This window comes from Propioniciclava sp. LT432 (assembly GCF_059515965.1).
In genome coordinates this window covers 1-56,253 of sequence record NZ_JCAKNE010000015.1, presented here as the reverse complement: position 1 = coordinate 56,253, position 56,253 = coordinate 1, and the positions used below count along the sequence as shown (strand labels likewise).

The following is a 56,253-nucleotide window of genomic DNA, read 5'->3' as shown; positions in this document are numbered from 1 at the left end:
AGGGTGACGTTGGTGGCCCGGCCGTCCTCCTTGCACGCGCTCCGGGCGACCAGGCTCCGACCCTCCAGGCGCGTCACCACGTGCGACATGCGGGTCAGCGAGGAGTTGGTGCGGCTGGCCAACCCGGTCATCCGCAGCGTGCGGGTCGGCTGCTCCGAGAGCATGGCGAGCACCTGGTACTCCATGTGGGTGAGGTGGGAGTCGCGGCGCAGCTGGGAGTCGAGCAGGCCGGGGTACAGCTCCACCACGGCCCGGAATTTCAGCCAGGTCTCGATCTCGGTCTCGTTCAGCCATCGCACGTCGGTCATGGCAACAACTGTACCAAAAGGTTGACGGTTCAACAATGCCGACGTAGCTTGTTGCCCAGCGAGCTCGAGGCCATGGGCTTCCTGCAGATCAGCCTCGCCGCAGGCGAGAAGTTCGGGTGGGACCAGGGCTTCGGCGTCGTCGCCTGACCGCTCCACCGGGAGGACGGCCCGATCGGGGAGCGGGCCGTCCTGAGCGTCTCCACGTCCGTCTCCGGGCCGGGCCGCGCGCCGAGTCACTTTGTCGCCTTTTTGGGCGTAAGGTCACCCGTGACGACCCCACGGAAGGACCATCGTGAGCCACAATCCGGCGCTCTTCGAGGACGATGCCGACACCGAGGCCAGTGGCCTGGGCCCGACCGGGCGGCCCTGGCCCGACCTGCCCGAGCCACGCGCGCCGAAGGCCGGACCGAAGAACGCCGTGGTCATCGCGATGACGAACCAGAAGGGTGGCGTCGGCAAGACGACCACCACGATCAACCTGGGCGCCGCGCTCGCCGAGACGGGCCGCAAGGTCCTCCTCGTGGACTTCGATCCCCAGGGGTCCGCCTCCGTCGGCCTGGGGGTCAACCCCCACACCCTCGACCTCAGCATCTACAACCTGCTGTTGTCCCGTGACGTCTCCATCGACGAGGTCATCCTGCAGACCTCCGTCGAGAACCTCGACCTCCTGCCGGCCAACATCGACCTGTCCGCCGCCGAGGTGCAGCTCGTCTCCGAAGTCGCCCGCGAGCAGACCCTGAGTCGTGCGCTGCGCACGGTCAGGAACGCCTACGACATCATCATCATCGACTGTGCGCCCAGCCTCGGGTTGCTCACCGTCAACGCGTTGACGGCCGCCGACCAGGCGATGATCCCGCTGGAGTGCGAGTTCTTCGCCCTGCGGGGCGTGGCGCTCCTCACCGACACCATCGCCAAGGTCACCGAACGGTTGAACCCCGAGCTGGAGATCCTCGGCATCGTCGGCACCATGTTCGACGGCCGGACGCTGCACAGCCGCGAAGTGCTGGATCGCGTCGTCGAGGCGTTCGGCGACAGGGTGTTCCACACCGTGATCAGGCGCACGGTCAAGTTCCCCGAGACCACCGTCGCCGGGGAACCCATCACCACGTACGCCAGCTCGAGCCCAGGAGCGACCGCCTACCGCAACCTGGCCCGGGAGGTGCTCGCGAGATGTCCCGACGCCTAGGCCTGCCCGGGGCGTCCGAACTCTTCCGTTCGACCGCCGAAATCGGCGCCGAGGCGGACGCGCTCCGCGAGTCCGATCCCGCGCCGGAGCCCACCCCGAAGGCCAAGGCGCCGCGTCGGCGTCCGGCCTCGGCGCAGGCGGGGGACGTCGAGCACACCGGCCGGGTTCGGCACGACGAGAAGATCACCGTCTACGTGAGCGGCGATGAGTTGCTGGCCCTGGAGCGCCTGCGACTCGACCTCCGGGCCGAGCACGGGTTGGCCGTCGACCGGGGACGCATCGTCCGGGCGGCCATCGCCTCCGCGTTGGCGGCCTTTGCCGAGCAGGGGGAAGAGGCCGACGTCGTCCGGCGGCTCTCGCAGTGACCGAGCCGGCGGCCTTCACGCTCCGGCTGGACAACTTCGAGGGCCCCTTCGACCTGCTGCTGCAGCTGATCAGCAGGCACAAGCTGGACGTGACCGAGGTCGCGCTCAGCCGCGTCACGGACGAGTTCATCGCCCACATCCGTGCCCTGGGGGAGTCGTGGGACCTCGACCAGACCAGTTCCTTCCTCGTCGTCGCCGCCACCCTGCTCGACCTCAAGGCGGCGCGTCTCCTGCCCCAGGGCGAGGTCGAGGACGCCGAGGACCTGGCGCTGCTCGAGGCGCGGGACCTGCTGTTCGCCCGCCTCCTGCAGTACCGGGCCTTCAAGGTCGTGGCCGGGCTCATGGGGGAGCGGCTCGCGGAGCAGGCGTTGCGGCACGCCCGACCCGGGGGCCTGGAAGACGCCTTCACCCGCCTGCTCCCCGAGGTGGAGATCCCCGTCGACGGTGACCACCTGGCCTGGCTGGCGGCCCGGGCCCTCCAGCCAAGGGAGGAGCCGACGGTGTCGCTGGCCCACCTGCACGCGCCGGCGGTCAGCGTCCGCGAGCAGGCGGACATCATCGTCGGGCGCCTCCGCAAGGCCGGAACCGCGACGTTCCGCGCGCTGGTGGCGGACGCCGGCGAGCGGCTCGTCGTGGTGGCGCGCTTCCTGGCCCTGCTGGAGCTGGCCCGCGAGCGGGCGGTCGCGTTCGAGCAGGTGACGCCGCTGGGCGACCTCACCATCCGGTGGACCGGCAGCGCCGACGGCGAGTTGCGGATCTCGGCGGAGTTCGACGGCGGGACGCCCCAGGAGGAACCGGCGGAGTCCGGCGACACGGAGGAGACACATGCGTGACACGACGGTGACGGCGCCCCTGGAGGCGCTGCTGCTGATGGCGACCGAGCCGATGGGGGCCGCCGAACTGGCCCAAGCGCTGGACGTCCCCACGCCCGTGGTGTGGGAGGCGCTGGAGGAACTCGCCGGCTTCTACGACGAGACCGGGCGGGGTTTCGAGCTCCGCCAGGTCGGCGAGGGCTGGCGCCTCTACACGCGTCCCGAGCACCACGAGCTCATCGCCACCTGGGTGCTCGAGGGCCAGCAGGCCAAGCTGTCGCAGGCGGCCCTGGAGACCCTCGCGGTGGTGGCCTACCTGCAGCCCCTCTCGCGCAGCCGCGTGGGGTCCATCCGCGGGGTGAACGTCGACGGCGTCATGCGGACGCTGGCCACGCGCGGGTTGATCGAGGAGGCGGGGCACTCGGAGGAGACGGGGGCCATGCTGTGGCGCACCAGCCCGCTGTTCCTGGAGAAGATGGGGCTCACGTCGCTGGACGACCTGCCGCCCATCGCCCCGCACCTCCCGGAGGCGTCCCTGCTGGAGGCGGAACTGGCCGGGCTGGCCGAGACGCCCGCCGCGCGGGATGATGGACCCATGAGCGAGAACATCGAGATCCCGAGCGCGGAGCAGGCCGCCGCGTGGGCCGAGGCCGAGGCGTCCGAGCACGAGGAGCGTGACCAGCAGGCGGCCACGGCCGACGAGGTGCCGGCCACGGTGGATCTCGACCGCCTCTCCGAGCCTTCCTGATGGGGGCGGAGGAGGGGATCCGGCTGCAGAAGGCGCTCGCCCAGGCGGGCATCGCCTCGCGACGCGCGGCCGAGATCATGATCGAGGAGGGCCGGATCGAGGTGAACGGCCAGGTCGTCACCGAGCAGGGCCGCCGTGTCGATCCCGACCACGACGTCATCCGCGTGGACGGCAGCCGCATCCCGCCGCCCCGACGGCACGTCTACGTCGTGCTGAACAAGCCGCGCGGCGTCGTCTCGACGATGGACGACCCCGAGGGGCGCCCGGCCGTCGCCGACTTCCTGGGCAAGTACTCGCGTGACCGCCTCTTCCACGTCGGGCGGCTCGACACCGACACCGAGGGCATGCTGCTCCTCACCAACGACGGCGACTTCGCCCAACGGATGATGCACCCCAGCTACGAGCTCACGAAGACCTATGTGGCCGAGGTGGAGGGCTTCGTCGACAACGCGACCTTGAAGCGCATCGGCAAGGGCATCCGCCTCGAGGACGGCTGGGTCAACCCCGACAACCTCAAGCTCGGCATCCGGACCGACCAACGCACGATGATCACGCTGTCGATCCACGAGGGTCGCAACCGGATCGTCCGCCGCCTGTTCGACGCGGTCGGCCATCCCGTGCGGACTCTCGCGCGCACCCAGATCGGGCCGGTCAAGATGGGTCACCTACCGTCCGGCCAGATCCGGGACCTGACCCGCGACGAGCTCGGCGCCCTCCTGGACGCCGTCAAGCTGTAGTGGCGCCTCGGCGCATCTACGGGATCGAGACCGAGTACGGCCTCGCCGTGACGAGCGACGGGCGCAGGCTCTCGGCGGATGAGGCCGGCCAGCGCTTGTTCGCACCGATCGCGCGCGAGTACGCGACGACCAACCTCTTCCACCGCGGGGGCGGACGCCTGTACCTCGACATCGGCTCGCACCCGGAGTACGCCACGCCGGAGTGCACCACCGCGTCCGAGGTCGTCACCGCGCAGCGGGCAGGGGACGTGCTCCTGCTCGAGTTGGCGCGGGCAGCGACCGCGCTGGAGGCGGAGGAGGGCCGGGACACGTCGTTCCGGCTCCTGCGCAACAACGTCGACCCGTTCGGGAACACCTGGGGCAGCCACGAGAACTACCTCGTGGACCGCGCCACAGACCCGCGCGTCCTCAGCGACTGGCTGGTGCCGTTCCTGGTGTCGCGGCTGCTCGTCGGCGGGGCGGGACACTGGCGCCGCGGACGCTTCGCGCTCGCCCAGCGCGGGGACGTGCTGGCCGACGTGGTCTCCAACCAGACCACCCGGTCGCGTCCGCTCATCAACACGCGCGACGAGCCGCACGCCGACGCCGAGCGGCACCGCCGTCTGCACGTCATCTCGGGGGACACCAACTCCCTGGAGCACCCGATGTGGCTCGTCGTCGTGGCGACCGAGCTGGTGCTGCGCCGCGCCGAGGCCGGTGGGACGCCGCCGCCCGGGCCGGTCGAGCCGCTCCCGGCCCTGCGCACCTGGAACCGCGACCCGGACGCCGGCGTCCCGGCCACCGACGGCCGCTGGGTCACCGCACGGGGACTGCAGCGCGCCTACCTCGCCGCGACCGAGGACCTCGCCTCGGACGCCGACGAGACCGGCGCCGGCTGGCGGGCCTGGCGGGACCTGCTGGACGCCCTCGACGCCGGGCGACCCAGCGGCGCCGAGTGGGACGCCAAGCGTCGGGTGATCGAGGCCTGGCGTGACCGGCACAAACTCGCCGACACCGATCCCCGGCTGGACGCCCTCGACCTGCGCTGGCACGAGATCGGTGTCGGACCGGACGGGCGCCCCCGCGGGCTGGCCGCCCGCTGGGAGGGGGCGCACGGCGTCCGCCACACGACGGACGCCGAGGTGGCCGCCGCCACCCGGATCGCTCCCGGCGCCACCCGCGCCCGGCTGCGCGGCGACCTGCTGGCCGCGGCCCAGGACGGCGGCCGCGACCACGCCGTCGACTGGTCGCACTTCGCGGTGCGGGACCTCCCCGGCCCCGACGGACGGCGTCCGGAGCCGGTGGACCTGGCGTTGACCGACCCCTTCGTCGAGAGCCTGCCCGAGGCGTCCGCCCTGGTGTCGCGGATGCGATCGGAGCCTCGGCTGCGCCCCTTGGGCGGCTTCGTGCCCCCCATGCACTGACCGCTAGCATGGCTGGGTGCACCTGACCCGCCGTCCTTCCCGTTTCGTCCTCGGCGCCTCGGCGCTGGCGCTGTCCCTCACCCTCGCCGCCTGCGGTGGGGCACCCGCGTCGACCGCGTCCCCGGACGCCACCCCCGCCGCGACCGCGTCCGCCACCCCCGAGGCCACACCGACCCCCACGCCGAGCCGCGAGCCGGTTCCGGCGTCGAACAACCTCGACGGCATCACGGTGGCCGGCGCAGCCGGCGCGGCACCCGAGGTCACGGTCCCGGCGCCCTTCGCGATCGACGAGACGCGCACCAGGACCATCGTGGAGGGCAATGCGGCGGCGCCGGCGGCGACGGCCGACAGCACCGTGGAGGTGCACTACGTCGGCATCAACGGTCGCACGGGGGAGAAGTTCGACTCCTCGTGGGACGGCGGCGCACCCACCCCCTTCCCCCTGAACCAGGTCGTCCCCGGATTCACCAAGGGCCTCACCGGCACCAAGGCGGGCCAGCGCATCCTCATCGCCATGCCGGGTACGGACGGGTACGACTCCTCCGGCGGCAACCCGCCCGCCATCGAGGTCGGTGACACGCTCGTGTTCGTCGTGGACGTCCTGGCCGTGTCGGCCCAGGAGCCGTCCGGCACCCCCGAGACCCCGTCCCTGCCCGTCACCCTGGGCGACGAGGGCGGCAAGCCCACCGTCACGATCCCGACGGGCAGCACCCCGCCGTCCGAACTGGTGGCCACGCCGGTCATCCGGGGAGTCCAGCCGGCCGTCGAGGCGGGCGACACCGTCGTGGTCCGCTACCGCGCGTGGTCGTGGAAGACGGGAGAGATGGTCGAGGACAAGTTCGACGCCCCCGTCGCGGGCAACATCGACGAGACCATCGCGGCCTGGCAGCAGGGCATCGTGGGGCAGCCCATCGGCTCCCGGGTCGTCCTCATCGCCCCGCCGGCACTGGGCTACGACAAGCCCAGCCAGAACCCGCCGATCGAGGCCGGTGACACGGTCGTCTACGTCGTCGACATCCTGTTCGCGTCCCAGTCCTGACCGCGTGCCGCCCACGCCCCGGCCCACTCGGCGGGGCTAGGGTGGCGCCATGAACCTGGAGAAGGTCGTCTTCGGCTTCTTCGTGCTGCTGGCCGCCACGCTTAACTTCGGCTACGTGACCGGCGACATCGGCAACCCCGAGCACCACAACGTGCTCGAGTTGTACGCCGCGGTCGTGGTGAACATCATCGCGGCGATCCTCAAGTTCGGTGATCGCACGCAGATCGGTGCGATCCACCTGGCGGCGAGCCTGGTCGCCACGATCCAGCTGATCGCGGCCACCCTCGCCTGGATCTGGTACACCCAGATCCTCACCGCCCCGATCTCGACCCACTCGATGTCCAGCGTGGTGTCGCTGGCGCTGGGCGCCGTGCTGGCCAACGTGGTCTCGGTGGTGCTCATGGTCATCGAGACGGCGAACTTCCGCCGCCACTGAGCCGCGGCCATGACGCTGCCCTCGACGTCGCCCGAACCCCCGCCGCCCGGCGCGGCGCGGACCCTGCGTCGTCGCTTCGTGCAGGTGCCCTCGCCGGCCCCGGCCACGGACGCGCTGTTCCTGGCGCTGCGTCGCCTCCGCGCGCCGCTCATCGTCGTGGTGGTGGTCTTCGCGGTGTCCGTCGCCGGCCTGGCCGCGATCCCGGGTGTCGACGACAAGGGGCAGCCCTTCCGCATGTCGGTGTTCGACTCGTTCTACTTCATGGCCTACACCGCGACCACGATCGGTTTCGGCGAGACGCCGTACGCCTTCACCCGTGAACAGCGACTGTGGGTGACGATCTGCATCTTCGCCTCCGTCGTCGCGTGGGCCTACTTGCTGGCCACCCTGTTCGCCCTGTTGCAGGAGCATTCCTTCAAGGCTGCGTTGGCGCGACAGGCCTTCGTCCGGCGTGTCCGGCGGCTGCGTCGGCCCTTCCTGATCGTCGTCGGGTACGGGCAGATGGGGCGCGCCGCGTCCGAGACGCTGGACCAGCTGGGCCGCAGTTGCGTCGTCGTGGCCGCCGACTCCGAATCCATCGATGCGCTGACGGGCGCCCAGCTGGCCAACGACGTCCCCGGGCTGGTCGGCGACGCCCGCGACCCCGCCGTCCTGGGGCTGGCGGGATTGGGCAGCAAGCACTGCGCCGGCGTCCTGGCGCTGACCGACGACGACGCGGTGAACCTGTCGATCGTGATGGCCGTCACGCTGCTGCGCCACGACATCCCGGTGATCTCGCGGGCGAACGTGCGCGACATCGCCAAGGCGATGCGCGAGTTCGGCGCCAAGGGCGTGGTGAACCCGTTCGAGCGGTACGGCAACTACCTCGTCATGCGCCTGAGGCGCCCGGCCACGTACCGCCTCCTCACCTGGCTCATCGCCGCGCCGGGGACCAGGGTCAGCGCTGACGCGGAGGAGTTCCCCGACGGCCTGTGGATCGTGGCGTCCGACGACCACTTCGGGCCCGAGATCGTGCAGGACCTCGAGGACGCCGGCCTGTCGGCGAGCCTGGTGTGGCCGGTGGACGGCGCCCCGGACGTCACCGGTGCGGTCGGCCTGATCGCCGGCGGTTCGGACGACGCGACCAACCTCGCCCTGGCCGGCCACGCACGCCTGGTCGACCCCGACCTCTTCCTGGCGGTGCGCCAGCGGTCGCAGCGCAACGACCCGCTGTTGCGCGCCTTCGTGCCCGACTCGGTGTTCGTGCCGGCCCACCTGACGGTGCAGGAGGCCCTCGCGCGCGTCATCACCCCCTCGTTCTGGGACTTCGTCACGCACGTGTGGGACATGCCGGACGCCGACGCCGAGTCCCTGCTCGGCCGCCTCCTCGAGGCGGTCGGACGGCACTCACCGGACAGCCAGCGCCTCGTGGTGGGGGAGGTCGACACGCCCGCCGTGGAGCGGCGCCTGCACGGGGGGACGGTGCTGTTGGGCGACCTCTACCGCGACCCGGACGACCGCGACCGGAGGGTCCAGGCGGTGCCGGTCATGCTGCTGCGGGGCAGTGAAACCATCTTCCTGCCCGAGGACGACACCCGACTCCGTTCGGGGGACATCGTCCTCAGCGTCGGCAGCCACCGCGCCTTCGACGTCATGGCCGAGGCCCAGCACTACGACCACGCTCTGGAGTACCTGGCGACCGGCGAGGTGGTCCCGGCCACTGCGGTGGGACGACTCGTGAGGCGCCTGACGTCCTAGTCGCGGCTGGGTGCAGCGTGCCACACCCAGCGTTTCGGCCGAACGGCGGGATCGAAGCGCTCCAGCAGGGTGCCGAGGTCGACGTCGTCCTCGGGCTCGCACAGTCCAAGGGAGTGGCCCAACGTGGCGAGTACCTGCCCCGGCGTCCGGCCCGATGCGGCGAGGTCGGCCAAGGTCACCGCGCCGTCGCGCTTGGCGAGGCGCTGGCCGGCTTCGTTGACGACCAGCCCGACATGAGCGTACTCCGGCTCCGACCCACCCAGTTCACGCGCCAGCCAGGCCTGTCGTGGGGAGCTGGCCAGCAGGTCGTCGCCCCGGACGACCTGGGTGACGCCCTGGGCGAGGTCGTCCACCACGACGGCGAGGTTGTACGCGAACGCGCCGTCGTTGCGTCGCACGACGAAGTCGTCGACGGTGCCTGTCACGTCGCCGGCCCACCGGTCGCGCACGGTGACCACCTCGGCCTTGGCGTCCACGCGGAGCGCGGGTGGCCGGACGGCGGCCCTGGCGGCCCGCTCGGCGTCCGTCAGGCGGCGGCAGGTGCCGGGGTAGGGGCGGTACCCGTCGTCGTGGGGGGCCGAGGACGCCTCGGCGATCTCGCGCCGGGTGCAGAAGCACGGATAGGTGGGGAGTCGGCTCAGGGCCTGCTCGTAGAGGGACAGCCGCTGCGACTGCCACACGACCTCGCCGTCGGGGAGGATGCCGAGCGCCGCGAGGTCGGCGAGTTGGCGCGTGGCCACGTCGGGCGCGGCGCTGACGCGGGTCGCGTCGAGGTCCTCGATGCGGATGAGGTGGGGGATGCCGGTGTACCTGGCGAGCAGCCAGGACACCACGGCGGTCCGCAGGTTGCCCACGTGCAGGTCGGAGGTCGGGCTCGGCGCGAACCGTCCGGCCATGCGCCCTCCCTCTCGTCATGCCCCGCGGGCCCGTGCGGTGCGGCGACCACCCTAGACCGAACGCCGGCAGGGGGCATGCGCTGGGGGTGTGTGTGAGTGATGCACAGCTGCATCACTCACACACACCCAGCACAAGACACCCTGGGGCGGACGGATCAGGCCGTGACCGGATCCAGCACGAAGTCGTACTCGACGACCTCGCCGCCGCCCTCGCCCGGCTGGACGTCCAGCACGAGCTCGGGCTTGACGGCCGAGGCGATGTCGTCCTGGTTGTGCGGATCACCGGGGAAGTACAGCTGCGCGGTGATCTCCTCGTGGCCGGGGGCGTTCACCTTGACGTGCAGGTGGGCCGGACGCCACGCGTGCCACCCGGCCGCCGCGATGAGCTTGCCGCAGGCGCCGTCGGTGGGGATCTGGTACGGCGCGGGGCGCACCGTGGTGATCTCGAACCTGCCGTCGGGGCCGGTGGTGAAGGTGCCGCGCAGGTTCCACTCGGGCAGGCCGGGGGCGTACTGGCTGTAGAAGCCATTGCCGTCGGCGTGCCACAGCTCGACCGAACCGGCGAGCGGGGTGCCGTCGGTCGAGCGGATCTGGCCCTTCCACACCAGCGGGGTGCCCGGCTCGTCCTCGCGCATCGGGATCGTGCCCTGGGCGCCGCGCTCGGGCGCGTCCGGCACGTAGTAGGGGCCCTCGATGGAACCCTTGTTGCCCTGGCGATGCTCCGTGGCAACCTCCTCGACGACGTGCTCCACCCACACGTCGAGGAAGAGCGGCCACTCGCCGTCCTCACCGACCGAGATCAGCCAGTTCTTGAGGGCGTCGTACTCGGCGTAGGTCACCTTGTGCCGGCGGATGGTGTCGTGGACGGCCGTCAGCACCTCGGTGGCCAGCAGCGACACGCGCTCCTGCGGCACCTCGATGGTCTCCTTCTGCTTGTTGCGGAAGGCAGCGGTGGCTCCGGCGCCGGACTCGGCGGCCTTGGCGTCGAACTCGGAACGGGTGGTGTCGGTCATGGTCATCTCCTTTGATTGAACGGTGTGGTGGGTGGTCGGTGGCGGGACGTGGTGCGTGGGGTCAGCGATCGACGCGGTAGCGGTCGACCTTCTCCTCGTCGATCCGGACGCCGATGCCCGGCTCGGTCGAGACGACCATCTCGCCTCCGCTGATCGTCAGCGGCTCGACCAGCAGGTCGTCGGAGATGTCGAGGAAGTTCGAGAGTTCGCCGGCCCGCGCGCTGGTGGCGCGGTGCGCGGCACCGAAGGCCAGCGTGCAGGCGGTGCCCAGTTGGCCGTCGATCTGGTTGCCCATCACGACCTCGACCCCCAGGCCCTCGGCCAGGTGGAGGACGCGCGCGGACTCGGTGAACCCGGTCCGGGCGGTCTTGATCGAGATGGCGGTGGCCGACCCGCCGAGCAACTCGCGGGTCACCTCGGCGGGACGGGTGGCCGACTCGTCGGCGATGTAGGGGATCGGGCACTGGCTGACGAGCCAGCGGCGTCCGAGCACGTCGTCGGCGGGGTTGAGCTCCTCGGCGAAGCTCAGGCCCATGTCGGCCAGCAGGCGCAGGGCACGGGCCGACTCGGTGGCACTCCAGCCGCGGTTGCCGTCGATGTAGAGCTCGATCGAGTCGCCGTAGGCCTCGCGCAGGGCGCGGACGATCGCGATGTCGGGGTCGATCGGGTTGCGGCCGACCTTCACCTTGAAGGTGCGGACGCCGTAGGTGTCGATCATCCGGGCGGCCTCGTCGACCATCTTCGCCGGGCTGTCGAAGCCCAGCATGTGGCTGACCCGCAGCCGGTCGGTGTACCCGCCCAGGAGGCGGTGGACGGGCTGGCCCCAGGCCTTGCCCAAGACGTCCCAGACCGCCATGTCGATCGCGGCCTTGGCGGTCGGGTTGCCGATCGTCCGGTGCATGCGCTGCCACATGACCTCGCGCTCGGTCACCTCGAGCCCGATGATCGCGGGGGCGAACAGCTGGGTGATCACGGCGGCGATCGAGGTCTGCGTCTCGCCGTAGGTGTACGGGCGCGGCGGCGCCTCGGCGTGGCCGACGAGCCCGCCCTCGGTGTGGACGCGCACCAGCACGTGATCGGCGTGGGTCACCTCGCCCGACGCGAAGCGCAGCGGCTTGGTGTACGGAATCCGGTAGGGCACCACGTCGACGGCGGTGATGGTCAGGTCGGTCATGCGGTCTCCTGGAGGGGGGATCGGGTGAGGACGGCGAGGACGTTCGCCAGCAGGGCGGAATCGGCGTCCGCGCGCCAGGCGAGGGCGAGGGGGACGCGTTCGGTGTCGGGCAGGGTGCGGTAGGTGACGCCCTCCAGCGCCAGCGCCCGGGAGCTCATCGGCACGAGCGCGACTCCCAGACCGGCGGCGACCAGCGCGATGACCGTCGCCGTCTCGCGGACGAGGTGTTCCCGCCGGGGCGAGAACCCCGCCGCGGCGCACGCCCGGACGACGGCCTCGTCGACCACCGAGCCGGACGCGGGGTCGTAGGTGACGAACGGCTCGTGCGCGAGGTCGGCGAGGGTGAGGTGGTCGCGGCTGGCGAGCGGGTGCCCGGCGGGGAGGGCGAGGACCAGTTCCTCCTCGGTGAGCAGGTGCGTGGCGATCCCGTCGACGTCCAGGGGCGTCCGCAGGACGCCCAGGTCGATCCGGTTCCCCAGCAGCGCGCTCGTCTGGGCGGGGGTGAGCATCTCGGTCTCGATCCGCAGGCCCACACCGGGAAGCTCGGCCTTGATGGCCCGGGCCAGCCCCGGCAGGACCCCGTACGAGGCCGATCCCGTGACGCCCACGCGGAGGACCCCGACCTTGCCGGATCCGATACGACGCACCCGGTCGAGGGTGTCGTCCAGTCCGGCCAGGGTCAGCTCGGCCTCGCGGCGCAGGACGCGTCCGGCGTCGGTGAGGCGCACCTGGCGCGTGTCGCGGGTGAATAGGTCTGCCCCCACCTCGGCCTCGAGCTGGCGGATCGCGCGGGACAGGGGAGGTGCGGCCATGTGCAGGCGCTCGGCGGCACGACCGAAGTGCTCGGTCTCGGCCACGGCGAGGAAGTACCGCAGATGGCGAAGCTCCATGGGTCAGCCCTCCTCGTCGTCGAGTGGTTGCTCCCGGGTAAGGGAACCGGGTGGTCATGACCCTACGTGGAGGTATTGGGACCTGTACAGGACCCGTTGTGGCGTGATTGTTACCCCAGGGGTCATGATCCGTCCCCGAAGGTGAGGCAGCACGGGGGCCGGTAGCCTGAGGGGCGTGTCAGCGCGGAAGTCCGAACGGATCATGAACCTCACGATCTGTCTGCTCATGGCGCGCCGCTTCCTGGAGCGCGAGCAGATCCGGGAACTCGTCGAGGGGTACCACGGCCTGTCGGACGCCGCGTTCGAGCGCACGTTCGAGCGCGACAAGGAGGACCTCCGGGCCATGGGCGTGCCGGTCGAGACCGGCAGCAACTCGGTGCTGTTCCCGGACGAGGTGGGCTACCGGATCCGCCGCTCCGACTTCGAACTGCCCGAGATCGACTTCGACCCAGCCGAGACCGCCGCCCTGGGCGTGGCGTCCACGGTCTGGGACGACGCACGCCGGGGCGGCGAGGCCGCCAAGGCGTTGGCCAAGCTGCGGGCGTCCGGCCTCGACCCGGACGCCGACCGCGCGGCCACGTTCGCGCCGTCGGTCGGGGCCCGCGAACCCGCGTTCGAGGTGCTGTGGGAGGCCGTCGTCGCCTCGCGTCCGGTCGCCTTCACCTACCGGGGCGTGGACCGCGTGGTCGAGCCCTGGCGCCTGGTCAACCGTCGAGGGGCCTGGTACCTGATCGGCCTCGACCGCACCCGCGGCGAGGGCCGCTCCTTCAAGGTCTCCCGCATCGAGTCGGTGCCCGTCCTCAGAACCGGTGACGTCCCCGCCCCCGATCCCGCGGTCGTGGCGGCGCATGTGGCGTCCCTCGATGCCCGCCGCGACAACGAGGCCGTCGTCGCCGTCCGAGAAGGGACCGCCCCCGACCTGGTCCGCTACGCCGAGCCCGTGGACGTCGACGTGCCACCCGGCTTCGCCGCCTGGCGCGTGCGCCTGCCGGCGGACGCCGCGGGTGACCTCGCGTGGTACGGGGCGGACGTCATCGTCCTCGATCCCCCCGCGCTGGCGGACGCCCTGCGTGCCCACCTCGAGGCGGTGGCGGCATGGGGATGACCTCGAGCAGCCAGGTTCCCCGCCTGCTGGCGCTGGTGCCCTACCTGCAGGCCCATCCGGACGCCGACCTCGCGGCCACGGCGTCCGTCTTCGAGGTGACCCAGAGGCAGCTGGTGGCCGACCTCAAGGTGCTCTGGTTCTGCGGACTTCCGGGCGGCGCCCCGGGCGACCTCATCGAGGTCGACATGGACGCCCTGGAGTCGGGCCGGATCCGGTTGACCAACGCGGAGTTCCTGTCCCGCCCCCAACGCTTCACGCCAGAGGAGGCGCTCAGCCTCATCGTCGCCCTGCGCGCCATCGAGGAGACGGCAGATGCGGGGCGGGGTGAAGCCGTGCGGTCCGCACGCGCGAAGCTGGAGGCCGCCATGGGCGGGGGAGTGGATCGCGTCGCCGTCGACGTCTCCGCCGGTCAGGAGGCGATCCGCGGCCAGTTGGCTGACGCCGTCGCGGGCCGTCGCGTGGTGCGGCTGACGTACCACGGCGCCTCACGGGGAGTCGCGACGCGACCGGTCGTCGAACCGGCCGGGCTCGGCACCCGCGACGGCTACGGCTACCTGACGGCTTGGGCCCGCGAACGCGGGGACTGGCGCACCTACCGCCTGGACCGGATCGTCGCCGTGGAGGACACCGGTGAACAGGCGTCCGACCCCGGGCCGGCCCCGGCGCTGGCGTCCGGGTGGCTCGACCGCCGGCCCGACGCGGCCGAGGTCACGCTCGACCTGCGACCCGAGGGCCACTGGGTCACGGAGTACCACCCCCTGGTGTCCGTCGAGCGGCTGCCGGGCGACATCGTCCGGGTGCGGATGCTGGTGGCGGACCCGGCGTGGTTCCGACGCCTGCTGCTGCGCCTCGGACCCGCCATCGCCCGCATCGACCCGCCAGAAGCCGCGAATTCGGCGATCGAAGCGGCGAAGGACGCCCTGAGAACGGCTGCGGGCCACGTCGACGCGGACCCCTACACTGGGCCGCGTACATCGAACCTCAAGGAGTGACAATGCCGTTCAACATGCAGGGCTGGGAGTGGGTCATCCTGATCATCCTCGCGCTCCTGATCTTCGGCGGTAGCCGACTGGCCGGCGCCGGCAAGAACGCCGGCCGTGCCCTGCGCGAGTTCAAGGACGAGACGCGTCAGATCAAGGCGGACGAGGAGCGCGCGCAGCGCGAGGCCGAGCTCCGCCAGCGCGAGCACGAGCTGGAGCAGCGTGAGCGCGCCGCCGGTGCCGCGCCGGCGGACACCACCGACGAGGTGCACGAGGCCGAGGTGGTCGAGGAGCGCAAGCCCGAGACGCGCGACCAGGCCTGATCGTTCGTGGCCAAGCTCATCCCGGGCTGGCTCAAACCCCCGAAGGTCCCCGCTGACGGGGTGATGTCCTTGTCGGACCACCTTCGGGAGTTGCGCTACCGGCTGATCCTCTCCGTGGTCGTGATCACCCTGGGGGCGATCCTCTGCGCGGTCTTCTACATGCAGGTCTTCACGTTCCTGCTGGAGCCGTGGCGGACGGCGACGGAGATCCTCAAGGGGATCCGTCCGAACCTCGAGGTCACGGCGGTGCTGTCGGGCGTGACGGCGCCGCTGATCCTGGCGCTCATGGTCTGTGCCGTCGGCGGGCTCGTGGTCACCAGCCCCATCTGGCTCTACCAGATCTGGGCCTACCTCGCCCCGGCGCTGTTGGCCAAGGAGAAGCGCTATGCGCTGCTCTTCCTCCTGGCGGCGGTTCCGCTGTTCCTGGTCGGGGTGGTCCTCGGGTACGTCATCGCCCCGCAGGCGTTCGCGATCATGCTGGGGTTCACCCCCGACGCCTTCGAGATCTCGAACCTCGTCCCCGTGGACACGTTCCTCACCCTCATGATCCAGCTGATGCTGGTCTTCGGCGCGGGCTTCCTGCTGCCGGTGATCGTGGTCACGCTGAACTTCGTGGGAGTCGTGTCGGGCGCCGCGCTGAGGTCGGCCCGGCGCTACGTGCTGTTCGGGTGCGCCATCTTCAGCGCGGCCGCCACCCCCGGCGGTGACCCCTTCTCGATGCTGGCCCTGGCCGTCCCCATGATGCTGCTGTTCCTGATCGCCGAGGCGATCTGCCACTGGAACGACAGGCGCCGCGCCAGCCAGCGGGCGAAGGAACTCGAGGGCGCATGAGGAACCCCGCATGAAGGACATGGCCCTGGTCGTGAACCCCGAGGCGGGGCACGGGCGGGCACTCCACCTGACCCCTGCCATCGAGGCGCGACTGGGTGCCGCGGGCTTCCGGGTCACCCGCACGCTGGCCCAGTCCAGCGAGCATGCCCTGGCCACCTGCTCGGACGCGGTGGCCGCGGGCGTGGACGGCGTCGTCGTCGTGGGCGGGGACGGCATGGCCCACCTCGGGCTCAACGCCTGCGCCCGCAGCGGCGTCCCCCTGGGCGTGGTGCCCGCCGGGACGGGCAACGACTTCAGCCGCGGCGTGGGCGTGGGGCCCGGGTGGCGAGAGGCCGTGGACTCGGTCGTGGCCGGGGTGGTCCGCACCATCGACCTCGCCGAGGTCACCGGCCACCTGTACCAGGGGTCGAGCGAGTACGTCGGCTGTGTCGTGTCGACGGGCTTCGACGAGATGGTCGCCTCGCGCGCGAACGCGCTCCCGATGAACCTCGGTGCACCCTCGTACGCCTACGCGGTGCTGGCCGAGCTCCGCCAGTTCAAGCCCCTGCGCTATCGGCTGGTCATCGACGGCGAACCGCGCGAGCTCGACGCCATGCTCGTCGCGGTTGCCAACAGCGGCATCTTCGGCGGAGGTGTCCGCATCGCCCCCGACTACGACCTCACCGATGGCCTCCTCGACGTGGTGATCGTCCACCCGGTGCCGCGTCGCACCCTCCTGGCGCTGTTCCCCCGCCTGATGACGGGCCGGAGCTACGCGAACCCGGCCCTCGAGCGGCTGCGGGCGCGCAGCATCGTCGTGGACGGGGACGGCCTGCACGGCAGCGGGGACGGCGAGCCGCTCGGCGTGCCTCCCCTCACGGTCACGGCTGCGCCGGGAGCGCTGACGATCTTCGCCCAGGAGCCCTGACATGGTCACTGACCGTCCCGCACCCCACCCGGGCCCCGCGTTCGCCGAGTTCGAGGAGGCGTTCCCGTTCGAGCTGGACCCGTACCAGCGCGACGGGTGCGCCCACGTCGAGGCGGGGTCGGGCGTCCTCGTCGCCGCGCCGACGGGCGCCGGCAAGACGGTGGTGGGGGAGTTCGCCGTCTTCCTGGCGCTGCGCGAGGGGCGCAAGTGCTTCTACACCACGCCCATCAAGGCGCTGAGCAACCAGAAGTACCACGACCTGGCCGAGCGGTTCGGGTCCCACCGGGTCGGCCTGCTGACCGGGGACACCTCGATCAACGGCGACGCCCCCGTCGTCGTCATGACGACCGAGGTCCTGCGCAACATGATCTACGCCAACTCCTCGACGCTGAGGAACCTCGGGTTCGTCGTCATGGACGAGGTGCACTACCTCGCCGACCGCTTCCGCGGGGCGGTGTGGGAGGAGGTCATCATCGGCCTGGCGCCGTCGGTGCAGGTCGTCTCGCTGTCCGCGACGGTGTCCAACGCCGAGGAGTTCGGCGACTGGTTGGACGAGGTGCGCGGCGGCGTCGAGGTCGTGCTGAGCGAACGGCGTCCGGTGCCGCTGTACCAGCACGTCATGGCCGGACGCCGCCTCTACGACCTGTTCGACGACGTCGCCCCGACCGCGGTGGTGGACAGTGCGATCGGCCTGCCCCGGGGGGACGTCAACCCCGAGCTGGTGAGGCTGGCCAAGGAGGAGTCCAAGTTCGTCCGCGACGACAGCCGGACCCCGCGAGGACGCCGCGCCCGGGATCGCATCGACCGCAACGCCCCCAGCCGTGGCCAGGAGGCGCCCAAGCTCATCCCGCGGCGTGACGGTGCCATCGAGAAGCTGGACGCCGAGGGACTCCTGCCCGCCATCTACTTCATCTTCAGCCGTGCCGGCTGCGACCAGGCCGTCGGCCAGTTGCTGCGCTCGGGCATTCGGCTCACGAACGCCGCCGAGCGCACGGAACTGGACGCGCTGGCCGGCTCCGCCACCACGGGGCTGAGCCGCGACGACTTGGAGGCCCTCGACTTCGACACCTTCGCCGAGGCGCTCCGCCGGGGCATCGCCGCCCACCACGCGGGCATGCTCCCGGCGTTCAAGGAGTGCGTCGAGGAGGCGTTCGTCCGCGGCCTGGTGAAGATCGTGTTCGCCACCGAGACCCTCGCGCTGGGCATCAACATGCCGGCCCGCTCCGTCGTGCTGGAGAAGCTCGTCAAGTACAACGGTGAGGCCCACGTCGACATCACGCCGGGGGAGTACACCCAGCTCACCGGGCGCGCGGGGCGGCGCGGCATCGACGTCGAGGGCCACGCCATCGTGATGTGGCAGCGCAACTTCGACCCGCGCTTCGTCGCCGGACTCGCCTCGCGTCGCACCTACCCGTTGCGGTCGTCCTTCTCGCCGACCTACAACATGGCCGTCAACATGGTGGCCCGCGTGGGGCGGGAGAAGGCGCGCGGACTCCTGGAGCAGAGCTTCGCCCAGTTCCAGTCGGACCGGTCCGTCGTGGGGCTCGCCCGCGCCGCCGCGCGCAACACCGAGAAGATCGCCGCGCTCTGGGCGGACGCCGCCTGCGACAAGGGGGACTTCACAGCCTACGCGCGGCTGCGGGCCGAGATCGGCCGCCTGGAGGCGGAGGCCGCGAAGTCCCGCCGGGCCGACCGGAGGGCGGAGTCGATCTCGGCCCTGCTGGAACTCTCCGCCGGTGACATCATCGGCGTGCCGTCGGGTCGCCACGAGGGCTGGGCGGTCGTCATCGACCCCGGGGTGGGGCGCGACCGCGCGAACCCGTCCCCGCTGGTGATGACCGAGCAGCGCCAGGTCAAGAAGCTGTCGCTGACCGACTTCCCCTCCCCGCCGGTCGTGGCGGGGCGCATGCGGGTGCCGAAGCACTTCGACGGTGCCTCGGCCAAGGACCGCCGGAACCTGGCGGCCGCCTTCCACACCAAGCTGGCGGCACTCGACACGCGCCAGTCCCGGTACCAGCCGGCGGCCATGGACGCCGAGCTCCAGGCCGAGGTCAGCCGGCTCCGGGGGCTCGTCAAGGAGCACCCCTGCCACGCGTGTCCTGACCGCGAGGTGCACGCCCGCGCCGCCGAGAAGGCCCTGCGCCTGGAGAAGGACACCGCCGACCTGCGTGCCCAGACGGAGCGCCGGACGAGCACGATCGCAACCCGGTTCGACAAGGTGTGCGGTGTACTGTCGACGCTGGGCTACCTCGACGAGGCCGGGGAACGCGTGACGGACGCGGGCCGCATGCTGGCACGCATCTACTCCGAGCTGGACCTCGTCACCGCCGAGGCCATCCGTGCCGGCGTCTTCGACGAACTCGACGCCGCGGAACTCGCGGCGGTGCTGTCCACCCTGACGTACGAGTCGCGGGGTGGCGACGTACGGCGTCCGGCCTCGATGCCGAACCGCTCGACCGAGATCGCGCAGACGCTGTTGCGGCGGATCTGGCGCGAGGTGCGCCTGCTCGAGCGCGACCACAGGCTCGAGGGTGGACGCGACCCCGACATCGGTTTCGCCCAGGCCACCCATGCGTGGGCCAACGGTGCGGCGCTGGGAGACATCCTCGACGAGACCGAGCTCACGGCCGGCGACTTCGTCCGCTGGATGCGGATGGTCATCGACCTGCTCGGCCAGGTGGCGGACGCCGCGGGCGACGGCGTCGTCCGCGACAACGCGCGTGAGGCGATCGGACGCCTGCGCCGCGGCGTCGTGGATGCCGCCTACCTCGAGGACGACTGAACACGAGAGCTCGTCGACCCGCCCGCTCGGTAGGGTGGACGCATGGGTGTGGCAATCCGGGTGATCCCGTGTCTCGACGTGCACGACGGCCGCGTGGTGAAGGGCGTCAACTTCCTGGACCTCCGCGACGCCGGTGACCCGGTCGAGCTCGCCCGCCTCTACGGTGAGCAGGGCGCCGACGAGTTGACCTTCCTCGACATCTCCGCCTCCGCGCAGGGCCGCGCGACGACCTACGAGATGGTGGCCCGTACCGCGGAGACCGTCTTCATCCCGCTGACGGTCGGCGGGGGCGTGCGCGCCGTCGAGGACGTGGACCGCCTCCTGCGCAGCGGCGCGGACAAGGTCGGCATCAACACCGGCGCCATCGCCCGCCCCGACGCGATCAACGAGATCGCCGGCCGCTTCGGCCGCCAGGTCGTCGTGCTGAGCCTGGACGCCCGTCGCGAGGCCGGCCAGCCGTCCGGCTTCGGCGTGACGACCCACGGTGGACGCCAGTCCGCCGGCCTGGACGCCATCGCCTGGTGCCGCGAGGCCGTCGAGCGGGGGGCGGGGGAGATCCTGCTCAATTCCATGGATCGCGATGGCACGACCGACGGCTTCGACCTGGAGATGATCGAGGCCGTCCGCTCCCAGGTGGACGTGCCCGTCATCGCCTCGGGTGGGGCCGGCACCGTCGAGCACTTCGTCGACGCGGCCCGCGCCGGCGCGGACGCCGTGCTCGCGGCGTCCGTCTTCCACTACGGCACGCTCACCGTGGGACAGGTCAAGGAAGGCCTCTCCGGGGCCGGATTCGAGGTTCGCTGACATGGGTTCGACCGACAACCCCACCTGCATCTTCTGCAAGATCGTCGCGGGGGAGATCCCCAGCAAGAGGATCTACGCCGACGAGCACGCGATCGCCTTCCTCGACGTGGCCCCGTTCAAGCGCGGGCACACGCTGGTCGTGCCGCGGACGCACGTCGCCGATGTCCTGGCGGACGCCGACGTGCTGGCGTCCCTCGCACCTGCCATCCGGGCCACCGGGACTCTCCTGATGGAGAGGCTAGGCGCCTCGGGCCTGAACGTCGTGTCGAACTTGGGCGAGGACGCCGGCCAGTCGGTGTTCCACCTGCACTTCCACCTCGTGCCGCGCTACGCCGACGACGCAGGCTTCGCGGCGATGGTGGAGAGGGTCGACGGAATCGACACGGACGAGGTGTTCGCGACGCTGACGGCGTGAGCGGCGGCCCTCGTCCGCATCCCGGACATTCTGGGACGGCGGCACCACGTGAGGCGGAACTGGCGCTAGGGTGAAGCCCGTGCACATGAGCGCTCTCGTAGTTACCCCGCGCGTCGCCTGAGTCGCAGACTCCCGACGACGCGCTCCCTCGCCTGCCCGGTTTGTCGGCAGCGGGGGTTTTTTGTTGCTACCTGGACCCATGCCGGCACACCGACACCGAAGGAGATGATCGCATGACTGATGACCACCAGCTCAAGTCACTCACAGGGGCACAGGCCCTGGTCGAATCGCTGGAGCGCGTCGGTGTAGAGGTCATCTTCGGCATCCCCGGCGGCGCGATCCTGCCGGCGTACGACCCGCTCGGCCAGAGCGAGTTGCTGCGCCACATCCTCGTGCGTCACGAGCAGGGTGCGGCCCACGCCGCCGAGGGCTACGCCATGGCGACCGGACGCGTGGGCGTCTGCATGGCGACCTCGGGCCCCGGTGCCACGAACCTCGTCACCGGCATCGCCGACGCGTACCTCGACTCCGTCCCGATCGTCGCGATCACGGGGCAGGTGGCCTCGACCGCCGTCGGCACGGACGCCTTCCAGGAGGCTGACATCCGCGGCATCACGATGCCGATCACGAAGCACTCCTTCCTGGTGACGCGCGCCGAGGACATCCCGAGCGCCATCAAGCAGGCCTTCCACATCGCCGGCACCGGACGCCCCGGGCCCGTCCTGGTCGACATCACCAAGGACGCCCTGGTCAACTCGGCCCCGTTCGAGTGGCCCAGCGACATCGACCTGCCCGGGTACAAGCCGACCGTGACGCCGCACTCCAAGCAGATCCGCGAGGCGGCCAAGCTGATCACCCAGGCGTCCCGGCCGGTCCTGTACGTGGGTGGCGGCGTGGTCAAGTCCAAGGCGTACGAGGAGCTCGCCGAACTCGTCAAGATCACGCAGATCCCGCTGGTCACGACGCTGATGGCCCGCGGCGCGTTCCCGGACGACCACGAGCTGCACATGGGCATGCCCGGCATGCACGGCACCGTGTCGGCGGTGGGCGCCCTGCAGCGCTCCGACCTGCTGATCACCCTCGGTGCCCGGTTCGACGACCGGGTCACCGGCAAGCTGGACACGTTCGCCCCCGACGCGAAGGTGATCCACGCCGACATCGACCCGGCGGAGATCGGCAAGAACCGTCACGTCGACGTCCCGATCGTGGGCGACGTGAAGCTCACCATCGCCGAACTCAACCAGGCGCTGCGTGGGGAGGACCTCGGTGACTACTCCGCGTGGCGCGCCTACCTGACCAACCTGAAGACGAAGTACTTGGTCGACCCGGAGCCGAAGAAGGACGACATGCTCAGCCCCGAGTACGTCATCAAGCGCATCGGTGAGCTGTCGGGGGACGCCATCTACGCCACCGGCGTGGGCCAGCACCAGATGTGGGCCGCCCACCTGCTGCCGTTCGACAAGCCCGGACGCTGGCTCAACTCCGGCGGCGCCGGGACGATGGGCTACTGCGTCCCGGCCGCCATGGGGGCCAAGGTCGGCCAGCCGGAGATGACCGTGTGGGGCATCGACGGGGACGGCTGCTTCCAGATGACCAACCAGGAGCTGGTCACCTGCGCTCTGAACGACATCCCGATCAAGATCGCCGTCATCAACAACGAGTCCCTCGGCATGGTCCGCCAGTGGCAGACCCTGTTCTACGGCGAGCGATACTCCAACACCGACCTCAAGAGCCGCCGGGTGCCGGACTTCCCGATGCTCGCGGAGTCGATGGGCGCCGTCGGCCTCCGGGCCGAGACGGTCGAGGAGGTCGACGAGGTGATCAAAAAGGCGCTCGAGATCAACGACCGGCCCGTGGTGGTCGAGTTCGTGGTCCACAAGGACGCCATGGTCTGGCCGATGGTCCCGGCCGGCACGAGCAACGACGACATCCTGATCGCCAAGGACCTGGCGCCCGACTGGGAGGACGAGATCCTGTGAACACCCACACCCTGAGCGTCATCGTCGAGAACAAGCCGGGCGTCCTGGCTCGCATCTCCGGACTCTTCGCGCGGCGCGGCTACAACATCGAGAGCCTGGCTGTCGGTCCGACCGAGCGCCCCGAGATCAGCCGCATCACCCTGCAGGTCGGCGTCCAGTCCCCCGAGGTGCTGGAGCAGATCACCAAGCAGCTGAACAAGCTCGTCGAGGTGCTGAAGATCGTCGAGCTGGAGGAGTCGGCCGTGCGCCGCGAGCTGCTGCTCGTCAAGCTCAAGGCAGACCCGGCCTCCCGCAGCCAGATCATCGAGATCGTCCAGCTGTTCCGCGGCAAGACCGTGGACGTGCACAACGACTCCCTGGTGGTCGAGGCGACCGGCAGCCCGGACAAGCTCGACGCCCTGCTCGAGATGCTGCGCCCGTACGGCGTCCGCGAGCTCGTCCAGTCGGGCCTCGTGGCCCTGGGGCGCGGCTCGAAGTCGCTGACCGACCGTTCCGCCAAGGTCGACCGGGCGCGCCCCGGCGTCCGGTGATGACACACTGAAACCCAACCGCACCGATCAGTCACAGTAAGGAAGTAACCCACATGGCAGAGATGTTCTACGACGCCGACGCCGACCTGTCGATCATCCAGGGTCGCACGGTCGCCGTCATCGGCTACGGCTCCCAGGGCCACGCGCACGCGCTCAGCCTGCGCGACTCGGGCGTCGACGTCCGCGTGGGGCTGCGTGAGGGCTCGTCCTCGCGGGCCAAGGCCGAGGCCGAGGGCCTGCGTGTCGTGTCGGTGGCCGAGGCCGCCGCCGAGGCCGACCTGATCATGATCCTGGCGCCCGACCAGCACCAGCGGAAGATCTACGCCGAGGAGATCGCGCCCAACCTGCAGCCCGGCGATGCCCTGTTCTTCGCGCACGGCTTCAACATCCGCTTCGGCTACATCAAGGCCCCCGAGGGCGTCGACGTCTGCATGGTCGCGCCGAAGGGCCCGGGCCACCTCGTCCGCCGTGAGTACACCGAGGGTCGAGGCGTCCCGGTGATCGTGGCCGTCGAGGTGGACGCCACGGGCAACGCCTGGCCCCTGACGCTGTCCTACGCCAAGGCCATCGGCGGCCTCCGCGCGGGTGGCATCAAGACCACCTTCACCGAGGAGACCGAGACCGACCTGTTCGGCGAGCAGGCCGTGCTGTGCGGTGGTGCGTCCGCGCTGGTCCAGGCCGGCTTCGAGACCCTCGTCGAGGCGGGCTACCAGCCCGAGGTCGCCTACTTCGAGTGCCTCCACGAGCTGAAGCTGATCGTCGACCTCATGTACGAGGGCGGCATCGCCAAGCAGCGTTGGTCCGTCTCCGACACGGCGGAGTTCGGTGACTACGTCTCCGGCCCGCGCGTCATCGACGCCCGCGTCAAGGAGAACATGAAGGGCGTGCTGACCGACATCCAGTCCGGCGCGTTCGCCAAGCGCTTCATCGACGACCAGGACGCCGGCGCGCCGGAGTTCAAGAAGTTCCGCGAGGCGGGCGAGCAGCACCCCATCGAGGCCACCGGCAAGGAGCTCCGCAAGCTGATGGCCTGGGTCAAGAGCCACGACGACGACTACGTCGAGGGCACCGCGGCCCGCTGAGTCGCACACCCTGCCCGAGCGGCGGTGACCGGTCTCCCGGTCGCCGCCGCTTGGTATTTGCCCCCGTACGCGGTTTCATGGGCTCATGGACGCCACGATGGCACGGGTGTGGGAGGCCGCCGTCCCCCACCTCGACGTGCGGGACAACGACGTCCACACGCTGTACGCCCACTCCCTGGCCACAGTGCTGCTCGCCGAGCATCCCGAGGCGGACGCCCGCGTGGTGGAGACGGCGATCCTGCTGCACGACATCGGCTGGTCCCAGGTCCCGCCGGACGAGGTGCTGAGCGCCATCGCCCCCGGGGGTGGACGCCCTGACCTCGTCCGCCTGCACGAGCGCGAGGGTGCGGCGATGGCTCGAGAGATCCTGGAGTCCCAGGACACACCGCCGACCGTCGTCGAGCGCGTGGTCCAGATCATCGACGGCCATGACAGCCGCAAGGAGGCGCTCTCGCTCGAGGACGCGCTGGTGAAGGACTCCGACAAGCTGTGGCGGCTCACGCCGCACGGCGTCCGGACGGTGCGGGGCTGGTTCGGCCTCCCGCCGGCGGAGACGCTGGCCCTCATCGAGGGGCGCGTCCACGAGCACCTGTTCACCGACGCCGGACGCCGCATTGCACGGGCGCTGGCCGCGCTCGCGCGTGTCGACGTCGGCGATCGGTTGGCCGCGCTCCGGGTCTGAGCGATGGCTCGCCGCTCGGAGGGCCAGGCGGGCCGTTCGGTGACGTCCAAGGTGCTGGCCATCCTGGAGGTCTTCGCCTCGGGTGCCCCGAGCGTGTCGTTGAGCACGATCGCGGAGCGGGCCGACCTCCCGCTGCCCACCGCCCACCGGCTGGTGGGGGAGTTGGTCGAGGGAGGGGCTCTCGTCCGGCACCCCAGCGGGCAGTACGCCATCGGCGTCCGGCTCTGGGAGATCGCCCAGAACAGCTCACGCCCGCTGCGTGAGGCGGCGCGTCCCCACCTCCAGGACCTCTTCTCCCTCACCGGGGAGACCATCCACCTCGCGCTGCACGACGGTCGGCACGTGCTCTACATCGACCGAATCTACGGATCCCGCCGTGTGCCCCGCGCCTCCCGCGTCGGCGGACGCCTCCCGCTCCACGCGACGGCCGTGGGCAAGGTCATCCTCGCCCACCAGGAGGAGTGGTTACAGCAGGCGTACGCCCACGGGCCGCTGGAGGCCCCCACGCGCCACACGCGCGTCCGGCCGCAGGCCCTGCTCGCCGAACTGGCGGAGGTCAAGAAGCAGGGGTTCGCCCGCACCAACGAAGAGGTGCGCGTGGGGGCAGCCTCGCTGGCCGTGCCCGTCTTCTCCGAGGACGGCCGCGTCCGCGTCTCGCTCGGGATGGTCGTCCAGTCGACCCAAGCCGACCACATGATGCGTCACCTGCCGACGATGCAGGGCATGGCGGGCCGCCTCTCGACCGTCGCCCGGTTGGCGGAGGAACTCTCCGAATCACCCGCTTCCATTCAATGGAAGGCGTCCATTGCCGGGCAGAGGGGAGAGGCGACAGGCTGAGGCCAACCTCGACACGAAGGAGTGACCGTGGCCCAGAACCTCGACACCCAGAACGCCCCTGCAGGTGCATGCCCGGTTGACCACCACGGGTACGAGCCGTTTGCCATGAAGGATCCGTTCCCCGCGTACGCCCGGCTGCGCGCCGAGGAGCCGGTCATGTTCGACGAGCGGACCAACCTGTACGTGGTCAGCCGCTACGATGACGTGAAGGCCGTGTTCTCGGATTGGGAGACCTTCTCCAGCGAGAACGCCCAGAAGCCCGTCCGCAGCCGCGGCGAGGCCGCGAAGAAGATCATGGACGAGGGCGGCTTCACCGCGTACTCCGGGCTCTCGGCCCGAGTCCCCCCGGATCACACCCGCCTGCGCAAGGTCGTACAGCGCGCGTTCACCCCCCGTCGCTACAAGGCCATGGAGCCGATGATCCGGGAGAACGTCGTCCGGATGATCGAGAAGATGCTCGCCAAGCCGGAGCGCATGGCCGACATCTACCGCGAGGTCGCGTACGACCTGCCGACCATCACCATCCTCAGCCTCTACGGCGAACCCACGGACCAGGCGCGGATCGAGCAGCTGAAGACGTGGTCCGAGGCCCGGGCCGTCATGACGTGGGGCAACCTCACCGACGACGAGCAGGTCCCCTACGCCCACAAGTTGGTGGACTACTGGAACGACTGCCAGGCGCTCGTGGCCAACGCGCACGCCAACCCGGACGGAGACGGCCTGGTCTACGACCTGGTCCGGGCTCAGGCCGAGGGCGACCCCATCACCGACCACGAGATCGCCTCCGTCTGCTACAGCCTCCTGTTCGCCGGCCACGAGACCACCACCACCCTGATCACCAACACGATCCGCGTCCTGCTGTCGCACCCCGAGGCGTGGGACGCCGTCGTGGCCGATCCCGCCAAGATCCCGGGCGCGATCGACGAGGTCCTGCGCTACTCCGGCTCGATCGTCGCGTGGCGCCGCAAGGCGCTGAAGGACGCCGAGGTCGGCGGGGTCGCCATCCCGGAGGGCTCCGAGCTGCTCCTTCTGATGGGCTCGGCCAACCGGGACGAGGGCCACTTCACCGACGGCGAGGCCTTCGACATCGAGCGCGCCAACGCACGTGAGCACCTGTCCTTCGGCTACGGCATCCACGTCTGCCTGGGCAACCAGCTCGCCAAGCTGCAGGCCAAGATCGCGACGGAGGAGATCAGCCGCATGGTCCCGAGCCTCCGCCTCGCCGAGGGGGCGGACATCGACTTCCTCGAGAACCTCTCCTTCCGCGTCCCCACGTCCCTGCCCGTCACCTGGGAGTCCTGACACTCACGACGATCGACACCACCTACACCTGGCCGTTCGACGCGGGTCTTGAGCCCGACCACGCCCAACTCGGGGGCAAGTGCGGCTCCCTGGTCTCCATGACGACCGCCGGCATGCCGGTCCCCCCCGGGTTCGCCGTCACCACCGCCTCGTACGAGAAGTTCATCGAGGAGGCCGGCATCGCGGACGCCATCGCGGAGCAGCTGAAGGGGGTCGACCCCGAGGACATCAACGCCGTCGACGCCATCTCCGCCGGCATCCGCGAGGCCATCATGAGCTACGAGATGCCCCACGAGATCCGCGAGGCCACTTATGCGGCGTACGAGGCGCTCATGGAGCAGTGCGGCGGCGAGGTCCCCGTCGCCGTGCGCTCGTCCGCCACCGCCGAGGACCTGCCCGACGCCAGCTTCGCCGGCCAGCAGGACACCTACCTGTGGCTGACGGGGGTGAAGAACGTCACCCACCACATCCGCAAGTGCTGGGCCTCGCTCTACACGACGCGCGCCATCATCTACCGCCTGAAGAACAACATTCCCGACGAGGGGCTGGGCATGGCGGTGGCCGTCCAGAAGATGGTGAACGCGGGCCGGTCCGGCGTCGCCATCACCATGGACCCGACCAACGGCGACCGGTCCAAGATCACCATCGACGCCTCCTACGGCGTCGGCGAGATGGTCGTCTCGGGTCAGGTCACCCCGGACAACATCATGCTGGACAAGGTCACCCTGGCCACGGTGTACGAGCACATCGGCGACAAGCACGCCGAACTCGTCCCGGATCCGGAGACCAGGAGCTTGGTCGAGCGCGAGGTCGAGCCGGAGCGCTCCAGCGTCCGTTGCCTGACGGACGCCGAGGTCAAGGCCATCGCCCAGATGGCCAAGCGCTGTGAGAAGCACTACAAGACGCCGCAAGACATCGAGTGGGCCCTCGACAACGACCTCCCCGAGGACCAGAACCTCCTGCTGCTGCAGTCCCGTCCCGAGACCATCCACTCCAACAAGCCGAAGCCAGCGGAGGCCCCGGCGGCGCCCGCACCCAAGTTCTCCATGAGCAGCATCACCGCCTCCATGCTCGGCACCAAGAAGGCCCCCGCCGAGCCCCACTGGCCCGTGCAATGACGCACGCGTCCTCCTCCACCACTTGCGAAAGGACCTCCTGACATGGCCACGAAGAAGTCATTCCCGAAGCCCTCGGACCTCGAGACCCCACCCGGCGCTGAGGGCTGGGAGAAGATCTACCCGTACTACCTGGTCTTCCAGGACGAGATGAAGGAAGAGGAGGACGAGAAGTTCTGGTTCTGCGACAGCCAGCACTGGCCGACGGTTTTCAAGCCGTTCGAGACCATCGGTGGCGAGTTCGCCGTGAAGTGCCTGGGCCAGGTCAACTCCCGGCACCTCATGATCCCGAACGCCAACGGCATCGAGTTCCGCATCCACCTCGGCTACCTCTACATGTCGCCGGTCGCCGTGGAGCCGGACAAGATCGCCGAGCGCGTCCCCGACTTCGAGGAGCGCGTGGGCTACTACTTCCAGAACTGGGACCGCCTGCTCGAGGCCTGGCACGTCAAGGTCAAGAACACCATCGACGAGATGGAGGCCATCACGTTCAAGCCGCTGCCGGCCAAGGTGCCCATGGAGGACATCTACACCGGCAAGGGGCTGGACGGCTCCGAGGTCCTCATGGCCAACTTCGAGAAGCTCATCGCGCTGGCCTACCAGAACTGGCAGTACCACTTCGAGTTCCTCAACCTCGGCTACATCGCCTACCTCGACTTCTTCAACTTCTGCAAGGACGTGTTCCCGAACATCCCCGACCAGTCGATCGCGACGATGGTGCAGGGCGTCGACATGGAGCTCTTCCGTCCGGACGACGAGCTGAAGAAGCTGGCGCTGCTCGCCCAGAAGCTCGGGCTCCACGAGCACTTCGAGGACGTCTCCGACGCCCAGGCCACCCTGCGCGCCATTGAGCACTCCGCGGCCGGCCCCGTCTGGATCACCATGTGGGAGAAGGCCCAGGACCCCTGGTTCAACTTCACGGTCGGCAACGGCTTCTACGGGCACGACAAGTACTGGAACGCCCACCCCGAGATCCCGCTGGACTACATCAAGGACTACCTGCGCCGCCTCGAGGAGGGCCAGGACATCATGCGTCCGGTCGAGGAGCTCATCCGCGAGAAGGACCGCATCGTCGAGGAGTACCGCGACCTGCTGGACGACGACGTCCGCCAGGCCTTCGACGCCAAGCGCCAGCTCGCCGCGACCGCGTACCCCTACGTCGAGAACCACAACTTCTACATCGAGCACTGGACGATGGGCGTCTTCTGGCGCAAGGTCCGCGAGCTGTCGAAGCTGTTCGTCGAGGCGAACTTCTGGGACGAGGACGACGACATCCTGTACCTCACCCGCACCGAGGTGCGCGAGGCCCTCTTCGACTACGTCACCTGGTGGGGCGTCGGCGCCCCGCGCGCGCTCGGTGAGGTGCACTGGCGTCCGATCATCGAGGAGCGCACCAAGATCGTCGACGCGTTGAAGACCCGTCGTCCGCAGCCCGCGCTGAACACGCCGCCGGAGTCGATCACCGAGCCGTTCACCCGCATGCTGTGGGGCATCACCACCGAGCAGGTCGAGCAGTGGCTCTCCGACGACGAGGAGGGCTCGGGCCTCAAGGGCATGGCGGCCTCCCCGGGCATCGCCGAGGGGCCGGCCCGCGTCATCATGACCTCCGACGAGCTGGCCGACGTCAAGCCCGGCGAGATCCTGGTGGCTCCGGTCACCGCGCCGTCCTGGGGTCCGATCTTCGGCAAGATCGCCGCGGCCGTCACCGACATCGGCGGCATGATGAGCCACGCCGCGATCGTCTGCCGCGAGTACGCGCTGCCGGCCGTCACCGGCACCGGCTCGGCGTCCACCACGATCCAGACCGGGCAGATGCTCCGGGTCGACGGTGGCAAGGGCACCGTCGAGATCCTCGACGACCTGCCGCTGATCGAGGTGCACCACGACGAGGAGCCGGCGCATGTCTGACCAGCGCACCGTGCTGGTCACGGGGGCCGCGGGCGGGCTGGGTCGGGCGTTCGCGCTCGGCTTCGCCGCCCGCGGCCACCGGGTCGCGGTCGCCGACGTCAACTCCGACGGCGTCGCCGAGACGGCACGGCTGGTCGAGGAGCACGGCGTCCCGGCGTGGCACGGCCGCGTCGACGTGACCTCGACCGAATCGACCGAGGCGCTGGCCGCCCAGGTCGCGGAGTTCGGCGGCGGCCGGATCGACGTCCTGATCAACAACGCCGCCATCTACGCCAGCCTCACCCGCACGCCGATGGAGGAGATCGACCCGGGGGAGTGGGACGCCGTCATGGCGGTCAACCTCAAGGGCCCGTGGCTGATGGCGCGCGCCTGCAGCCCGTACCTCGTGGACGGCTCCAGCATCATCAACCTCGCCTCGGCCACCGTCTACAGCGGCTCGGAGAAGTGGGCCCACTACGTCGCCTCCAAGGCGGGCGTGATCGGCCTCACCCGCGTCCTGGCCAAGGAGCTCGGACGCCGCGGCGTCCGGGTCAACACCATCGCCCCCGGCTTCACCCTCACCGAGGCCAGCTACGGGATCATGGGCGACGCTGCGGCGTCCTACGGCGTGGACCGCGGCTCCCTGAAGCGGGCCAGCGAGCCCGAGGACATCGTCGGCGCCGCCCTGTTCCTGGCCGGGCCCGACAGCAGCTTCGTCACCGGACAGACCATCGTCGTCGACGGTGGCCGCCAGTTCATCTAGGAGGACACTCATGTCAACCATCACCTACACCGACGCCGCAGGCACCAGCCGCACGATCGAGGCAGCAGTGGGCGACTCCGTGATGGAGACCGCCGTGCGCAACGGCGTCCCGGGCATCGTGGCCGAGTGCGGTGGATCGCTGTCGTGCGCCACCTGCCACGTGTTCGTGGACGAGGCCGAACTCGACTCGCTTCCCCCCATGGAGGAGATGGAGGACGAGATGCTCTACGGCACCTCCGTGGATCGCCAGGACAACTCCCGCCTGTCCTGCCAGATCAAGGTCACCGAGGGCATGGACCTGCACGTCACCACCCCCGAGACGCAGGTCTGAGCATGGCCGAGGAGCACGGGCTGCTGATCATCGGGGCGTCGCAGGCGGGCGTCCAGCTCGCGGTGTCGCTGCGGGCGCTGGGGTACGAGGGTGCGATCACCCTGCTGGGTGAGGAGAACCACCGCCCGTACCAGCGTCCCGCCCTGTCGAAGGACTACCTGCAGGACAAGGTGAGCAAGGAGACGCTCATCTTCCGCACCAAGGAGTACTGGGACGAGCACCGCATCACCGTGGTGCCCAACGAGCGGATCCTGCGGATCGAGAAGAACGGCGACGGCTCCGGCGTCGCCCACTCGATGTCGGGACGGTCGTTCCCCTTCGACCGGCTCGCCCTCGCCGTCGGCGCCCGTGCCCGCCGCCTGCTCGTGGAGGGGGCCGACCTGCCCGGCGTCCTCTACCTGCGCAACGCCGACGACGCCCTGGAGTTGAAGGCGCGCGTCCCGGACGTCCAGAAGGTGGTCGTCCTCGGGGGCGGGTTCATCGGCCTCGAGGCCGCGCTCAGCCTGCAGTCCATGGGCAAGGACGTGACCGTCCTGGAGGCCGGGCCGCGCCTGGTCGGCCGGGCGGTGGGGGAGCAGACCTCCGACCACCTCCTCCGCCACCACCGGGCCGCCGGCCTGGACGTGCGGTTGGGCACCAAGCTGTCCCGCATCCTCGGTCAGGGCGACCGCGTGAGCGGCGTCGTCCTCGACGACGGTTCGACCCTGGCGGCCGACCTCGTCCTGGTCGGCATCGGCGTCATCCCGAACACCGAGCTGGCCGAGCGGATCGGCCTGGCGTGCGACAACGGCATCCGCGTCGACGAGCACTCGCTGGCCTCGGACGGCCACACCATCGCCCTGGGCGATGTGGCCAACCTGCCCAACCCCGTCCCCGGTGCCCCCGAAGGGGACCGCATCCGGTTCGAGAGCGTCAACAACGCCGTCGAGCAGGCCAAGGTGGCGGCCTACTCGGTCACCGGGCGGGCGGAGGAGTACGAGCTCATCCCCTGGTTCTGGTCGAACCAGGGCGATCTCAAGCTCCAGATCGCCGGGCTGTCCCATGGCGCGGACGCCACCGTCGTCCGTCGGGATGAGGCGAAGGGGCGCTTCACCGTCCTGTACTACCGCGCCGGCCGGCTCATCGCGGCCGACTGCATCAACGCCCCGCTCGACTTCATGGCCGTGAAGTCGGCGCTCACCCAGAGGGCCACCATCCCCGCCGACGCGGCCGCGGACCCCTCCGTGGCCCTGAAATCCCTGATCACGTCCGTCGAGGAGGACTGACATGCGCACCCCGCTGCCGCCCACACCCGTCAAGGCGACCGGGCCCATCGACACCAGCCCGATCGTGGTCGACACGATCCCCGACGACCTCACGCCCATCTGGCGTGCGGTCAACCACCTGGTGCGGGCCCGTAACAACGACATCCACCTGCCCATCTCGATGGCGTTCGCCGACCGGCTGTGCGTCGCCCACCCCGAGGCGGACGCGCTGGTCGTCCGGGTCGCGGTGCTGCTGCACGACATCGGCTGGGCGCTGGTCGACGAGGACCGGATCATGTCCGAAGGCTTCAGTGGGGACTGGCGCAAGGCCGAGATCCGCTTCGAGCACGAGCGCCAGGCGTGCAACGTGGCCCGGGAGATCTTGCCCGGCTTGGGCTACGACGACGAGTTCATCGAGGACGTGTGCGCCATCATCGACGGACACGACACCCGGCCAGAGGCGCTCTCCCTGGAGGACGCCCTCATGCGGGACGCCGACCGCCTGTGGCGCTTCGACCACGCCGGCATCGCCCTGGCGCACACCTGGTTCAAGCTCACCCCGTCGGCCTACATGGATCGGCTGGAGAGTGAGATCATCCCCGAACTGCTCACCGAGGCGGGGATCGCGATGGGGACGGCCCACCTCGAGCGCTCACAGCGGCTGCTGCTCTCCGAGGTGTTGGCGTGACCGCCGACGCCGCGCTCCGGTGGACGCGGGAGAGCGACCACTTCATCGACGGGGCCTGGGTGCCCAGCGTGGGGACCGACCTGCTCACCGTGGTCGATCCCGCCACGGAGGAGGCGTGGGGGACCGCGCCCAACGGCGTCCGTGCCGACGTCGACGCGGCCGTCGCCGCCGCCCGCCGCGCGTTCGACGAGGGGCCCTGGCCGCGGATGCGCCCGGGCGAGCGCGCCGAGGTGCTGCGTCGGATGGCAGACGAGATCGAGGCCCGCGCCGAGGGGCTCGCCGCGACCGTGACGCGCGAGAACGGCCAGCCGGTCAGTGAGTCGGCGGGAGGCGCCGCGAACGCGGCGTCGATCCTCCGTTACTTCGCCACACTGGCCCCCCTGCTCGAGGACGAGGACGTCCGACCAGCCCCGGCCGGCGGTTTCGAGTCGGTCGTCCGGCGCGATCCCATCGGCGTGTGCGGCCTCATCGCGCCGTGGAACTTCCCGATCAACCTCGTCGTGATCAAGCTCGCCCCCGCCCTGATGGCGGGCTGCACGGTCGTCATCAAGCCGGCGCAGACGACGCCGCTCTCGATCCGGTACATCGTCGAGGCTGCTGTCGCCGCGGGGGTTCCCGCCGGCGCGGTCAACCTCGTCAGCGGCGACGGCGTGACCGGGGACGCCCTCGTCCGGCACCCGGACGTCGACAAGATCGCGTTCACCGGGTCGACCCCGGTGGGACGCAAGATCGCGGCGGCCTGTGGGGAGTTGCTGCGGCCGGTGACGCTCGAACTGGGTGGCAAGTCGTCCGCGATCGTGCTGCCGGACGCCGACCTGGATGCGATGAGCAAGGTGCTGGTGCGGTCGTGCCTGCGCAACAGCGGGCAGACCTGCTACATCTCCACCCGCATCCTGGCCCCAGCCGAGCGCTACGACGAGGTCGTGGACATGGTCGCCCGCACGATCGAGGCGAGCCCGATGGGTGACCCGAACGACCCGGCGACCGTCTTCGGTCCGGTCGCCTCGGAGGCCCAGTTCGGAATCGTGAACGGGTTCATCGAGTCGGCGCGGGAGGAGGGGGCGACGGTCGCCACCGGCGGCGGGACGCGGTCGCCCGGGTTCTTCATCGAGCCGACTGTCCTGTCGAACGTCACCCCGGACATGCGCGTGGCCCGCGAGGAGATCTTCGGTCCCGTGATCACGATCCTCCGCTACACCGACGAGGACGAGGCGGTCGCGTTGGCCAACAACACGCCGTTCGGCCTCGGTGGGATCGTGTTCTCGTCCGACCCGGGGCGCGCCCAGCGGGTCGCCGAGCGCATCGACTCCGGTTCGGTCGGCATCAACTTCTTCGCCTCCAACCATGCGGCGCCCTTCGGGGGACGCCACGACTCGGGGATGGGCGTGGAGTACGGACCCGAGGGCTTGGCGGCCTACCTCACGTACAAGTCGATCCACCGGCGTCCGGTGGGGTGACCCCTCACCGACCGGCGCAGAAGGCAGGAGGCCCTCCACCGAACGAATCGGCGGGGGCCTCCTGTCGGTCCGGGTCGGCTCAGTAGTTGAGCGTCTGGCCCACGAAGATCAGGTCAGGGTTGCTGATCTCGCTCTGGTTGTTCTGCCACAGGGTCTGCCAGCCTCCCTTGATGCCGAGGTCGCGTGCGATCTCGCTCAGGGTGTCGCCGGGCTTGACCACGTAGCGCTTGCCGGTGGTCTCGACGGCCTTGACGGTCGTTGCGCGCTTGGGCTCGACCTTCTTCGTCGACGCCTTCTTGGGAGCCTCGGCCTTCTTGGTCTCAGCCTTCGCGGGCGCAGGGGCCGAGTAGCCGGTGGCGCCGCCGTTGGCCCGGGTCAGCCCGGCCTTCTTGGAGCAGGTGGGCCAGGCGCCGGGGCCCTGGGCCGCGAGCGTGCGCTGCGCGACCGTGATCTGCTCGGCCTTGGTGGCCTGGTTGGCCTGCGGTGCGTACTGCGTTCCGCCAAAGGCGCGCCACGTCGAGGAGTTGAACTGCAGGCCGCCGTAGTAGCCGTTGCCCGTGTTGATGGACCAGTTGCCCCCGGACTCGCACTGCGCGACGGCGTCCCAGACCGAAGCCGCGTGCGCGGGCTGGGCGAAGGCGATGGAGCCGCCCACGGCGACGGCCGTCGACGCGGCGATGGCGAGCATCCGGTTGGGGTTGTGCTTCATGTTCTTCCTTTCAGGGGGACGCCCGGACATGGGGTCCGGACGGCCTCTACAGGCTAAGTAACTCCTGAGAAAACACCAAGGGGTAGCCGAGAGATTTCTCAGAAAAGCTCATCATGGCTTGTCCGGGCCCGGAGGAGCGTGGTCGATGGGCCTCGTCCTCCGGGAGGGATATGGGGGCTCTGGCATGCTGGCCGTCATGGAACTCCGCCGTCGGAAGAGCGCGTGACCGCATGGAGTTCTACGACCTCATCCAGAACGCCATCCTCGACCACGCGGGGGAGTGGTGGACCTACCTCGCCACCGGTCTGCTGACCTGGGTGGACGGGTTCTTCCCACCTCTGCCGAGCGAGTCAATCGTCATCGCCATGGCTGCGCTGTCGAGCACGCACGGCGGCCCCGTGCAGCTCTGGCTCCTCGCCCTGGTGGCGTTGGCTGGTGCGTGGGCGGGCGACAACACGGCCTACTGGATCGGGCGCCACATCCCACTGGAGAAGATCTTCCGGGGGGAGCGGGGCGGACGGCTCCTGGTTCGTGCGCACGACCTCATCCATCACAGGGGACCGGAGGTCCTCCTGTCGGGGCGCTTCATCCCCGGATATCGCATCGCCATCAACATGGTGGCGGGCTACGTGCGCCTGCCCTACAAGCGCTTCATGATCATCGATGCGTTCGCGACGCTGCTGTGGGCTTCCTTCGCGGTGGGGATCGGCCTCGCCTCGGGGTCGTTCTTCCGTGATCGTCCGCTGCTCGGCATCATCGTCGGCGTCATCCTGGGCCTGCTGGTCGGCTGGGCGATCGAGCGCATCGGCGCGTGGCGCGAGTGGCGCAGGCTGCGCCGCACGATCGACCAGTGATGCATTTCCGGGTGGAAACACCCTGAGGATTCTTGGGGCTCTTCCACCCGGAAATGTCATCGGGCGGGACGGGTCGCTGAGGCAAAGCCAGAGCAACAGCCATCGAACTCAGGCAGGAGGCCCGTCGGCGGTAGCGGGCGTGGAGCTCCTCGTTCGCATGCGGACGCCGTGAGGGCCGCGTGCGCGGTGGGCGGCCAACACCGCTGCGAGCCGGTCCAGGAAGCCAGGGAGATCCGTCTCCAGCGTTTCCGGAGTGACTTGGACCACGACGACGCCGTGGGCCAAGTACTCACTGTCCCGTCGCACGGAGATGTCCCACCGGTCCTGTCCATTCTCGTCCATTCCCGTGTGGAACTCGCGGGAGTGGACTTGGACGATGACGCCGGCGTCGGCGAAGTAGCCGTCCGGCGTACCGATGAAGCGACCCTCGGCGTCCTCGAGGCGAATATTGGCGTGCATGGGAGGGAACCGTGGATCCGCGGCGACTGCCCGGATCAAGGTCTCCTCGGGGGGAGACCAGGCGCCCGAGCGGAAGGCGATCATCCCGTCCTGGATGGGACCGGTGTTGGCGTCCCCGCACGCACCGATCTGTGCAGTCAGCCTGTCGATGGTGGTGAGCCTGCGTTGCAGGACCGTCATCGTCAGGGATTGCAGTCTGGTGGGTGACACCTCGCGGCGCTGCGCCGCATCGATGAGGGCCCGGTCCGCGGGGGCGACGCGAATCCCCTCCTTGAGGAGGCCGCGAGGCATCGAGCGTGTGCGCTCCGACAGCATCCCAAGCGCGTTGCGACGTGCTCGGTGCTGCGGTGGTACCAGGAATCGGGGTTGTAGAACGGGATCCAGGCGGGGGTCCACGCCGTGGGCGATCAGGGCATGGCCGCCGGTGAGAATGGCGTGGGGTCCGGCCCACAGGGCGCCGGCCATCAGCAGTTGGGAGGTGCTCAATGGCCCGGTGGCAGAGCGGTACACGGCTCTGACCACGCGCTGACCTTTGAGTGCGAGTTGGGTGAGGTCCCACTCGGAGGCGCCCGCCTGCAAGAGTTGCTTGGTGCTGGCCAGTCCCATCTGGCCCGGGATGTCGGGGAACATGAATGTCGGCATGCCAAGGCAATGGGCGCAGGCACCCGAAGTTCGTCACCCAGTTCTACAGACTGTGGATAGCTGCCTCTGCGGACGGGTCGTGTCCACAGGTTAGAAACGGCTTGGATCGTCCATGCTCAGCCCCCGGTGACATTTCCGGGTGGAGTAACCCCGAGGATCCTTGGGGTTACTCCACCCGGAAATGCAGACGGCGCAGCCCGCCGACCACCCAGCCGTCAGGAGCTCAGAGCAGCGCCGCGATGGCGTCGCCCACCTCGGTGGTCGAGCGACGATCCGCGCCTCGCGAGGCGACGTCGGCGTCCACCGCGGCTTCGATGCGGGCGGCGTCGTCCCGGCGCCCCAGGTGGTCGAGCAGCAGGGCCATCGACGAGATGGTCGCGGTCGGGTCGGCGACGCCCTGGCCGGCGATGTCGGGCGCGGAGCCGTGGACCGGCTCGAACATCGACGGGAAGGCGCCGGTCGGGTTGATGTTGGCCGACGCGGCGAGCCCGATGCCGCCGGTCACGGCCGCGGCGAGGTCGGTGATGATGTCGCCGAAGAGGTTGTCGGTGACGATCACGTCGAACTGCTGCGGGTCGACGACCATCTTGATCGTGGTGGCGTCGATGTGGAGGTAGTCGGTGGTGACCTCGGGGTACTCCTCGCCGACGGTGTTGAAGATGCGGTTCCACAGCCCGCCGGCGTTGACGAGCACGTTGTGCTTGTGGACCAGCGTCAGCTTCTTGCGGCGGCGCATCGCGCGCTCGTAGGCATCCCGGACGACCCGCTCGACGCCGTGGGCGGTGTTCACCGAGACCTCGTTCGCGACCTCGTGGGGGGTCCCGGTCTGCATCGAACCGCCCACGCCGCAGTACAGGCCCTCGGTGCCCTCGCGGACGACGACGAAGTCGATCGGGCCGCGCGCGACCACGGCGTCCGACAGCGGGGTGGTGACGCCCGGGTACAGCTTGGACGGACGCAGGTTGACGTAGTGGTCGAACGCGAAGCGAAGCTTGAGCAGCAGGCCGCGCTCGAGCAGGCCGGACGGGATGGCCTTCGAGCCCGGGGCGGCACCCACGGCCCCCAACACGATGGCGTCGACGCCCTTGAGCTCCTCCAGCACGGAATCCGGAAGAACCTCGCCCGTGCGCTGCCAGCGCTCGGCGCCCAGGTCGTAGTGGACGTAGGAGAAGGCCGAGGAGCCCACCGTGGCGTCCAGGACCTTCAGGCCCTCGGCCACCACCTCGGGGCCGATGCCGTCGCCACCGATGACCGCGATGGTGGGAGTCTTCTGCTCTGCGGAGTCGCTCATGGCCACACAGTAGAGCGGGGAGCCGACCGGCCCGTCGACACGCTCAGGGAACGGGATGGCGAGGCGGTAGGGTTCCAGCATGCCCATTTCCTTCGACATCCAGCGCAATGAGGCCGCCCGGACCGACTCCGAGGTGGCGGAGATCCTCAGGGCTCCCGGGTTCGGCGTGTACTTCACCGACCACATGGTGACCATCACCTGGACGAAGGGCCGGGGCTGGCACAGCGCGACGGTGAAGCCGTACGGTCCGCTGAGCCTGGACCCCTCCGCCGCGGTGCTGCACTACGGCCAGGAGATCTTCGAGGGCATGAAGGCCTACCGCCACGAGGACGGCTCGATCCACCTGTTCCGCCCGGACCAGAACGCGGCGCGCTTCAACCTCAGCGCCGCGCGCCTGATGCTGCCGAGCCTCCCCGAGGAGGAATTCGTCGAGGCCGTCCGCCAGCTCGTCACCATCGACGCCCGGTACGTGCCACAGGGCGCGGGTGAGCACAGCCTCTACATCCGTCCGTTCATGATCGCCTCCGAGGCGTTCCTCGGCGTCCGGGCCGCCGAGGAGGTGACGTTCATCGTCATCGCGTCACCGGTCGGGCCGTACTTCACCCAGGGCGTCAGGGGCGTCGACATCTGGGTCACGGACGAATGGGCCCGCGCGGGCGAGGGAGGAACCGGCGCCGCGAAGTGCGGCGGCAACTACGCGGCGTCCCTCATTGCACAGTACGAGGGTTACGAGCATGGCTGCACCCAGGTCATGTTCATCGAGGCCGTGGGCAAGGACCGCGTCGAGGAACTGGGCGGCATGAACGTCTTCCTGGTGTCCAAGGACAACGAACTGGTCACGCCGGCCCTGTCCGGCACGATCCTGGACGGCATCACCCGCAAGTCCATCCTGAAGGTCGGTGCCCAGCAGGGGCTCACACCAGTCGAGCGGCGCATCAGCGCCCAGGAGGTGTTCGACGGCCTCGCGGACGGCACCTTCGTCGAGGCGTTCTGCTGCGGCACGGCGGCCGTCATCAGCCCGATCTCCGGGTTCAAGTCCAAGAAGGGCGAGTGGCGTCCGCAGGGCCAGTCCTTCGAGAAGACCGTCCAGATCCGCAACGGCGTGCTCGACATCCAGTACGGTCGCGCCGAGGACACCTTCGGGTGGCTCGACAAGGTCGTGTGAGGAGTCCGATGAGCTACAACGCGCCACCACCCGTCACCCGCGGCAGCCTGCCGCTGGGGATCGTCCTGGGCGTGGTCGTGGGCGCCATCGCCGTCATGTTCGTCTGGTTCGCCGTCGTCGACGATCCCGACCGTGGGACGCCCGCCCAGCCGGCGACGCCCCCCGCCACGACGGCAGGGCCGCGGACCACCGAGCCGGCAACGTCGGCGTCTGCGTCGCCGTCCGCCAGCCCGGCCGCCAGCGCGTCAGCAACCCCGACCCCCTCGGCCACCCCCACCGCCACGCCGGCGACGAACCCGAATGTGGTGACCGAACTGCCGGTCGGCAGTTGGGTGACCGTCCTTGCTTCCTTGCCGAAGGGCTCCGTCACAGCCGAGCAGGCGCTCGACCGGGCGGCCCGCGAGAGCCGGAACAACCACACCGCGGTCGTTCTCGACACCGATGCGTTCGAGGGCCTGAACCCCGGCTACTGGGCAGTCGTCATTCCCGGAGTCGACAGTCGGGCGGCCTCCAACCAGGTCTGCAATGACCTGGGAGTCCCCGTGAGCGACGACTGCTATCCGCGGGAGATCAAGGGCTGACGTGGCCCTGTCCCGCAGGTCCCTCGTGGCGGCCACCGTGCTCGCGCCGGTGGCAGGCCTCGCAGCGACCCGCACGGCTCCCGCCCTCGCGGCGCCGGGCCGCCCCTTCATTCGTCCCCGTTCGGACTGGGCTGGCTCGCTGGGGCCCAAGGGGCCGCTCGAGGACGAGGACGACGTCCGGTTCCTGCTCATCCACCACAGCCTCACGCCGAACACCGACACGGCCGAGGGCATCCCCGAGCGGCTGCGGTCGATGTTCCAGTTCCACACGTCGGAGCAGCGTGGGTGGGCCGATGTCGCCTACAACTTCTTCGTCGACCCGTTCGGGACCATCTGGGAGGGGCGGGCCGGCAGCATCGACCGGCCGGTCAGGGGAGACGCGACGGGCGGCTCGCAGGGCCACGCCCTGCTGTGCTGCTTCGTGGGTGACTTCACGGCCCAGCCACCGACCCCCGACGCCATGGCCGCCATGACCCAGTTGCTCGCCTGGCTCGCGGTTCGTCACGGTCTGACCCTCACCGCACCCGTGCCGTTCGTGTCGAGAGGCTCCTCGCGGTGGCCCCAGGGGGTCGAGGTGACCACCGAGCAGGTGGCCGCGCATCGGGACATGTCCAACACCGAGTGTCCGGGCGACGCCCTGTACCCCTTGGTCAGCGCCCAGCTGTTGCCGGGCGCCAGGGCCCTCGTTGCTGGCGAGCCGACGCCGGTTCCGTCCGTGACGGGGATGACTCCCCAGGCGGGATCCACCGCACCGACGGCGCGGCCAGAGCGATCCGTCGCACCGACGTCCGACCCGACCGCCGGTGCCGCGCCCTCGCCTGGTGGACGAGCCGCGGTGCCGGACGACGTCCTGCGCATCCTGGGCGGGGGAGCGCTCGCGGTCGGCCTGGGCGGCGTGCTCGCCGCCACGCTCGGACGCCGCGGGCGAGACTCAGCCGCCGAGCAGGAGCGCGATGATGACGGCCCCGCCGATGGCGAGGGTGGCGAAGAGTCCCAGGAGGAACCCCACGAGCGTCCGTGAGGTGGTGGACGGTTGCGCGTAAACGGGAGCCGCCGTCGCGCCCGTGGGAGCATCGGGCCAGGCCTGCGTCGCGGGCGGAGTCGGCCTCGGCGTGGCCGGGGCAGGTGCCGCCGGGGCAGCCGCTGCCGGGGCTGGTGTCGGCAGGACCTGGGTCGGGGCGGACGCCCACGGCTGGGCCGGCTGCTCGTCACGGTAGAGGTCGAACGGAACCGGCGCGGGTGACTCCTGGCGTGGCTCCGGTGCTCCGACGGGAAGGCGGGTGGGGCTGACGTCGTCGGCCGGGCTCATCGCGTGGATCAGCGTGGCGTCCGGGTCGCTCTCCAAGGGTGTCGTCGGCGCCAGCTGATTCAGCTCCGCATCGGTGAGGGCGAAACGGGCCTGGGGCGTGAGCGGTGCCCCCTCGGGGGTCGGGGTTGGCTCGAGGGCCGGTTCGGCGGGAGCCGCGGGCATCACCATGGTCTCGTCGTTGGACCCGGGCCCCGGCTCGGCATCGGGGAAGCGGACGACCGGGGCGGGCTCGGGGTCCGGTTCCGGGACGAACTCGGTGGGCCTTTGGCCGGGGCGCGCCCCGAAGAAGTCGATGAGGGTGCTGCGCAGCACCGGGTCCTGGGTCGGGGGAACGAGGAAGGCGACCTGCTCGCTCGAGCCCACCACGTCGAAGCGCGTCCACTGCTCGTCCGCGAGGACCAGCGGCGAGAACATGGCCGTGGCACCCTTGCGAGGGAGGACGACGGAGTGGTCGAGGCCCTTGGCGTCGCGCCAGAGGACGCCGACCTGCCGATCCTGCAGGACGAGTGCCCCGTAGTCGATGCGCTGCCCGGCGAGGCCCACGGGGATGACGAAGTGGATCGCCTGGTCGTCCGCGATGACGCGCTGGAAGCGGGTGGCTCCGCCGGCGAGCACCTGACGGGACAGCCGGGCGAAGCGGTCGTCGAACGGCGCCAGGTCCAAGGCGGCGACGGCCGCGCGGCTGATGCGGTCAGCTAGGTCAGGCATCGGATCCCCCTCAGGCAGCTACCCCGTCAGCATAGCGACGCACGGCGTCCCTGACGGGGCCTGTGCGCCGTGTACGACAACGCGAACAGCCTCCGGTGGCGGTGGGCCCCCGCGGCGAGTCTCGCCCGGCGAGACCTCGTGTGCCGGCCCCGCGATCGCGGCGATACTCGCGACTACCCACCCAGTTCTTCGACTGCAAAGGCCCGCCCATGACGACGAACCCCGGCGCCCCCGATGTCCTTCACCTGTACGACACCACGCTGCGCGACGGTGCGCAGCAGGAGGGGCTGCGCCTGACGGTGCAGGACAAGCTGCGCATCGCGCGGCTCCTGGACGAGCTGGGCGTGGGCTTCATCGAGGGTGGATGGCCGGGCGCGAACCCGAATGACACGGCGTTCTTCGCGGCGGCGGCGTCCGGCCAGCTGCAACTGCAGAACGCCAAGCTGACGGCCTTCGGCTCGACCCGCCGCGTGGGGGGCAAGGCGGCGGACGACCCCCTGACCCGGGCGCTCCTCGACGCCCAGACGGAGTACATCTGCCTCGTGGCGAAGAGCCACGACGAGCACGTGCACCGCGCGCTGAAGACCGACCTGGCCGAGAACCTGGCCATGATCACCGACACCGTGACGTTCCTCGTCAACGAGGGCCGGCGCGTGTTCCTCGACTGCGAGCACTTCTTCGACGGCTATCGCGCCAACCCCTCCTACGCACTCGAGGTCGTCAAGACCGCGGCCGACGCCGGAGCCGAGGTCGTCGTCCTGTGCGACACGAACGGTGGAATGCTGCCCGCGTGGATGGGGGAGGTCGTCTCGGCCGCGGGCGCCGTCGGTGTCGACCTGGGCATCCACTGCCACAACGACACCGGCTGCGCGGTGGCCAACACGCTGGCCGCGGTGGACGCGGGGGCGATGCACGTCCAGGGCACCATGAACGGGCACGGCGAGCGCACGGGCAACGCCGACCTGATCACCGTCGCGGCCAACCTGCAGCTCAAGTACGGGTGGTCGGTCATGCCGCCGGAGAACCTGGCGCGGGCGACGTCCGTCAGCCAGGCGGTCGCCGCCATCACCCACGTGCCGCCGAACGCACGCCAGCCCTACGTCGGCCAGTCGGCGTTCGCGCACAAGGCCGGGCTCCACGCGTCCGCGATCAAGGTGGACGCCAACCTCTACCAGCACACCGACCCCAGGCTGGTGGGCAACGACATGCGCATGCTCGTCTCGGACATGGCCGGTCGCGCCAACATCCAGATGAAGGGGGACGAGCTGGGCTTCGACCTTTCCGACCGGGACTTGGCCGCCAAGATCACCGAGGTCGTCAAGGAGCGCGAGATGGCCGGCTACTCGTACGAGTCGGCGGACGCCTCCTTCGAGCTGTTGGTCCGGGACGAGACCGGCCAGTTGGACAAGCAGTTCGAGGTGCTCAAGTGGCGCGCCCTCACGTCCGACGAGGTGACCGACGAGGGTGACTCCGAGGCGACGGTGAAGGTCCGCGTGGACGGTGAGACCGTCTCCCGCGTCGGCGAGGGCTTCGGCCCCCTGAACGCCCTCGACAAGGCGCTGCGCAGTGCGCTGACGCCCAGCCACCCGCAGGTGGATACGTTCGAGCTCGTCGACTACCGCGTCCGGATCCTGGAGTCGGCGCACGGTACGGACGCCATCACGCGCGTCCTGATCGACACCAGCGACGGCCAGCGTCAGTGGACGACCGTGGGTGTGGGGACGAACGTGGTGGAGGCATCGTGGGAGGCCCTGCACGACGCCTACCAGTGGGGCCTGATCGCCCGGTGAGCGGTTCGGCTGCTGGGTAGGGTGGCGCCATGACGGAGCAGGACTCGATCCGTATCGGCCATGCCGAGCGCGACAAGGCCGTCGAGACCCTGCGTGAGGCAGCGGGTGACGGACGCCTCACGTTGGCGGAGCTGGACGAGCGCATCAGCGGTGCCCTCGCGGCCAAGACGCGCGGGGACCTCGTTCCACTGCTGGCCGACCTCGTGGGGCCGGAACGTCTGCACCTGACCCTGAATTCCGTCCCGGTGGGCTTCGCGCCGGTTTCCGAACCGGGCGAGACATGGCAGAACCCGCTCGTCCTGACCGCCCGCTGGGAGGACATCGTCCGCGCGGGGCCCTGGCTCGTGCCGCCGTTCCTGGAGTTGAACCCGGTGGCGTCCAACGTGAAGCTCAACTTCGTGGATGCCCGGGTCAGCCACGACGTCATCGACATCCATCTGATCGGCGGGGCCGGTGACGTCGTGCTGGTCCTCCCGGAGGGGTGGGGGGCGGACGTGGAGCACATCACGAAGGGCCTGGGTGGGCTCCGGAGCACGGTGCCCCAGCGGCCCACCGGGCGGTTCCCGCTCGTGGTCGTGCGCGGGCGGATCACCCTGGGTGGCCTCAAGGTGCGGTACCCCAACGGGTTCGACACGTGGCAGCGCAACCGCCGGCTCGCGAAGGGTGGCGGGATCGTCGCCAAGAACTGACGCGGCGGTCGGTAACCTCATCCCATGCGCATCGCCCGATTCGTCCATGACGACACCATCGCCTACGGAACCGTCGAACTCGCCGAGGACCACGGCGGACACCCCGACTCCATTCAGGTGCTGAACGGGGACCCGTTGGTGACGGCCGTCCAGTACACCGGCGAGCGACTGTCGCTGGGTGACGTGCGCCTCGTCGCGCCGGTCATCCCGCGCAGCAAGATCGTGGCGATCGGCCGGAACTACGCCGCCCACGCGGCCGAGTTCGGCAACGAGGTTCCGGCCGAGCCGATGACGTTCCTGAAGCCGAACACGTCCGTGATCGGTTCGGGTGAGCCCATCATCTATCCGAGGCAGACCCAAGCGGTCGACCACGAGGGCGAGTTGGCCATCGTCATCGGTCGCATCTGCAAGGACGTGCCGGTGGACCGCGTCCCTGAGGTCATCTTCGGCTACGCCGCAGCCAACGACGTGAGCGCCCGCGACCTGCAGAAGAAGGACGGTCAGTGGGGTCGGGCCAAGGGCTTCGACACCTTCTGCCCGCTCGGTCCGTGGATCGTCACGCACCTGAGCCTCGAGGAGGCGTCCGACCTCGCGTTGCGCGTCACGGTCACCCGTGATGGCGAGACCGTCGAGCGGCAGAACTCGACCACGGCCAACCTCGTCCACGGCATCGCGGAGCTGGTGTCGTTCGTGTCGTCCTTCACCACGCTGCTGCCCGGCGACGTCATCCTGACCGGCACCCCCGAGGGCGTGGGGCGCATCGAGCCCGGCGACGTGGTCAACGTCGAGATCGAGGGCATCGGGACCCTCAGCAACCCGGTCGTCGCCGCGGAATGATCGCCCTGAGGGGGTTGGCCAACCTCGCGACCGAGCCGGTTCCGGCGGGCATCGACTACCCGCACGTGCTGCGGACGCCCAAGGCGTCGCCCGCAGTGTCCCTGATGGGCGTCCTGCTGGGCGTCCTCAGCTTCATGGTGGCCACTCCGGTGGTGTCCCAGGGTCTTGCCCTGCTCTACTGGTTGGCCGTCGGACGCCCCGGTGAATTCACCGACACCTATCGGATGCTCGTCGCGTACGAGGTCCCCTTCGGGCTCGCGGTGGGGCACCTCGGGCTGGCCATGTTGATCCCGATCTCCTTCGGGCTCGTGTTGTTCGTGCACCGCGTGCGTCCGGGCCACCTCTCGTCCGTGCTGGGCCGCATCCGCTGGCGCTGGTTCTGGATCACCTTGGCCGTCGGGTTCGTGTCCCTGTGGCTCGTGCTGCTGGTGCAGGGTATGGCGTCCCCCGGCGGACCGAACTGGGCCCTCACGCCGCAGGCCGGCGCGTTGTGGTTCATCCTCGTGATGCTCGTCACCACGCCCCTGCAGGCGGCGGCCGAGGAGTACTTCTTCCGCGGTTACCTGATGCAGTCGCTCGGGTCGCTGGTGTCGTCGCCCTGGTTCGGGATCGTCATCTCGGCGGCGGTCTTCACCGTGTTCCACGCCTCGACCAACGCCGCCATCGTGGCGGACCGGTTCGCCTTCGGGGTGCTGGCCGGCTGGCTCGTCGTCCGGACCGGGGGCCTTGAGGCGGCCATCGCCGCTCACGTCGCCAACAACGTGAGCGCCTTCGGTCTGGCGGCCCTGACCAGTTCGATGGCGGAGGTCAAGGCGATCACCGAGGTCACGTGGGCGGCCGCAGCCTGGGACGTCGGCCGCTTCGCGTTCTTCACCCTGATCGTGTGGCTGCTGGCTCGTGGATACCGTCCGGAGACCACCACCCCGACGCTCGACACGGCCCGGAAGCGGCACCGGGGACGCTCAGTTTGAGCCGGACGCCCGCCTCGGGTAAGGTGTTCTCTCGCTGGCCTTCGGGCCAGCGTTTCCACGGAGGAGGCTGGGGCCAACCAGCCGAGACCCGAGGAGCCATAGGGGTATGGGGTAATTGGCAGCCCGCCGGATTCTGGTTCCGTTAGTCTAGGTTCGAGTCCTAGTACCCCTGCTGGAAGGCAATTTTCCAGTGGGCACCACCCTCTGGTAATGTTTTCCGAGGCGCTGAAAGGCGCCAGTGCTGGCCCCGTTGTGTAGCGGCCTAGCACGCCGCCCTCTCAAGGCGGTAGCGCGGGTTCGAATCCCGTCGGGGCTACGAAAACCCCCTCCGGCACCACCCGGAGGGGGTTTTTCCATGCCCGGAACCCGTCGGTTGGAGGGGAGGGAACGCGTCCCCCCGGGGACGTTCTCCCCTCCTGGAACAGCCTGATTGGGACAAGGCAACACAGTCTGACAAGTGGTGATGCCGGCCGTCCGTGTTCTACAACGTCGTTTTGCTCAGCGTGAGTTGGGCCTTATCCTGAGGGGGATCTTCTTAGAGCAGAGATGATCGCCGGCCAGAGGGGAACACCGCGTGTTGTTCAAGATCGCTGTGCGCAGGACGGGTGTGGTCGCTTGGGACCTCGCCATGTGGCTCGTTGCTCTGGCGCTGCTCGTCCTGCTCCGCTTCGACCTCTCCCTGTCTCCCGAGCGGTGGGTCCAGAACCTGCAGTACGTCGCCGTTGCCATGGTTTGCCAAGCCACCTTCGGTCTCCTGGCCCACCTGTACCTCGGGCGCTCCCGGCTCGGCAGCTACGGCGAGGTGAGCCTGCTCGGGGTCGTCGTCGTGGCGGCGGCGCTCGTGGCAGGTGCCGCGGCCTTCCTGCTCAACCACGACTTTTCGCGAGCGGTTGCCGTGACCGTCCCCGCGATCGCCCTGATCGGCATGGTGACGGGTCGGGTCCTGTTCCGGGCCTTCTACAGCGACGACCTGCGCAGGGCCAAGGGCCAGGCCACCCGTGCGCTGATCTATGGGGCAGGTGAAGCCGGGTCGCAGGTCGCCAAGCTGGTGGACACCGCCGAGGAGCCGCCCTATTCGATCATCGGCTACCTGGATGACGATCCGGGGAAGCGCTTCCTGCGGGTTCGCAGCTACCGCGTGCTGGGCAAGGGAGACCGGCTGGAGCGCATCGCGTCCGACACCGAGGCCGAGTCAGTGATCCTGGCCGTGACCTCCGCGTCGCCGCAGTTCTTGGCCGACCTCGATGCTCGATGCAAGGCCCTCGGGTTGAAGCTGGTCGTCGTGCCCCCCGTGCGCGAGATGATCGACGGGCGTGTCGAACTGGACAAGCTTCGTCAGTTCAACGTGGCGGATCTCCTGGGCCGGCGACAGATCCACACCGACCTGTCCGAGATCAGCGGTTACGTGTCCGGCAAGGTCGTCCTCGTCACGGGCGCGGGTGGTTCCATCGGCTCCGAACTCGCTCGCCAACTCAAGAACATGGGGCCGGCCAAGCTGCTGCTGCTCGACCGCGACGAATCCGCCCTGCACGCCGTCCAGTTGTCCATCTACGGACAGGGACTGCTGGACTCCGACGACATGGTGCTGTGCGACATCCGCGACGCGGAGGCCCTGTTGAAGGTCTTCCGTCGGCACCGCCCCCAAGTCGTGTTCCACGCCGCGGCGCTGAAGCACCTCCCAATGCTGGAGCAATACCCCGACGAGGGGTGGAAGACGAACGTGCTGGGTACGCTCAACGTCCTCAACGCCGCCCATGTCGTGGATGTCGAGCGCTTCGTCAACATCTCGACCGACAAGGCCGCGGACGCCACGGCCGTGCTGGGTCAGACCAAGCGGATCGCGGAGCGACTCACGGCCCACTTCGCGGAGGAGACGGGGCGTCCGTACCTGTCGGTGCGCTTCGGGAACGTCTTGGGGTCGCGAGGCTCGGTCCTCGATGCCTTCCGTGCCCAGATCGCGCGCGGTGGACCCCTGACCGTCACGCACCCCGATGTGACGCGGTACTTCATGACGATCCCGGAGGCGTGTGAGCTCGTTCTCCAGGCCGGCGCGATCGGCCAACCGGGCGACGCGCTTGTGTTGGACATGGGGGAGCCTGTCAAGATTCTCGACGTGGCGAAGCGACTCCTCGACGAGGCCGATCGGGGCGACATCGAGATCGTCTTCACCGGACTTCGCCACGGCGAGAAGCTCCACGAGGTCCTCTTCAGCCAAGGGGAGGAGCACGCCGCATCCGGCCACCCCCTCATCTCGCAGGTGTCCGTCCCGGCGATCTCCCCCGGCGAGATCCTGGCGGCGGACTGCTGGGGCGAACTCGAGATCGTCCACCAGCCGAGGCGAGCGCTTTGAGTCGACCAGCCCGCATCTACCTGTCGTCCCCCGACGTCGGGCAGGCCGAGGAGGACGCCCTCGTGCGGGCTTTCCGCTCGAATTGGATCGCCCCCCTGGGGCCTGAGGTCGACGCCTTCGAGGCTGAACTGGCGGCCCGGTGTGGGCGCGCGCACGCCGTGGCGTTGTCGTCCGGCACGGCGGCCCTTCACCTGGGCCTGCTCGTGCTCGGGGTGCGGCCCGGTGACGTCGTCGTCACAGCCACGATGACCTTCGCCGCCACGGCGAATGCCATCACCTATACCGGCGCCGAGCCGGTGTTCGTCGACTGCGACGAGTCCGGCAACATGGATCCCGACTTGTTGGCCCAGGCGTTGGACGCGCTGGCGTCCGAGGGGCGACGTCTGGGTGCCGTGGTGCCGGTGGACCTGCTGGGCAAGGTGGCCGACCATCCCCGCATCGCGGCGGTGGCGGACGCCCACGGCGTCCCGGTGCTGTCGGACGCCGCCGAGTCGTTGGGTGCGATGCGCGACGGACGACCCTCGGCGTCCCACGGCGTCGCGGCGGCCGTGTCGTTCAACGGCAACAAGATCATGACGACCTCGGGTGGGGGAGCCCTCCTGACCGACGATGCGGCGTTCGCGGCTCGCGTGCGCCACCTCGCCACCCAGGCGCGGCAGACCGTGGTGCATTACGAGCACACCGAGATCGGCTACAACTACCGGCTGTCGAACCTGCTGGCGGCACTCGGACGAGCTCAGCTCGCGCGCCTCGACGCCATGATGGAGCGTCGCCGCGCCCTACGCGACCATTACAGGATGCTGTTCGCCGGCGTCCCGGGCGTCACCTTGTTCGGGGAGCCCTCGGAAGGGGACAACCACTGGCTCTCCTCGATCCTCGTCGACCCGAACGCAGCCGGCTTCTCGGCGGAGGATATGCGCCTGGCGCTGGCCGAGGCCGACATCGAGGCCCGCCCCCTGTGGAAGCCCATGCACCTCCAGCCGGTGTTCGCCGGAGCACGGACGTTCGTCAACGGCACCAGCCAACGGCTCTTCGAGACGGGCCTGTCCCTTCCGAGCGGATCGGTGCTGACGGACGCGGAGATGGGCCGGATCGATGCGGCCCTGGCTCCCTTCCTCAGCCGGTCGGTCGAGCCCGTCGAGCCCGGTGTGGGGCTCCATGCGTAGGCCGTACGACCGCCTCAAGCGCGTGCTGGACCTCGTGGGGGGATCGGTCGGGCTCGTCGCCTCGTTGCCCCTTCAGGCCGTGCTGGCGGGCGTGGTGCTGGCCGTCCACGGTCGTCCCGTGCTGTTCAGGCAACCGCGCCCGGGCAAGGACGGCCGGGTGTTCGAGTTGGTGAAGTTCCGCACCATGCTGCTGCCCGACGACGAGCGGGTGTCGGACGCCGACCGCCTGACCCCGCTGGGGGAGTTCCTGCGGGCGACGAGCCTCGACGAGCTCCCGACCCTGTGGAATGTGGTGAAGGGCGACATGTCCCTCGTCGGGCCGCGGCCGTTGCTGGTGCAGTACCTCGAGCGTTACACCGCCGAGCAGGCACGCCGGCACGAGGTTCGCCCGGGCGTGACGGGCCTGGCTCAGGTGCGCGGTCGCAACGGCCTCGACTGGGACGACAAGCTCTCCCTGGATGTCGAGTACGTCGACCACCGGTCCTTCGCCCTCGACCTGCGGATCCTCTGGGAGACTGTCGCCGTGGTGTTGCTGCGGCGGGGGATCAGCGCCGAAGGTCACGTGACGATGGCCGAGTTCCAAGGGCCGGCCCGATGACCGAGCCGGTGGTCGTGGTCGGCGCGTCCGGGTTCGGGCGCGAGTGCCTCGACGTGCTGGACGCCATGGTCGCCGCCGGCGCCGACCTGACCGTGCTGGGCGTGGTGGACGACGGGATCTCGGAGCTCAATCGCGAGCGGCTCGCGGCGCGGGATGTGGCCTTCTTGGGTACGCGTGCCGAGTGGTTGGCCACCGAGCCCGGTTCCGTTGCCTACGTGATGGGGATCGGCAGCCCCGGCGTCCGGCGCCGCCTGGTCGCAGAGATGGACGCCGCAGGACTGCGCGCGTTCACCGCGATCCACCCGTCGGCGACCTTCGGTGCCCAGGTGGTGCTGGACGAGGGCGTCGTGGTGTGCGCGGGGGCTGCTGTCTCGAACAACGTGCGGCTCGGACGCCACGTGCACGTGAACCCGAACGCGACGATCGGGCACGACGCCGATCTGCGGGACTTCGTCTCGATCAACCCGGCCGCGGTGATCTCCGGCGAGGTGGTCGTCGGGGCCGAAACTTTGGTGGGTGCTGCCGCGACGGTGCTGCAGAACCTGACGTTGGGGGAGCGCGTCGTGGTGGGAGCGGGCGCCGTGGTGACGAAGGACGTGCCCGAGGCCGTCGTCGTGGTGGGCGTGCCGGGGCGTTGGTGAAGCGAGGATGAGGGGAACGATGCAGCAGGTGGACGACGTCCGGATCGCCGTGGTGGGGCTCGGGTATGTGGGGCTGCCGCTGGCGGCCGAGTTCGCGAAGCAGTTCCCCGTGGTGGGGTTCGACATCAAGGGCTCGCGCGTCGCTGAGTTGCAGGGCGGTCACGACCGCACCTTGGAGGTGTCGGACGCCGAGCTTGCCGAGGCCGCGCACCTCACGTTCACCGCCGACCCGCAGGACATCGCGGACTGCACGGTCTTCATCGTGACCACCCCCACCCCGGTGAACGAGCACAAGCAGCCGGACCTCTCCCCGGTGCTGTCGGCCACCGACACGATCGCGAAGGTGCTCAAGCCCGGCGACGTGGTGATCTACGAGTCGACCGTCTACCCGGGCGCCACCGAGGAGGAGTGTGTGCCGGTGCTCGAACGCGTCTCCGGCCTGCGCTTCAACCAGGACTTCTTCGTCGGCTACAGCCCCGAGCGGATCAACCCGGGCGACAAGGAGCACCGCGTCAACTCGATCGTGAAGGTGACCTCGGGGTCGACGCCCGAGGTGGCTGCGTTCGTCGACGCGCTGTACCGCCGCATCATCACCGCCGGCACGCACCTGGCGCCGTCGATCAGGGTCGCCGAGGCGGCGAAGGTGATCGAGAACACCCAGCGCGACGTGAACATCGCGCTGATCAACGAGCTCGCAATCCTGTTCAACCGGCTGGGCATCGACACCGAGGACGTCTTGGTCGCCGCTGGCACGAAGTGGAACTTCCTGCCGTTCCGGCCCGGTCTGGTGGGGGGACACTGCATCGGCGTGGACCCGTACTACCTGACCCACAAGGCGCAGCAGGTGGGCTACCACCCGGAGATCATCTTGGCCGGGCGCCGGTTGAATGACTCGATGGGCGCCTACGTCGCGTCGCAGTTGGTGAAGCGGATGACGAAGGAGGGGATCCCGGTCAAGGGTGCGCGTGTGTTGATCCTGGGCCTGACGTTCAAGGAGAACACTCCGGACCTGCGGAACACCCGCGTGGTGGACATCATCGTGGAGCTGGAGGAGTACGGCATCACGGTGGACGTCCACGACCCGTGGGCGGACCCGGATGAGGCACGGGTGCACTACGGCATCGAGTTGGTCGCAGAGCCGGACGCCGGCGCCTACGACGGTGTCGTGCTGGCTGTGGCGCATCGGCAGTTCAAGGCGATGGACGCCGCGGCCGTACGGCGGTTCGGTCGAGACGCGGGCCACGTGTCGTACGACGTGAAGAACGTACTGGCCCGGTCAGCCGAAGGCATGAGGCTCTGATGACAGAACGCCGGACCCGCGCCACGAAGGAGAAGCCGATGACCGACGGAGCTGCGGGGATGCCGGGACAAGATGTCGCAGCGGCCATCGCGGGTCCGGCGTTGGCTGACGATCTCATTCTGGTCACCGGATGCGCCGGCTTCATCGGGTATCACGTCAGCAGAGAACTGCTGTCACGAGGACACCACGTGGTCGGGGTCGACAACCTCAACGCGTATTACGACGTCGAGCTGAAGCTGGCCCGGCTGCAGAGGCTCACCGAGCTGCCGGCGTTCCGCTTCGTGCAGGGCGATCTCGCGGACGAAGCGCTGTTGCCGAGGATCTGGGCCGAGTTCCGCCCCTCCCGAGTGATTCACCTGGCCGCCCAAGCGGGCGTTCGCTACTCGCTGGAGAACCCGCGAAGTTACATCCAATCCAACGTCGTCGGTTTCTTCAACGTTCTCGAGGCCTGCCGAGCCAACCCGGTGACGCACCTGCTCTATGCCTCGTCCAGTTCGGTGTACGGGGCCAACACAAAGACCCCCTTCGAGGAGTCAGATCGGGTGGACCAGCCCGTGTCGCTTTACGCGGCAACCAAGAGGGCCGACGAACTCTTGGCGCAGACGTACAGTCATCTCTTCGGGCTTCGTGCCACCGGCATGCGCTTCTTCACCGTCTACGGCCCGTTCGGGCGCCCCGACATGGCCTACTTCAGCTTCGTGGACAAGTACTTCGCCGGCGAGCCCATCCACGTCTACAACAACGGTCAGACTGAGAACGACCTCTCGAGGGACTTCACCTATGTCGACGATGTGGTTGAAGCGATTCTCAAATTGGTGGATCATCTCCCCTCCGAGGCTGCTCCTCACACGGTCTACAACATCGGAAACAGCAGGCCGCACCCGTTGATGGGCTTCATCGCCACCTTGGAGGAATGCCTCGGTGAGTCGCTTGGGGCCCCCGTTGAGTTCGAGAAGGTTTTCGAGCCGCTGAAACCCGGCGACGTCACCGCGACGTACGCGTCAACCACCCAACTGCAGGATGCCATCGGGTTCGAGCCCTCGACACCGTTGCGCGAGGGATTGCGGCGGTTCACAGACTGGTACGTCGGGTTCTATGGAGGTGGACAGTGATTCTGATAGGGATCTGCTTTTCGGGCGACGGGGACAGGTACCGCAGCGTCGTTCTACCCTCCTTGGAGACCGCTTTGAAGCCCTCCGACGTGATCGACGCTCGGTCAGGAACATCCGGGATCGCCACCATCTACAACAAAATCCTGAACAGAGCGCGAGGTCTTCCCGACGTGGAGGCCGTCGTGTTGATGCATGACGACGTCCAAGTCATCGACCCGAACTTTCGCGCCAAGGTTCTGGCAGCCGTTCAACTGCGCAGTGCAGGCGTCGTGGGTGTCATCGGGGGCTCCGGGCTTCGATCGGCCGAGTGGTGGGAGGCCAGATCGCTCCACGGCCTAGTTTATGAGAGCCGTGGGCTCGTCGCGTTCGGGTCGCGTCGTGCGGACGTGGACGTCGTGGACGGCCTCATGTTGATTCTCTCGCCTGCCGCAGTGGAAAGGCTGGACTTCGACCCACTCGCTTGTGGCGGCTTTCACGGCTATGACGTGGACGTTTGTCTGGCGGCGAGGGAGGCAGGGCTGCGGGTCTTGGTCGAGCCGATAGAGGTTCTTCACAGGACCAAGGGTGGCTACGGGGACGTGGTTGACTTCGAAGCGACGCAGCAGAAGTTGGTCGCCAAGTGGCACAGGTGGATCAAGCCGAGCCCTAGCGCACCACGTCCGCGCAGGTTGAACGTGGGCCGAACGCTCCTCAGTCGAGCGAAGCGAGTTGCTCGGCGGCTGGCTCGGTCCCGTACTGTGCGACCTGAGGCCATGGACGCGGCAGGACCCGCGCCGCAACTGACCGCGGCCATTCCCACTGTGGTGCCCCCAGGAACGGCCTGCGCCTGCTGCGGAAGCGACTTGGGCAGCGGCACACCGTCCACGGCCCCTGCTGTCTTGAGTTGTCTGGAGTGCGGGACGGTGACGGTGTGGCCGCCCCCCGGTCGCGATGTCACCGGAGACGGACTCTGGGAGGAGCGGTATCAGGGCTCGCGACTCGCACGACGTGCCACGTGGCTGAAGGAAGCCCAAACTCGGCTGGAGTGGATGCAACTGTATGCGCCGCACGGTGAAGTGCTCGAAGTGGGGGCGGGAACGGGCGAGTTCTGCAAGGTGTCCGAAGACGCTGGCTACCTCGCCATCGGCGTGGAGCCCAGCGAGTGGGCGGCCTCCCACGCGAGGGAACTCGAAGTGGACGTGCGACCGACTGATCTATCTGAGTTCCTGAAGATGAATCCCGACCACCGCTTCGACGCTGTGGCTATGTGGCACGTGTTGGAACACGTACCGGACCCGATTGAGTTGATCCGGCAAGCGGGCAGCGCTCTGAAGCCTGGCTGAGCCGCCCCCTTCATTCGGTCCGGACGTTCTGTGAGTCGTCGGTTTCCATTTGATGGGTGCACTGCCGAGCGTACTCGGCTGGGGTTAGGTAGCCGAGCGAGGAGTGCCGGCGGTGGTGGTTGTACTCGTCCTTCCAGTCGCCGATGATGACCTGTGCGTGCAGCAGCGAGTAGAAGCTGTTGATGTTGAGGCACTCGTCGCGGATCCGGCTGTTGAACGACTCGACGTACCCGTTGCGCCACGGCGAGCCCGGAGGGATGTAGGACAGGCCGGTGCGGGTGCCGGCCCAGTCGGCCATCGCCTCGCTGATGAACTCCGGCCCGTTGTCCGACCTGAGCACCGCCGGGGCGCCCCGGGCGGCGACGAGGTCCTCGAGGTGGGCGGTGAGCCGGTCCGCGGTGATCGATCGTTCGGTGAGTCCGCCGATGCACTCCCGGGTGTGCTCGTCGACGATCGAGCAGATCTTGATCGGTCTGCCCTGCTCGTCGGCGTCGAACTGGAAGTCCACCGCCCACACCACGTTCGGCGCGTCCGCCGTCGGCGTGTCGATGGTCGAAGATCCGACGCGCTTGCCTCGACGCCGCTGCGGGACCCGGAGCCCCTCGTCACGCCACAGGCGTTGGACCTTCTTGTGGTTCACCACCCAGCCCTCGGCGCGGGCGTCGTGATACGCCCGCCGATACCCGTAGCGGGGATGGTCCTTCGCCCAGGCGCGCAGCCACTCCCTGAGCGCCCGATCCGGGTCCGTGACCGTGTCGCCCTTGAGCGGTCGCCGGTACGCGGAACGGCTCAGCCCGACCAGACGGCACGCCATCCGTTCGCTCACCCGCAACTTGCGCTTGAGTGCATATTGCGCTCGGTGAGGGCCGGTGTTCCGTTGTGGGGTGAGCCAGTGGTCCGGTGGGCGGTGAGCCACGGCGACGGGGCGCGGTGGACCGTGGCGGCGCTCGGGTTTTCGTGTGGGACGTTCG

54 protein-coding genes, 2 tRNA genes and 1 pseudogene (1 of these 57 only partly in view) are annotated in these 56,253 nt (G+C 69.6%); 47 read left to right on the top strand and 10 right to left on the bottom strand.

The annotated features are described in order from the left end of the window. On the bottom strand, positions 1 to 308 hold the 5' portion of the coding sequence (locus AC5YDV_RS09850) for a MarR family winged helix-turn-helix transcriptional regulator (RefSeq protein ID WP_496183355.1). It extends 169 nt beyond the left edge of the window; 308 of the gene's 477 nt are visible here — the first part of the coding sequence; the start codon lies at positions 306 to 308; the stop codon falls past the left edge of the window. 292 nt (positions 309 to 600) lie between these two features. On the opposite strand from AC5YDV_RS09850, the gene AC5YDV_RS09845 reads away from it, so the two are divergent. From AC5YDV_RS09845 to AC5YDV_RS09805, 9 genes are read left to right on the top strand one after another with little or no spacing between them, the layout of a single operon-like run. Then, the gene (locus tag AC5YDV_RS09845) at positions 601 to 1,494 is read left to right on the top strand and encodes a ParA family protein (protein WP_496183354.1); all 894 of its coding nucleotides are present in this window, start codon (positions 601 to 603) and stop codon (positions 1,492 to 1,494) included. Further along, complete coding sequence (locus AC5YDV_RS09840; RefSeq protein WP_496183353.1) at positions 1,479 to 1,859, top strand: hypothetical protein; 381 nt, start codon at positions 1,479 to 1,481, stop codon at positions 1,857 to 1,859. The genes AC5YDV_RS09845 and AC5YDV_RS09840 overlap by 16 nt, the downstream gene beginning before the upstream one ends. Beyond that, positions 1,856 to 2,692: a segregation and condensation protein A gene (locus AC5YDV_RS09835; protein WP_496183352.1), complete on the top strand. Its 837-nt coding sequence runs from the start codon at positions 1,856 to 1,858 to the stop codon at positions 2,690 to 2,692. Before AC5YDV_RS09840 ends, AC5YDV_RS09835 begins: the two co-directional genes overlap by 4 nt. Further along, positions 2,685 to 3,419: an SMC-Scp complex subunit ScpB gene (gene scpB / locus AC5YDV_RS09830; RefSeq protein ID WP_496183351.1), complete on the top strand. Its 735-nt coding sequence runs from the start codon at positions 2,685 to 2,687 to the stop codon at positions 3,417 to 3,419. The genes AC5YDV_RS09835 and scpB overlap by 8 nt, the downstream gene beginning before the upstream one ends. Beyond that, positions 3,419 to 4,156, top strand: coding sequence for a pseudouridine synthase (locus tag AC5YDV_RS09825; RefSeq protein ID WP_496183350.1), 738 nt, complete (start codon positions 3,419 to 3,421; stop codon positions 4,154 to 4,156). Before scpB ends, AC5YDV_RS09825 begins: the two co-directional genes overlap by 1 nt. Then, on the top strand, positions 4,156 to 5,559 hold the full coding sequence (locus tag AC5YDV_RS09820; RefSeq protein ID WP_496183349.1) for a proteasome accessory factor PafA2 family protein: 1,404 nt from the start codon (positions 4,156 to 4,158) through the stop codon (positions 5,557 to 5,559). Before AC5YDV_RS09825 ends, AC5YDV_RS09820 begins: the two co-directional genes overlap by 1 nt. A 16-nt stretch (positions 5,560 to 5,575) precedes the next feature. After that, entirely contained in the window at positions 5,576 to 6,598 is a 1,023-nt protein-coding gene (locus AC5YDV_RS09815) for an FKBP-type peptidyl-prolyl cis-trans isomerase (RefSeq protein WP_496183348.1), read from the top strand. A gap of 49 nt (positions 6,599 to 6,647) precedes the next feature. After that, on the top strand, positions 6,648 to 7,034 hold the full coding sequence (locus AC5YDV_RS09810) for a DUF6394 family protein (protein ID WP_496183347.1): 387 nt from the start codon (positions 6,648 to 6,650) through the stop codon (positions 7,032 to 7,034). 9 nt (positions 7,035 to 7,043) lie between these two features. After that, positions 7,044 to 8,771 (top strand): potassium channel family protein, encoded by a 1,728-nt coding sequence (locus AC5YDV_RS09805; protein WP_496183346.1) that lies wholly within the window; start codon positions 7,044 to 7,046, stop codon positions 8,769 to 8,771. Here the strand turns inward: AC5YDV_RS09805 and gluQRS are convergent. From gluQRS to AC5YDV_RS09785, 4 genes are all read right to left on the bottom strand, one after another. Continuing rightward, positions 8,768 to 9,667, bottom strand: coding sequence for a tRNA glutamyl-Q(34) synthetase GluQRS (gene gluQRS / locus AC5YDV_RS09800; protein WP_496183345.1), 900 nt, complete (start codon positions 9,665 to 9,667; stop codon positions 8,768 to 8,770). The two genes, AC5YDV_RS09805 and gluQRS, sit on opposite strands and share 4 nt — an antisense overlap. A 155-nt stretch (positions 9,668 to 9,822) precedes the next feature. Then, positions 9,823 to 10,680: a catechol 1,2-dioxygenase gene (catA, locus tag AC5YDV_RS09795; RefSeq protein WP_496183344.1), complete on the bottom strand. Its 858-nt coding sequence runs from the start codon at positions 10,678 to 10,680 to the stop codon at positions 9,823 to 9,825. A 61-nt stretch (positions 10,681 to 10,741) separates the two neighbouring features. Further along, complete coding sequence (locus AC5YDV_RS09790; protein ID WP_496183343.1) at positions 10,742 to 11,854, bottom strand: mandelate racemase/muconate lactonizing enzyme family protein; 1,113 nt, start codon at positions 11,852 to 11,854, stop codon at positions 10,742 to 10,744. Next, entirely contained in the window at positions 11,851 to 12,744 is an 894-nt protein-coding gene (locus AC5YDV_RS09785) for a LysR substrate-binding domain-containing protein (protein WP_496183342.1), read from the bottom strand. The genes AC5YDV_RS09790 and AC5YDV_RS09785 overlap by 4 nt, the downstream gene beginning before the upstream one ends. Before the next feature lie 175 nt (positions 12,745 to 12,919). Here AC5YDV_RS09785 and AC5YDV_RS09780 point away from each other — a divergent pair, with 175 nt between their 5' ends. From AC5YDV_RS09780 to AC5YDV_RS09680, 21 genes are all read left to right on the top strand, one after another. Beyond that, positions 12,920 to 13,849, top strand: coding sequence for a helix-turn-helix transcriptional regulator (locus tag AC5YDV_RS09780; protein ID WP_496183341.1), 930 nt, complete (start codon positions 12,920 to 12,922; stop codon positions 13,847 to 13,849). Beyond that, positions 13,840 to 14,841 carry a helix-turn-helix transcriptional regulator gene (locus tag AC5YDV_RS09775; RefSeq protein WP_496183340.1) on the top strand — a complete coding sequence of 334 codons (1,002 nt, stop codon included), beginning with the start codon at positions 13,840 to 13,842 and terminating at the stop codon, positions 14,839 to 14,841. Before AC5YDV_RS09780 ends, AC5YDV_RS09775 begins: the two co-directional genes overlap by 10 nt. Before the next feature lie 2 nt (positions 14,842 to 14,843). Further along, positions 14,844 to 15,152, top strand: a complete 309-nt coding sequence (locus AC5YDV_RS09770; RefSeq protein WP_496183339.1) for a Sec-independent protein translocase subunit TatA/TatB — start codon at positions 14,844 to 14,846, stop codon at positions 15,150 to 15,152. Positions 15,153 to 15,158: 6 nt separating this feature from the next. Beyond that, positions 15,159 to 15,983 (top strand): twin-arginine translocase subunit TatC, encoded by an 825-nt coding sequence (gene tatC / locus AC5YDV_RS09765; RefSeq protein WP_496183338.1) that lies wholly within the window; start codon positions 15,159 to 15,161, stop codon positions 15,981 to 15,983. A gap of 10 nt (positions 15,984 to 15,993) precedes the next feature. Then, on the top strand, positions 15,994 to 16,890 hold the full coding sequence (locus tag AC5YDV_RS09760) for a diacylglycerol/lipid kinase family protein (protein ID WP_496183337.1): 897 nt from the start codon (positions 15,994 to 15,996) through the stop codon (positions 16,888 to 16,890). Between the two features lies 1 nt (position 16,891). Next, entirely contained in the window at positions 16,892 to 19,672 is a 2,781-nt protein-coding gene (locus AC5YDV_RS09755) for a DEAD/DEAH box helicase (RefSeq protein ID WP_496183336.1), read from the top strand. A gap of 42 nt (positions 19,673 to 19,714) precedes the next feature. After that, complete coding sequence (gene hisF / locus AC5YDV_RS09750; RefSeq protein ID WP_496183335.1) at positions 19,715 to 20,476, top strand: imidazole glycerol phosphate synthase subunit HisF; 762 nt, start codon at positions 19,715 to 19,717, stop codon at positions 20,474 to 20,476. Between the two features lies 1 nt (position 20,477). Beyond that, positions 20,478 to 20,891, top strand: coding sequence for an HIT family protein (locus AC5YDV_RS09745; protein WP_496183334.1), 414 nt, complete (start codon positions 20,478 to 20,480; stop codon positions 20,889 to 20,891). Positions 20,892 to 21,124: 233 nt separating this feature from the next. Further along, positions 21,125 to 22,870, top strand: a complete 1,746-nt coding sequence (locus tag AC5YDV_RS09740; RefSeq protein ID WP_496183333.1) for an acetolactate synthase large subunit — start codon at positions 21,125 to 21,127, stop codon at positions 22,868 to 22,870. Further along, positions 22,867 to 23,400 (top strand): acetolactate synthase small subunit, encoded by a 534-nt coding sequence (gene ilvN, locus AC5YDV_RS09735; protein ID WP_496183332.1) that lies wholly within the window; start codon positions 22,867 to 22,869, stop codon positions 23,398 to 23,400. Before AC5YDV_RS09740 ends, ilvN begins: the two co-directional genes overlap by 4 nt. Positions 23,401 to 23,453: 53 nt before the next feature. Next, a complete protein-coding gene (ilvC, locus tag AC5YDV_RS09730; RefSeq protein ID WP_496183331.1) occupies positions 23,454 to 24,482 on the top strand; it encodes a ketol-acid reductoisomerase in 1,029 nt (342 codons plus the stop codon). Positions 24,483 to 24,567: 85 nt separating this feature from the next. Next, complete coding sequence (locus AC5YDV_RS09725) at positions 24,568 to 25,164, top strand: HD domain-containing protein (RefSeq protein ID WP_496183330.1); 597 nt, start codon at positions 24,568 to 24,570, stop codon at positions 25,162 to 25,164. A 3-nt stretch (positions 25,165 to 25,167) separates the two neighbouring features. Beyond that, complete coding sequence (locus AC5YDV_RS09720) at positions 25,168 to 26,001, top strand: IclR family transcriptional regulator (protein WP_496183329.1); 834 nt, start codon at positions 25,168 to 25,170, stop codon at positions 25,999 to 26,001. A gap of 105 nt (positions 26,002 to 26,106) precedes the next feature. After that, positions 26,107 to 27,303: a cytochrome P450 gene (locus tag AC5YDV_RS09715; protein WP_496192474.1), complete on the top strand. Its 1,197-nt coding sequence runs from the start codon at positions 26,107 to 26,109 to the stop codon at positions 27,301 to 27,303. Further along, positions 27,291 to 28,421 carry a PEP/pyruvate-binding domain-containing protein gene (locus AC5YDV_RS09710; RefSeq protein ID WP_496183407.1) on the top strand — a complete coding sequence of 377 codons (1,131 nt, stop codon included), beginning with the start codon at positions 27,291 to 27,293 and terminating at the stop codon, positions 28,419 to 28,421. The genes AC5YDV_RS09715 and AC5YDV_RS09710 overlap by 13 nt, the downstream gene beginning before the upstream one ends. 42 nt (positions 28,422 to 28,463) lie before the next feature. Then, positions 28,464 to 30,326 carry a PEP-utilizing enzyme gene (locus AC5YDV_RS09705; protein WP_496183327.1) on the top strand — a complete coding sequence of 621 codons (1,863 nt, stop codon included), beginning with the start codon at positions 28,464 to 28,466 and terminating at the stop codon, positions 30,324 to 30,326. Continuing rightward, the gene (locus AC5YDV_RS09700; protein WP_496183326.1) at positions 30,319 to 31,068 is read left to right on the top strand and encodes an SDR family NAD(P)-dependent oxidoreductase; all 750 of its coding nucleotides are present in this window, start codon (positions 30,319 to 30,321) and stop codon (positions 31,066 to 31,068) included. The genes AC5YDV_RS09705 and AC5YDV_RS09700 overlap by 8 nt, the downstream gene beginning before the upstream one ends. Positions 31,069 to 31,078: 10 nt before the next feature. Continuing rightward, the gene (locus AC5YDV_RS09695; RefSeq protein ID WP_496183325.1) at positions 31,079 to 31,399 is read left to right on the top strand and encodes a 2Fe-2S iron-sulfur cluster-binding protein; all 321 of its coding nucleotides are present in this window, start codon (positions 31,079 to 31,081) and stop codon (positions 31,397 to 31,399) included. A 2-nt stretch (positions 31,400 to 31,401) separates the two neighbouring features. After that, a complete protein-coding gene (locus AC5YDV_RS09690; protein WP_496183324.1) occupies positions 31,402 to 32,664 on the top strand; it encodes an NAD(P)/FAD-dependent oxidoreductase in 1,263 nt (420 codons plus the stop codon). A 1-nt stretch (position 32,665) separates the two neighbouring features. After that, positions 32,666 to 33,331 (top strand): HD domain-containing protein, encoded by a 666-nt coding sequence (locus tag AC5YDV_RS09685; protein WP_496183323.1) that lies wholly within the window; start codon positions 32,666 to 32,668, stop codon positions 33,329 to 33,331. Further along, on the top strand, positions 33,328 to 34,788 hold the full coding sequence (locus tag AC5YDV_RS09680) for an aldehyde dehydrogenase family protein (protein WP_496183322.1): 1,461 nt from the start codon (positions 33,328 to 33,330) through the stop codon (positions 34,786 to 34,788). The genes AC5YDV_RS09685 and AC5YDV_RS09680 overlap by 4 nt, the downstream gene beginning before the upstream one ends. 79 nt (positions 34,789 to 34,867) lie before the next feature. Here the strand turns inward: AC5YDV_RS09680 and AC5YDV_RS09675 are convergent, their stop codons facing one another. Beyond that, positions 34,868 to 35,497, bottom strand: a complete 630-nt coding sequence (locus tag AC5YDV_RS09675) for a transglycosylase family protein (protein WP_496183321.1) — start codon at positions 35,495 to 35,497, stop codon at positions 34,868 to 34,870. Between the two features lie 230 nt (positions 35,498 to 35,727). Here AC5YDV_RS09675 and AC5YDV_RS09670 point away from each other — a divergent pair, with 230 nt between their 5' ends. Beyond that, positions 35,728 to 36,351: a DedA family protein gene (locus AC5YDV_RS09670; protein WP_496183320.1), complete on the top strand. Its 624-nt coding sequence runs from the start codon at positions 35,728 to 35,730 to the stop codon at positions 36,349 to 36,351. A 108-nt stretch (positions 36,352 to 36,459) separates the two neighbouring features. On the opposite strand, the gene AC5YDV_RS09665 is transcribed toward AC5YDV_RS09670, so the two are convergent. Beyond that, positions 36,460 to 37,452 carry a hypothetical protein gene (locus tag AC5YDV_RS09665; RefSeq protein WP_496183319.1) on the bottom strand — a complete coding sequence of 331 codons (993 nt, stop codon included), beginning with the start codon at positions 37,450 to 37,452 and terminating at the stop codon, positions 36,460 to 36,462. A 223-nt stretch (positions 37,453 to 37,675) separates the two neighbouring features. Next, positions 37,676 to 38,743 carry a 3-isopropylmalate dehydrogenase gene (locus AC5YDV_RS09660; protein WP_496183406.1) on the bottom strand — a complete coding sequence of 356 codons (1,068 nt, stop codon included), beginning with the start codon at positions 38,741 to 38,743 and terminating at the stop codon, positions 37,676 to 37,678. Between the two features lie 79 nt (positions 38,744 to 38,822). Between AC5YDV_RS09660 and AC5YDV_RS09655 the strand changes: the two genes are divergently transcribed. From AC5YDV_RS09655 to AC5YDV_RS09645, 3 genes are read left to right on the top strand one after another with little or no spacing between them, the layout of a single operon-like run. Continuing rightward, complete coding sequence (locus tag AC5YDV_RS09655; protein WP_496183318.1) at positions 38,823 to 39,908, top strand: branched-chain amino acid aminotransferase; 1,086 nt, start codon at positions 38,823 to 38,825, stop codon at positions 39,906 to 39,908. Positions 39,909 to 39,916: 8 nt separating this feature from the next. Beyond that, on the top strand, positions 39,917 to 40,489 hold the full coding sequence (locus AC5YDV_RS09650) for a hypothetical protein (RefSeq protein WP_496183317.1): 573 nt from the start codon (positions 39,917 to 39,919) through the stop codon (positions 40,487 to 40,489). 1 nt (position 40,490) lies between these two features. Continuing rightward, a complete protein-coding gene (locus AC5YDV_RS09645) occupies positions 40,491 to 41,510 on the top strand; it encodes an N-acetylmuramoyl-L-alanine amidase (RefSeq protein WP_496183316.1) in 1,020 nt (339 codons plus the stop codon). Here the strand turns inward: AC5YDV_RS09645 and AC5YDV_RS09640 are convergent. Then, positions 41,421 to 42,506 (bottom strand): hypothetical protein, encoded by a 1,086-nt coding sequence (locus AC5YDV_RS09640; protein WP_496183315.1) that lies wholly within the window; start codon positions 42,504 to 42,506, stop codon positions 41,421 to 41,423. The genes AC5YDV_RS09645 and AC5YDV_RS09640 overlap by 90 nt on opposite strands. A gap of 209 nt (positions 42,507 to 42,715) precedes the next feature. Between AC5YDV_RS09640 and cimA the strand changes: the two genes are divergently transcribed. The 13 genes from cimA to AC5YDV_RS09575 all read left to right on the top strand — a co-directional run bounded on the left by cimA (position 42,716) and on the right by AC5YDV_RS09575 (position 55,282). Then, entirely contained in the window at positions 42,716 to 44,296 is a 1,581-nt protein-coding gene (cimA, locus tag AC5YDV_RS09635) for a citramalate synthase (RefSeq protein ID WP_496183314.1), read from the top strand. A 29-nt stretch (positions 44,297 to 44,325) separates the two neighbouring features. Beyond that, on the top strand, positions 44,326 to 44,985 hold the full coding sequence (locus tag AC5YDV_RS09630; protein ID WP_496183313.1) for a DUF1707 SHOCT-like domain-containing protein: 660 nt from the start codon (positions 44,326 to 44,328) through the stop codon (positions 44,983 to 44,985). A gap of 24 nt (positions 44,986 to 45,009) precedes the next feature. Next, positions 45,010 to 45,822 carry a fumarylacetoacetate hydrolase family protein gene (locus tag AC5YDV_RS09625; RefSeq protein ID WP_496183312.1) on the top strand — a complete coding sequence of 271 codons (813 nt, stop codon included), beginning with the start codon at positions 45,010 to 45,012 and terminating at the stop codon, positions 45,820 to 45,822. After that, on the top strand, positions 45,819 to 46,793 hold the full coding sequence (locus tag AC5YDV_RS09620; RefSeq protein ID WP_496183311.1) for a CPBP family intramembrane glutamic endopeptidase: 975 nt from the start codon (positions 45,819 to 45,821) through the stop codon (positions 46,791 to 46,793). Before AC5YDV_RS09625 ends, AC5YDV_RS09620 begins: the two co-directional genes overlap by 4 nt. Positions 46,794 to 46,893: 100 nt before the next feature. Beyond that, a tRNA-Gln gene (locus AC5YDV_RS09615) sits at positions 46,894 to 46,965 on the top strand. 71 nt (positions 46,966 to 47,036) lie between these two features. Next, a tRNA-Glu gene (locus AC5YDV_RS09610) sits at positions 47,037 to 47,109 on the top strand. A 258-nt stretch (positions 47,110 to 47,367) separates the two neighbouring features. After that, positions 47,368 to 49,143, top strand: a complete 1,776-nt coding sequence (locus AC5YDV_RS09605) for a polysaccharide biosynthesis protein (RefSeq protein ID WP_496183310.1) — start codon at positions 47,368 to 47,370, stop codon at positions 49,141 to 49,143. Continuing rightward, positions 49,140 to 50,309, top strand: coding sequence for a DegT/DnrJ/EryC1/StrS family aminotransferase (locus AC5YDV_RS09600; protein WP_496183309.1), 1,170 nt, complete (start codon positions 49,140 to 49,142; stop codon positions 50,307 to 50,309). Before AC5YDV_RS09605 ends, AC5YDV_RS09600 begins: the two co-directional genes overlap by 4 nt. After that, the gene (locus tag AC5YDV_RS09595; RefSeq protein WP_496183308.1) at positions 50,302 to 50,907 is read left to right on the top strand and encodes a sugar transferase; all 606 of its coding nucleotides are present in this window, start codon (positions 50,302 to 50,304) and stop codon (positions 50,905 to 50,907) included. The genes AC5YDV_RS09600 and AC5YDV_RS09595 overlap by 8 nt, the downstream gene beginning before the upstream one ends. After that, on the top strand, positions 50,904 to 51,548 hold the full coding sequence (locus AC5YDV_RS09590; protein ID WP_496183307.1) for a NeuD/PglB/VioB family sugar acetyltransferase: 645 nt from the start codon (positions 50,904 to 50,906) through the stop codon (positions 51,546 to 51,548). The genes AC5YDV_RS09595 and AC5YDV_RS09590 overlap by 4 nt, the downstream gene beginning before the upstream one ends. A gap of 19 nt (positions 51,549 to 51,567) precedes the next feature. Continuing rightward, a complete protein-coding gene (gene tviB / locus AC5YDV_RS09585; RefSeq protein ID WP_496183306.1) occupies positions 51,568 to 52,848 on the top strand; it encodes a Vi polysaccharide biosynthesis UDP-N-acetylglucosamine C-6 dehydrogenase TviB in 1,281 nt (426 codons plus the stop codon). 38 nt (positions 52,849 to 52,886) lie between these two features. Then, positions 52,887 to 53,960, top strand: coding sequence for an NAD-dependent epimerase/dehydratase family protein (locus tag AC5YDV_RS09580; RefSeq protein ID WP_496183305.1), 1,074 nt, complete (start codon positions 52,887 to 52,889; stop codon positions 53,958 to 53,960). Further along, positions 53,957 to 55,282 carry a methyltransferase domain-containing protein gene (locus AC5YDV_RS09575; RefSeq protein WP_496183304.1) on the top strand — a complete coding sequence of 442 codons (1,326 nt, stop codon included), beginning with the start codon at positions 53,957 to 53,959 and terminating at the stop codon, positions 55,280 to 55,282. Before AC5YDV_RS09580 ends, AC5YDV_RS09575 begins: the two co-directional genes overlap by 4 nt. Positions 55,283 to 55,292: 10 nt before the next feature. On the opposite strand, the pseudogene AC5YDV_RS09570 reads toward AC5YDV_RS09575, so the two are convergent. Beyond that, positions 55,293 to 56,132: pseudogene (locus tag AC5YDV_RS09570) on the bottom strand (IS3 family transposase); the annotation flags it as partial. Positions 56,133 to 56,253: the final 121 nt, after the last annotated feature.

Bases quoted from the DNA above. Each gene is read 5' to 3' on its own strand.
- cimA (WP_496183314.1), top strand. From the start codon at position 42,716: ATGACGACGAACCCCGGCGCCCCCGATGTCCTTCACCTGTACGACACC.
- hisF (WP_496183335.1), top strand. From the start codon at position 19,715: ATGGGTGTGGCAATCCGGGTGATCCCGTGTCTCGACGTGCACGACGGC.
- AC5YDV_RS09715 (WP_496192474.1), top strand. From the start codon at position 26,107: ATGAAGGATCCGTTCCCCGCGTACGCCCGGCTGCGCGCCGAGGAGCCG.
- ilvC (WP_496183331.1), top strand. From the start codon at position 23,454: ATGGCAGAGATGTTCTACGACGCCGACGCCGACCTGTCGATCATCCAG.
- AC5YDV_RS09755 (WP_496183336.1), top strand. From the start codon at position 16,892: ATGGTCACTGACCGTCCCGCACCCCACCCGGGCCCCGCGTTCGCCGAG.
- AC5YDV_RS09840 (WP_496183353.1), top strand. From the start codon at position 1,479: ATGTCCCGACGCCTAGGCCTGCCCGGGGCGTCCGAACTCTTCCGTTCG.
- AC5YDV_RS09675 (WP_496183321.1), bottom strand. From the start codon at position 35,497: ATGAAGCACAACCCCAACCGGATGCTCGCCATCGCCGCGTCGACGGCC.
- AC5YDV_RS09650 (WP_496183317.1), top strand. From the start codon at position 39,917: ATGAGCTACAACGCGCCACCACCCGTCACCCGCGGCAGCCTGCCGCTG.
- AC5YDV_RS09700 (WP_496183326.1), top strand. From the start codon at position 30,319: ATGTCTGACCAGCGCACCGTGCTGGTCACGGGGGCCGCGGGCGGGCTG.
- tviB (WP_496183306.1), top strand. From the start codon at position 51,568: ATGCAGCAGGTGGACGACGTCCGGATCGCCGTGGTGGGGCTCGGGTAT.
- AC5YDV_RS09805 (WP_496183346.1), top strand. From the start codon at position 7,044: ATGACGCTGCCCTCGACGTCGCCCGAACCCCCGCCGCCCGGCGCGGCG.
- AC5YDV_RS09825 (WP_496183350.1), top strand. From the start codon at position 3,419: ATGGGGGCGGAGGAGGGGATCCGGCTGCAGAAGGCGCTCGCCCAGGCG.
- AC5YDV_RS09670 (WP_496183320.1), top strand. From the start codon at position 35,728: ATGGAGTTCTACGACCTCATCCAGAACGCCATCCTCGACCACGCGGGG.
- AC5YDV_RS09760 (WP_496183337.1), top strand. From the start codon at position 15,994: ATGAAGGACATGGCCCTGGTCGTGAACCCCGAGGCGGGGCACGGGCGG.
- AC5YDV_RS09630 (WP_496183313.1), top strand. From the start codon at position 44,326: ATGACGGAGCAGGACTCGATCCGTATCGGCCATGCCGAGCGCGACAAG.
- AC5YDV_RS09580 (WP_496183305.1), top strand. From the start codon at position 52,887: ATGACCGACGGAGCTGCGGGGATGCCGGGACAAGATGTCGCAGCGGCC.
- AC5YDV_RS09590 (WP_496183307.1), top strand. From the start codon at position 50,904: ATGACCGAGCCGGTGGTCGTGGTCGGCGCGTCCGGGTTCGGGCGCGAG.
- AC5YDV_RS09660 (WP_496183406.1), bottom strand. From the start codon at position 38,743: ATGAGCGACTCCGCAGAGCAGAAGACTCCCACCATCGCGGTCATCGGT.
- AC5YDV_RS09595 (WP_496183308.1), top strand. From the start codon at position 50,302: ATGCGTAGGCCGTACGACCGCCTCAAGCGCGTGCTGGACCTCGTGGGG.
- AC5YDV_RS09690 (WP_496183324.1), top strand. From the start codon at position 31,402: ATGGCCGAGGAGCACGGGCTGCTGATCATCGGGGCGTCGCAGGCGGGC.
- AC5YDV_RS09810 (WP_496183347.1), top strand. From the start codon at position 6,648: ATGAACCTGGAGAAGGTCGTCTTCGGCTTCTTCGTGCTGCTGGCCGCC.
- scpB (WP_496183351.1), top strand. From the start codon at position 2,685: ATGCGTGACACGACGGTGACGGCGCCCCTGGAGGCGCTGCTGCTGATG.
- AC5YDV_RS09745 (WP_496183334.1), top strand. From the start codon at position 20,478: ATGGGTTCGACCGACAACCCCACCTGCATCTTCTGCAAGATCGTCGCG.
- AC5YDV_RS09785 (WP_496183342.1), bottom strand. From the start codon at position 12,744: ATGGAGCTTCGCCATCTGCGGTACTTCCTCGCCGTGGCCGAGACCGAG.
- AC5YDV_RS09775 (WP_496183340.1), top strand. From the start codon at position 13,840: ATGGGGATGACCTCGAGCAGCCAGGTTCCCCGCCTGCTGGCGCTGGTG.
- AC5YDV_RS09740 (WP_496183333.1), top strand. From the start codon at position 21,125: ATGACTGATGACCACCAGCTCAAGTCACTCACAGGGGCACAGGCCCTG.
- AC5YDV_RS09695 (WP_496183325.1), top strand. From the start codon at position 31,079: ATGTCAACCATCACCTACACCGACGCCGCAGGCACCAGCCGCACGATC.
- AC5YDV_RS09665 (WP_496183319.1), bottom strand. From the start codon at position 37,452: ATGCCGACATTCATGTTCCCCGACATCCCGGGCCAGATGGGACTGGCC.
- AC5YDV_RS09620 (WP_496183311.1), top strand. From the start codon at position 45,819: ATGATCGCCCTGAGGGGGTTGGCCAACCTCGCGACCGAGCCGGTTCCG.
- AC5YDV_RS09790 (WP_496183343.1), bottom strand. From the start codon at position 11,854: ATGACCGACCTGACCATCACCGCCGTCGACGTGGTGCCCTACCGGATT.
- AC5YDV_RS09625 (WP_496183312.1), top strand. From the start codon at position 45,010: ATGCGCATCGCCCGATTCGTCCATGACGACACCATCGCCTACGGAACC.
- AC5YDV_RS09705 (WP_496183327.1), top strand. From the start codon at position 28,464: ATGGCCACGAAGAAGTCATTCCCGAAGCCCTCGGACCTCGAGACCCCA.
- AC5YDV_RS09640 (WP_496183315.1), bottom strand. From the start codon at position 42,506: ATGCCTGACCTAGCTGACCGCATCAGCCGCGCGGCCGTCGCCGCCTTG.
- catA (WP_496183344.1), bottom strand. From the start codon at position 10,680: ATGACCGACACCACCCGTTCCGAGTTCGACGCCAAGGCCGCCGAGTCC.
- gluQRS (WP_496183345.1), bottom strand. From the start codon at position 9,667: ATGGCCGGACGGTTCGCGCCGAGCCCGACCTCCGACCTGCACGTGGGC.
- AC5YDV_RS09685 (WP_496183323.1), top strand. From the start codon at position 32,666: ATGCGCACCCCGCTGCCGCCCACACCCGTCAAGGCGACCGGGCCCATC.
- AC5YDV_RS09725 (WP_496183330.1), top strand. From the start codon at position 24,568: ATGGACGCCACGATGGCACGGGTGTGGGAGGCCGCCGTCCCCCACCTC.
- AC5YDV_RS09655 (WP_496183318.1), top strand. From the start codon at position 38,823: ATGCCCATTTCCTTCGACATCCAGCGCAATGAGGCCGCCCGGACCGAC.
- AC5YDV_RS09720 (WP_496183329.1), top strand. From the start codon at position 25,168: ATGGCTCGCCGCTCGGAGGGCCAGGCGGGCCGTTCGGTGACGTCCAAG.
- AC5YDV_RS09770 (WP_496183339.1), top strand. From the start codon at position 14,844: ATGCCGTTCAACATGCAGGGCTGGGAGTGGGTCATCCTGATCATCCTC.